Below are 57,671 nucleotides of genomic sequence, written 5' to 3'. Positions count from 1 at the left end.
CGCCGTCGTCGGTGCCGCCGCACTCGGTGTGGGCCTGCTGGCCCCCGTAGCCTCCGCCGACCCGGCGGTCGGTGAGTACCGTCAGCTCGCCGGCGTGGGCTCCGACACCACGCAGGACGTCCTCAACCGCCTCGGCGCGGTCATCCCGGACCCGGACGGTGTCCCGGACGGTCAGCTCATCGCGTCCTACAACGCGACGGGCACCGCCACCATCAAGACCCGCGCCACCGGCTGTGTCATCAACCGGCCCAACGGTTCCTCGGCCGGCATCGACGCCCTGCGCAACGCGGTCCTCAACAACACCGGCTGCCTCGACTTCGCCCGTTCCTCCCGGGGCCCGGTGGACACGACGACCACCAAGCTGACCTGGATTCCGTTCGCCAAGGACGCGGTGACCGTCGCGGTCCGCTCGGACAGCGCGCTCAACAACAACCTGGACCTGACCACCGCCAACCTGCGTGACATCTACACCTGCGTGAAGACCACGCACAACGGTGTCGCCCTGACCCCGCTGCTGCCGCAGTCGGGCTCGGGCACGCGGTCCTTCTTCCTGGAGAAGATCGGCGTCACCGAGGCCCAGATCGGCACCTGCGTCAACGGCACCGTCCAGGAGCACGACGGCACCGCGCTGGACAGCGCCGGCGACATCGCCCCGTACTCCGTGGCCCAGTACATCGCCCAGACCAACGGTGTGGTGACCGACCGTCACGGCGTCACCGTCCTGGGCAAGGTGAACACCGTGGCGCCGCGCAACGCGGACGGCACGCTGAACGTCAACTTCCCCTACAACCGTGACGTCTACAACGTCGTCCCGACCCCCAAGATCACCGGCACCACCGCTGACCCCAACGTCGTGAGCGCGTTCGTCGGCACCGCCTCCAAGGTCTGTGGCCAGCCGTCGCACATCACGGCCTTCGGCTTCGGCTCGATCGGCACCGCCTGCGGCGCCACCACCCTGAAGGGCGAGCGCTGATCAGCGTTCCCACCCACCACGCCAAGGCCGGGCACCCTCCAGGTGCCCGGCCCCGCGGCGTGTCCCGATCCCGTTCCATCTCCGGCTGACATCGACACCGACATCACCTCCGACACCGCTGTCACCTCCGACACTGGCATCACCTCCGACACCAACGTCACTTCCGACACCGACATCAACCGCGGCACCGGCCGCGACACCGACACCCTGTGGGGGACCCGACCATGACACGCCTCGCGCGAGCGAGATCACTCCCGGCGCTGCTGCTCTGCTGCGCTCTGCTCATGGGTGCGGCCGCCGCCGTGCTCGGCGCCGCGGCGACCGCGAACGCGGCCGGCCGGCTCGGCGATCTGACTCTCGGCACCACTACCGGCAGCATCACGGACGATCCGCTCGTCCCCCGGGTCAGCACGGACACGGCGTGCCCGGAGGGGCAGGGCGGCGCGGTACGACTCACTGTGCTCCACCCGACGCTCGGCACGACCGCCCGCCTGGGCAACGCGACGACGGGACCGTACGACGCCGCGCCCATCGACACCGAGATGCCGCAGGAGTTCTTCCCCTTCTCCGACATCCTCGCCGGGTGGTACGGCAACGAGTCCCACGACGGTACGTTCGAGCTGCGGCTCGACTGTGTCAACGTCCTCGACCCGAACGTGCCTCCGGCCTTCTTCACCACGAACATCGAGGTCACGGGCGACACATGGGCGCTGGCCGCGGCCGAGACGACCAGCCTGGAGCTGACGGCCGCTCCGGAGAACCACCCCAAGGCGGGCAGCGAGGTGACGGTCACGGTGAAGGTGACCCCCGAGGCGGCGGCCGGCGAGGTGGCACTGACCTCGGAGCGCGCCGGTAAGGAGCCGATCGCTCTGGGCACGAAGCCGGTCGAGAACGGCACCGCCGTGTTCACGACGAAGGAACTGCCCGTGGGCGTGCAGAACATCCGTGCCCAGTTCACTCCCACGGATGCTGACGCGTACGCCGGTTCGAGCAATGAGCTCAGTGGCTATACGGTCGACGAGGCCGGTACCCCGAGCGGCTCGCCGACGCCCAGCGGCTCCGACGAGCCGACCGACGGACCCGGCGTGCCCGCCGACATCGACGCGCTGGACGCGGACGGCAACCTGCTCGAACCGAACCCGAACCTGGAAGCCGGCCAGCAGGTGACGCTCATCGCCCGCGGCTATTCCAAGGACGCGACCGTGAAGGTCGCCCTCGCCGAGGGCGACGCGGTCTTCGAGGACGCGAAGGCGGACGCGGACGGCATCGTCCAGGACTACCCGTTCACCGTCCCGGCGGAGATCGCGGACGGCGATCACGTGCTGACGCTCGCCGAGGACAAGGAGGGCGGCCACAGCCTCGACTTCATGTTCACCACGGGCGAGGTGACCGAGCCCAGCCCCGAGCCCAGCGACTCCGCGAGCGCGGACGGCGGCGCGGCGTCGGGCGCCTCCGGTGGTGACACCGGCGGTGACGGCGGCGCGGCGGCAGGTGGCAGCAGTGGCGGCAGTGGCGGGGGCGGCTCCCTCGCCTCGACGGGCACGGGCGTCGCCTCGATCGCCCTGGCCTCCCTCGCGCTGTGCTGCGTGGGCGCCGCGTTCGTGATCGGCGTGCGCCGCAAGGGTCTGATGACCTTCGCCACGCCTCCGGGCACGGCGGGCGACTGAGCCGGGACGGGTCCCGAGGTGCCCCGGTTTCCGGAGGCAGGCCGTGTGTCTGCCTCCGGGCCCCGGGCTCGTACCGACACCTCACCCCGTCCTCGCGTCGGCCCACCCGCCCCCGCCACTCCCATCCCCTCGCCCCACCACCGACCTTTGATCTCCGACCCCCGACCCAGCCAGCGAGGAGCGCAGCCACCGTGGCCGTTCTGACACCGCCGCCGTCCGCCACCGCCCCGCCGGACGCCCCCTCACCGCCCGCCGGATCCGCTACCCGCAAGGAGCCCGCCGGGCGCGGGGGAGCCCAGGGGACGCCCGCCCGCCCGGGTCTCGCGCTGGCCGGGGCCGCGCTGTGCGTGCTCGCCGCCGTACTGCTCGGCTTCGCCGCGAACCTCACCGTCGTCGGGCACCTTCAGCACGCGCGTGACCAGCAGGTCGCCTACGACGAGCTGCGCAAGCAACTCGCCGAGGGCACCGCCCCGGTGGGCCCGCTCGACAACAACGGCAAGGAACTCGCCCTGGGCGCCCCTGTCGCACTGCTGGACATCCCCGCCCTCGGTGTCCACGAGGTCGTCGGCGAGGGCACCACCTCCGGAGTGCTGATGTCCGGCCCCGGGCACCGCCGGGACACCGCGCTCCCCGGCCAGTCCGGCACCACGGTGATCATGGGCAGGCAGTGGGGATACGGGAGTCCGTTCTCCCATCTCGACCGGCTTCCCGACAACGCCACCATCACCCTGATGACAGGCCAGGGCAAGGCGGAGTACCGGGTGACCGGCATCCGGCGCGCGGGCGACGAACTGCCCCCGCCCAGCAGCGGTCAGAGCGAGGGCCGGCTCACCCTCATCACCGCCACCGGCGCCCCGTACACCCCCTCGGGGGTGCTGCGCGTGGACGCCGAACTGACCACGCCCGTACAGCCGAGTCCGCCGCGCGAGCGCCGCGCCGGATGGATCGGCACCGCCGAAGAGGCGCTCAAGGGTGATGGCGGCGCCTGGCTCGCCGTCTTCCTGTGGACGCAGGCGCTCTTCCTCGCCGCGCTCCTCGCCGCCTGGGCACACCGGGTGTGGGGCCGCTGGCAGGCCTGGATCTGCGCCGTGCCCGTCCTGGCCGCACTCGGCCTCGCCGTCTCCGGCGCCGCCACCCGCCTCCTGCCGAACCTGCTCTGACAGAAAGTGAGTTGCCCCACCATGACGGTGACGCCGCCCGATCTCGTCGACACCCTGGTCCAGCCCGCGGTGGGCGGTGGCACCGCCGCCACACTGCGCGCCGATGCCGTCTCCGCGTGGTTCGGCGACCACAAGGTGCTCGACCAGGTCTCGCTGACCATGCCCGCGCACGAGGTCACCGCGCTGATCGGCCCCTCGGGCTGCGGCAAGTCGACCTTCCTGCGCATCCTCAACCGTATGCACGAACTGATCCCGAGCGCCGCGCTCGCCGGACGCGTCCTGCTCGACGAGGGGGACATCTACGACCGCGGACGGCGCATCACCCATGCCCGCCGCCAGATCGGCATGGTCTTCCAGAAGCCCAACCCGTTTCCCGCCATGTCGCTGTACGACAACGTCCTGGCCGGGCTGAAGCTCAACGGCATCAAGGCGGCGCGCGACACCAAGGACGGCCTGGTCGAGGAGTGCCTCACCAAGGCCGGTCTCTGGCGCGAGGTCAAGGACAGGCTGCGGCAGCCGGGCGGCGCGCTCTCCGGCGGCCAGCAGCAGCGGCTGTGCATCGCACGGTCGCTGGCGGTACGGCCGAGGGTGCTGCTGATGGACGAGCCGTGCTCGGCGCTCGACCCGACCTCGACGCGGCGCATCGAGGAGACGATCGCCGAACTGAAGGCGGAGGTGACGATCGTCATCGTCACCCACAACATGCAGCAGGCCGCACGGGTCTCCGACTCCTGTGCCTTCTTCCTCGCGGAGCAGGGGACACCCGGGGTGATCGTCGAACACGGCGACACGGACGCGATGTTCAACGCGCCCCGGGACACCAGGACCGCCGACTACGTCAACGGCCGGTTCGGCTGAGCGGGCCTGATCCGGGTGGGGGGGCGACCGGCGCACCGGTCGCCCCCCACTCGTTCCCGCCCCACCGCGCCGTCAGTGTTCGTGGCCGAGAGCGCTCATCTGGCTGAGAGTTGATCCACTTCCGGTCTCTCCCGGTCGGGGCTGTGGCAAGGTGTGAGCCCACCGCACTGGAGGTCGATGGTGACGTTTGAGATCGTGACCGCGAACGCCGACTATGTCGAACAGCTGGGTATCTGGGCCGACGAGGAAGGCTGGAATCCGGGGAAGTCCGACCGGCACTCCTTCTTCCCCACCGATCCGGGCGGCTTTATCTTCGGGCGTCTGAACGGTGAGGCCGTAGCGTCCGTTTCCGCCGTGCGCTACGGCACCGATTTCGGCTTCATCGGTTTCTATATCGCCCGTCCCGCCGTACGCGGACAGGGATACGGAATTCAGGTCTGGCGGGCCGCCATGGCCCGGCTGAACGGCCGGAACGTAGGGCTCGACGGGGTGGTCGACCAGCAGGAGAACTACCGCAAGTCCGGCTTCCGCAAGGCCTGGAACAATGTCCGTTACGAAGGCGTCCCCGGGACCATCGATATTCCGGACGACATCACGCTCATCGACGCCCGTAAGGTCTCCTTCGATCAACTCGCCGCCTATGACCGGCGGTTCTTCCCCGCTGAGCGCGACGCCTTCCTCGCCTCGTGGATCGGGCTGCCCGACCGTACGAGCCTCGCCGCCGTCCACGACGGTGAATTGCGCGGCTTCGCGGCCATCCGCCCCTGTAGCGGAGCCTCGCGCGTCGGGCCGCTCTACGCCTCGTCCCCGGAGATCGCTGCCGCGCTGCTGAGCGGACTGGCCGCCACCGTCCCCGGCAAGCCCGTGGCGATCGACATCCCGGACATCAACGCGCCGTCCGTACGGCTCGCGGAAAAGCTGGGACTGGCGCCCAGCTTCGAGGCCGCGCGCATGTACACGGGCCCGGTCCCGGAAATGGATCTCCCGGGTTTGTACGCCGTCACCAGTCTTGAACTGGGGTGATTCCCGGGCCACCGAACACCGGCCGGATCCCCTCGGGGGCCGTATCGGCCGGTGCGCGGTGGAACCGATCCCGTCAACTCATGGCATCGGCCCGCCGGATCAGACGTTGGGCACCTTGAGCTTGTCCCAACTCGTCTTGCCGGGTATCCCGTCGGCGTCGTTTCCCGTGTAGCCGAGCTTGCGCTGCCAGGCCGCGTAGGACGTGCGGTCGGCCTCGGTCCAGTCCGGCCCGGGACCCACCTCGTACCGTCCGCAGCCCTCCGCCACCAGTCGCTTGCCCATCGCCGTGATCACGGCGCTGCGCCGGCCGACCGCGAAGAAGGCCGCCCCGGGGAAAGGTTCGAAGGTCGCCGGGGGTTTCGGCGGCGGTGACGAGGGGCCGTCCGGCTTGCCGCCGAGCCGGTTTCCGATCCGCGTCCGCATCGACTCCATCGTGAAGCCGCGCGGATCGATCTTCCCCGGCTGCCACTCCTTATGACCGATCACCGAGCGCTGCGTCCAGCCGTGCGCCCGGCAGATGGCCGCCGCCGCCTTCTCGATCGCCTCCAGCTGGGCGGCCGGCCACGGGTCCGTGCCATTGCCCAGGTTGACGCACTCGAAGCCGTAGAAATAGCGGTTGCCGTCGGTGTTGGCCTCGTTGTCGGCGGGCAGCCCCGACTCGTTGATCACCGCGCGCAGGACGTCGTCGTCGCCGAGTCCGGCGTGATTGGCCCGGCCGTTGCCGACCAGATACACCGTGCCGTCCTTGGCGATCACGCCGTGGCACAGTGGACCCGGCAGGCTCGAATGGCCGTTGTAGCAGAGCTCCACGGAGCTCTGCGTCCCCGAGGTCACGGTGTGATGGATCATCACTCCGTGCAGCGGCCCCCACGGACCCTTGTGGTTGCGGTTGTGCGTGCGCCAGCTCCGGTGCTCGACGACGCGCAGACCTTCGTTACGGAGGACTTGCAGCAGTTTGGTGGCGGTCAGAGGCGTTGCCATCGCGATGCTCCTTCACTTTCCGACGAGCCGTCAGTTCTCTTTCTGTTCGTCGCTGTTCTGTTCCGGCGCCCGCTGCGCGGTGTCGCCCGTCACGGCGAGTTCGGCGGCGACGGCCTCCTCCTCGGCCGCCGTCTCCGCCGCCAGCTGCGCCTCGTTGGCCGGCGGGACCGGAGTGGCCAGCGGGGCGAACGCCAGCCGCAGATCGGCGGCGGACCCTTCGCCGAACACCCATGCGAGTGGAGCGTAGTGGTACTGGACCCCACCGGGTGCGCGGAGCAGCGGCCGACGGGCCGCGTCCTTGGGCCATTCCACATCTCCGGTCGCCGTACGCGCGGGAACGGTCCAGAAGTCACCGGAACGATAGGTTTTCCCCGGCTCGAAGTAGACGAGAACGCCGTCCTCCAGCGGAATCCAGCCACCCTCCTCGATTCGCAGCGCGCCGTCGCGCGGCTTCGTCGCCCCCCGCTTCTGCCGTCCCGACCGCCCCGCCCCACTCGTGTGGTGCGCGTCCGGCCGGTGGTCCCAGCGGCGCAGGAACGGGTGCAGCCCGGGCCGGCGTCCCACCGACGGGTCCGGCTCGCCGGAGAGCCGCACCCGTCGACCCGGCAGGTCGACCTCCTCCACCCTGAGCAGCGGCAGCGGCTCGCCCCTGCTCAGATACCCGGTGTCGGCGAACTCGACCTGGTCACCGACGTTCAGATCCAGCTTGTCGTCACCGCCGAGCGAGGCCAGCTCCACCCACGTACCGTCGAGCCCGTCGACCGGAAAGGTCACGGAACCGTTCTCCCTGGACCACTTGAACGTCGCGTCCTTCGCCGCGCCGCCCTGATGGATCTCCACGCGGTACATCTGGTTCTCCGGCCCCCGGTACCGCGCGTCCGGCTTCACCAGGCACGGGTCCTCGTCCGCGTGCTCGGGCCGCCGGGCGCGCGCCGCCATCCGTGCCGTCGGCGCCTGCGCCGCCACCCACGTGGTGAACGCCGCCCGGGCCTGCTCCTGCGGCGTTCCGTCCGCCGGATCCAGCTCCAGCCGCTCGCCGGGCAGCGGCAGCAACTGCCAGACGACCTTGAGCCTGGCCGCCGTGTCGGGCATCGCCGAGCCCAGCGCGACCTCCCGCAGCAGCGGGTCCTCGGCCGCCGTGACCGAACGCTCCCACACCTTCAGATAGACCAGATAGGGGTATTGGGTGGGCAGCCGGTCCCCGGGCCGCTCCGGGTCGCGGTACGCGTCGGGCTGGTCCCAGTACGTCCAGGTGGCCGGCGCTTCCGGCGCCGCCGGAGCGTCCTTGTCGTCGTCCTCGGCCGGGGCCGCGTCGTCCTCGACGGGCACCCCGGGCGCCGGGCGTGTCGCGTCCACCAGGATGCCGTCGACGTAGTAACGGCCGCCCGCGATGGTCAGATCGTCCAGCTCCCGGCCGCCGCCCACGAAGTCCAGCGCGAATCCGGTGGCACCGAGCGGGCCCCCGTGCGGCCCGATCAGATCGGCGGCGAGGGTACGGGCCTGATACAGCTGGATCGCGGCCTGCTCATTCGCGTCCGCGTCGAGCTGGACGCGGCCCTGCTGGGCGATCACCGCCGAGTAGTGCCGGTCGGGCCGGAAGGTGGTGCGGGAGATATCTGCGTGCATGGGAAGGGGTCCCCCTCGGAAGATCGGCATTCGGTCGCGCGGGATACGGGTTCGCGGGATACGGAGTCATGGCATCGGGCATGGGACGGGGCACGGGGCGGAGGAGGGCTCAGGTCACGGTCACGATCCCGGCTTCGGCACCGGCCGGGGTGTACTCGGCCAGCCGCGCCCGCAGACTGTCCAGGCGCTGCGGCTGGTGGAGATCGTGGAAGGCGCCCATCTCGGAGCCGTCCTCGGCGCCCCGCTTGATCTCCTCGGCGCACCCGTCGGCCAACTGCCCGTAGGCGGGCGTGCCGTACCGCTCACCGGTGAACAACGGCCGCACCCGGGCGGCCTCCTCACCGCCCACCAGGTCCGGCTGGCAGCGATGGCGGCGCGGGGTGCGCGAGCCGGGCGGTACATACGAGAAGCGCACGCACCCGACGCCCCGCCTGGCCACCCGCAGCGCCCCGGTGAACAGCGAGTTCTCGGCGATCTCCACCGCGTGGGCATGGATCTCCCCGATGACGGTGGTGCGGTGCGCGTGCAGCACGGCGTGGGCATGCCGGCAGTCCGGGGCGGACAGGGCCGCCCGGTCATGACCGGTGGCGTCCAGGAGGCTGTCGCGGATATGGAGGGGCAGCGGGTCGTGCCCCACCTCGTCACCGATCACCTCGATGGTGCCGAGGACACACCGCTCGATCTCCACGCACGCGGTGGTCCTGTCCAGCACCAGACTCGGTTCCTCCGGGGAGTGCGGCTCGCAGTGGGGCTCCAGCGACCAGCCGGGCACGAGCGTGCAGTGCCGCAGCACGACCGAGCCCATGGGACCGGCGACATGGAGCCCGCGCCCGGTGATCAGCAGACCGTCGAGCACGATGCGGGGAGCCTTGCCCGCGGCCTCCCGGCCGCCCTCGTCCCGCCGCGCGTCCTCGTCCCGCCGTCCTTCCTCCTCCCGCGCCCGGATATTGAGCGCGTCCGGCCGGTTGCTGTACCAGTCGAGCAGTCGGATCACCGGCCGGGTGCCCTCCGCGGCCCGCACTTCCAGCCGGTCACCGGGGTCCAGATCGAAGTCGAGCTGCTCCTGATAGGCGCCGCTGTGCGTGATCTCGATCAGCCCGTCGGGTCCGCAGCGCCCGGCCCGCCGGTCCGCGCGCCACTGCGCGTACGCGTCCATGATCCGCTGGTACGGCCGGCCCGGGCCGACCCGGTAGACCGCCGAGGACACCGGCGTCTCCCGGTCGCGCGGGTACTCACCGCCGCCCGTGTCGTCCGAGAACGCGTGGTGGTACGTGACCCAGACACCCTGGCGTGGCGCCGAGCGCGAGCCGAAGGCGATCCGGCCCAGCTCGGGATCGACCGCGACCTGCCCGCGCTTGGGCCGGTAGCGCCAGTCCGTCAGATCCGCCACCACGAGATCCGCCGGTGCCACCGGCTCGTCCTGGCCGTCGCGCCAGATCGTGAAGCTCCTGCCGGGGCCGTAGTAGTCCGCGAGCCGGTCGGCGAGCTGCCGACGGCGGATATACGCGGGGACGTTGTCGATGGTCGCGACATGGGTGGCGGACGGCTCGGGCACCGGCTTCGTCACCAGCGGGGTGTCATTGCCCAGGATCGAGAACGTGTAGAGGTTACGGGCCCGGTCGACACAGTACGCGGGCGCCTTGGTCAGCTGGTACGGCTTCAGCCGCCACACGAACAGGCCCACCCCGGCCGGGGACTGGCCGCCCCGCCTGCGCGCCGAATCGGCCCGCCGTACGTTCACCGACCGCGCGACCGTGCCGAACGGCCCGCCCGCCAGATCCAGCGCCGCGCCCTCCCGTACGTCCACGAGCCGGCCGCGCTCCAGCCGGCGCGCGTTCACAGCCGCCGTTCCCGAGCCGTACAGCTTGACGGGCTGCTGATGGGCCAGGAGACGGGAGAACTCCACCGCCCGCGCGGGCCATCCCGCCACATCCCCGGCCAGCTCCTCCAGCAACGCCAGGGTGCCCTTGCGCCGCCGGTTGGCGACGGTCGCGGCGACATCGGCGCGCGGCGCCAGGGCCTCGGCGAGCCGGTCGCGTGCCTCCTCGGCGCCGTCGCCGCCCGCCAGGCCCTTCGCGAGCACCCGCTCATAGCCGGGCAGCGGGGTGTAGCCGACCAGATCGCCGAGATACGGCAGCACCCAGGGCGCCGCGGTCTCCACGAACCAGTCCTCATAGCTCTGTTCGACCCCGTCGCGGACCCGGTCGACCTGCTCGGCGATCACCGCGAGCAGTGCGCGCAGCGGCTCCCCGCCCTCGGCGTCGCGCAGCCGGTGCCACTGCGGGAGCAGCTCCGCGAGCCCGTCCGGTTCCCTGCTCATGCGGTGACCTCCGTCAGAATCAGCGTGTCCGCGACACGCGGTGACAACAGTGCGAGCTGGGCCGGCCTGATGCCCCGGAAGACACTCACGGCCCGTCCCCTCGCCAGCCGCCGGGTATCGGTGATGTCCGGGTTCAGCCGCAGCAGTTCGGCCAGTGGGATGCCGTACTGCCCGGCGATCCGGGTGAGGGTCTCGCCGTCCTGTTCGCCGACCACATGCACGTCCTCGTCGTACGTGGCGAGCCGCGCCGGGACCGCCGGGCGCGGCCGGTCCAGGTCGCCCACGAGCCCGATCAGCTCCTCCGGGGTGACGGACGCGGCCACCCCGGTGAACACATCGACATCCACATAGTCCACACCCGGTACCCGGTGGGCCGTCGCCAGCACGTCCGAGAGCCGGGCGGGCCGGCCCAACTCCCGGCGTCCGCTGCCGAATTCGCGCAGCAGCGCCTGCCGCAGCCGGGGTTCGACCACACTCCAGGTGTGATCACGGGCCACCTTCACCCGCGCCGCGAGCAGCAACAGCACCAACTCACGTACGTCCACGCGCACGGGCAGCCGTGAGTCGCCGTAGCGGGCGAGCGAGGACCGCAGGGCGCGCAGCACCTCGGAGTCCTCGGCGATCGCGATGTCATCGACCCCGGCGACCGTCATGTGCAGCACCCGCCGCCGCCCGTCGAAGATCTCACGGGCCGCTGCCCGGCCGATGCCCGCACGGGAACGGGCGAAGTCCTCGTAGTCCCTGATGGACACGAGCCGGTCAAGAGCGGAGACCGCGAGCGGGATAGTGCGCCGGGTCAGACCGGGACCGTCGGCGTCCGCACCGCCCGTGGCGGGCGCCGGATTGGTGACGGCCGTGACGCCGAGCGGCCGGGTGACGGCCTGGGTGATCCGGTCCGCCGGTACGTTGGCGGCGCTGCCGGTGCCGAAGCGGTACCGGGCCCGCACATTCTCGTGCCCGGACGGCAGCCGGGCGCCGGACACCCCGTCGCCGAAGGTCACGGTCGTCCGCCCGTCCGCGGCCGTGCCGATGACATACACCCGGGCACGCGGACCGCGTCCGGCCAGGCTGTCCACCGCGTGCCAGAGCAGACCGTCGACCCGTACCTCCAGGGTGGGCGTGGCCCCCAGTGGATTGTCCGCGGGCAGCCAGGTCAGCGGTGACTGCCAGAGGGCGAACATCTGGTTGATCCGGCCGGCGTCGCCGCTGCCGATCGGCTCGTCACGGCTCTCGCCGTGCGACGCGGGGACCACATTGCCCTGGACACGCACGGTGTCACGGCGGTAGCGGTAGGCCAGGTCCGCGGTGAGGGTGAGTTTCGTATGGACGTGGTCACCGGGCAGTTGGGGGTCGAGCGCCTGCTCCACCTCGGCGATGACGGCCAGTTCGGTGCCTCGCACCCCGGCCGTGTGCGGGATGTCGGTGCGTTCGCCCGACACGATCAGATGGCGTCCGGGCCGCAACCCGTCGTACAGCTCGGCCAGTTCGAGCTCATTGCCGTGGACGTCCTCACCCAGCGGCTCGTCGGCGAGGCGCAGCGCCTCACCGCCCGCGTGCACGGTGGTGTCCCGGATCGTGGAGAGCAGGACGTCGTGCTCGTCGAGCCAGGGGTCGGCCAGCGTCAGTTCGGTGCCCCGGCCGGTGATGCCGTAGTTGGTGTACGCGGCGGTGCGCAGGGCGGTCACCCGCGTGGTGACGGACGAGAGCTTCTCGTCGCCCGGGATTCCGTCGGGACCCTCGGCGCCCTTGCGGGGGCGCTCGACCACGACCCAGCTGCCGACCGTGATGCCGTCCTGCACGGAATCGAGCGGCAGCGTATGGCGGTTGGCCTGCTCGGGGACGGTCGCGAGTCCGATCTCGACATTCGCCGGCTCGCCGCCGACGGTGTACCGCACGGTCAGCTCAAGCTCTCCGTGGGTGACCTGCTTGTGCTCGCCGGGAGCGAGCCACCACTCCAGGGCCTCGCCATTGTGGACGGCCACATGGACCCGGCCGTCCTCGCCGGGGCGCGAGACGAAGAGCGTCCGCTCGGGGAGACCCGGCAGCAACTGGGCGGTCACGCCCGGCTCCTGGGAGTCGGCCGGGCGCCGGGAGAGCCAGCTCAGATCGCGGTCCTGGGCGGTACGGGTCACCAGCGAGACCCGGCCCGGCGCCAGATCGAAGGTGATCTCGGCGGGCAGATTCTCCGACCGCTGTACCGACGAGCCCGTCTCCGTGTGCTGGAACTCGGCGCGGACCGGCACCCGGCCCGCCGTGTCGTACACGATCCGCATGGTGGTGAGCGACGAGCCGCCCAGCGGCCAGTCGGTCTGCCGGATGACCCGCCCCCGCTCGTCCTGAACGGGCTTGAGCGGCGCCGTCGCCCCGAAGGGCGCCGCGGTCACCCGCATCGCCTGGACCTCGCGCAGCAGCGCGGGCACGGCCGGGGCCGCGTTGCGCCACGCCGCGTACATCCCGTCCGCGATCCGTGGATCCAGCGCGGACAGCAGCCGCGCGCCGAGGTCGGAGCCCGGCGCGAAGAGGCGCGCCGGGTCATGCGGGAGCGCGCGGGCTCCCGACGGGGGCTTGACGACCCGGGTGCGCAGAGCGGGCAGTACGGCGCCGAGCGCCCGCAGGGCCGGGGAGTCCACCGCCCCGGTGTTCTCCGTGGGGGAGTCCGCCGCCCCGGCGTTCGCGGCAGGAGTGGGCGGCACGGGCTGCGAGGGCTCCAACTCGGCCGCCCGCTCGATCAGTTCGCCGACCACGGCCTCCAGCCGCTCGAACCACGCCGCGACCTCCTCGTACGGAGCCGCGAGTGCCCCCGCCTCGGCGAGCCGCTCATACGGATCCGCGAGCCGCCGGGCGAACGCCGCCGGGGACGTGATGCCGTCCAGATCGGCGCGCAGCGGCGCCAGCACCTGAACGTCGAAATCGTCGATGATCAGGCTGACGGGGCGCGGATTGGGGTTGTCGGGGGTGGGATCGCCCTCCTCGGCCTCCCGCCCGTCCTTGGTGATCCACTCACGCAACTCCGCCACCAGCTCGGCCAGTGACGGCGGCGCGGACTGCGGCAGACCGATCGCCGTCACATCGTCGTCCCGGTCGATCCTGACCCGCGCGACCTGCGACAGCTGCCGCTCCCCGGCCGATTCGCCGTCCGCGCCGAAGACGAACAGCAGTCTGTCCCCGGTCTGGAACGAGGCGGCCGTCCCGGAGATCTGGATCTCGGAGCGCTCGCGCAGATCGCCGGGGGTGAGCAGAGCGGGCCGGCGTCGGCGTACCACCAGCTCGTTCCAGGCCCAGCGGGCCGTCAGGTCCTCACTGGTCTCGAAGGTCCGCGACTCCTCCTCGGCCGAGGCGGGCACGCTGTTGCTGCGCGCGCCGCGCGGGATCAGCACCGGCAGGTCCTCGGCGCGCGGATCGCGGTCCAGGGTGTAGGCGAGATGGGTGTCGGAGGCGATACCGGGCCGCGGCCGATGCCCGACCAGCCGGCCCAGCAGGGCCAGCGAACGGTACTCACGGGCCGTACGGAGATACCCCTCCTCGGCGATCCGCTCGGAGTGGAACGTGAGCAGGTCACCGACGACCGCCCAGGAGTCGAGCAGTCCGATCGCCGGGTCGTCCGGGGTACGGACGGTCAGTCCGCGCAGCGCGGGGTAGGCGGGGGACGCGAGCCGGTCGAGCATGGCCGCGAGGAACGAGCCGTACTCACCGACCCGGTGGTCGAGGGCCGTCCGGCCCGGCGGGTTGTACGGCGGCCGGGGAGCGTGCCGCTCGTCGTGCCCACCGCGGCCGCAGCCGCAGGTGCGGGTCTCACTCATCGTGCGCCTCCGGCCAGTTCGATGGACAGCCGGCCGTTCTCGGGCCGGTCCGGATCGTTGTCGCACCGCGCGATCTCCAGCGGGCCGACTCGCAGCACGCCTTCCTCCAGCGCGATGTCGTTGTCGGGGTCCTCGTCGAAGAGCCGGTTCAGCCGGGTCACTCGTACGCTCTCCACGCCCTGTACGGCTGCCGCCGCGGCCACCAGCCGGCTGAGTCGCACCGGTTCGCCGAAGGTCAGCGCGTCGGGGTGGAAGAATCCGAGCCGGCCGCCGGACAGCCGTCCGCCGCCCAGCAGCCGGTACAGCTCGGCCAGGATCTGCCCGTGCTGGTGGCCGGGCGCCGCACACACCGTGAGAGCGATGTCCAGCGGCACGCTCCTGGCAGGGCCCACCACCAGGTCGTGGCCGATCCGGCGGTAGCTCTCCAGGGCGTAGGACACCGAGTCGAGGAGTTCGGGCGACGGATCGCCGTTCCCCAGCGCGTCGATGGCGATATGCGCCTCCTGGACACTGCCCGTCCAGCGAATCTCCGCCGCCGCGCGCTGTACCCCCGGGAGCCCGGCGGCCAGCGCTGCGTAATCCTCGGCGGTCACAGCGCGCAGCCGAGAACGCTTGACGTCGAGCGGTGCCAACTGGCGCACCTGGTCGACGGGTTCGGGCTCCGTGCCACCGACGGCCGGCAGCGGATTGCGTACCCCCGCCACCGGCATCGGGTCCCCGGCGTCGGACGCCTCCGGATCACGGCACAGCACCAGATGGTTGATCGCCTCCGCGCCGACATTGCCCGCCGTACCGCCGCCGAGCCGATAGCGCAGCTCCAGCCGGGCACCCGGCCGCGGGCGCGCACCGTGCCGCCCGTCGCCGAAGCGCAGGGCGATCCGTCCGTCGTCCTCCAACTCACCGACGAAGTGCCGGTCGCGCGGGCCGCTGGAGAGCAGATCACGCCGGGGAGCCCAGGACATGTCGCCGTCCGTGACACTCACCGCGGGCAGCGCGGCCCGCGGGTCCTGGACGAGCGCCGCGGCGGGCCCGCGCAGCACCGCCTCACCGGGATGCAGTCCGACCGCGTACGCCCGGCCCCAACTGTGGGCGATCTCCCAGGCGATGGAGGCGTCGAGCACCGTGCCCGCCCGGGCCCGAGCGCTCAGTACCTCAAGCCGGCGCAGCTTCGGGGCGAGCAGCCGCTCGCAGCGGTGCAGCAACTCACGCAGCGCGCGCACCGGATGGCGCCGCAGCTCAAGACGTTCCAGGACGCGCAGTCCGAACAGCACGGTCAGCTCGGCGATCTCACGATCCGTCAGCCCGTCGTGGTCGCGGGCGCTGCGCCACAGCTCCACCAGCCGCTCCCGCACCCGGCCCCCGATGGCCGCCAGCCGGGTCGCCTGTCCGGCCGAGACATGGCGGGCCTCCGGGAACGGTACGGACTGGACGACGGGGGAGCGGTCGAGCACCGGCCGGAAGCGCGGCCGGATGCCGGGATAGACGACCTGCGCCAGCAGGGTCGCCACCGCCTCCGCCTGGGCGTAGGCGGTGCCGGGGAGGACCTTCTCCTGCCGTCGCCCCGCCAGCTCCAGCGTGAGCCCGGCGCGTACCGTCGCGTCCTCACCGACGACGGCGAACAGTTCACGGACCTGATCGGCCGTCAGTAGACGACCACAACGCGTCTGCTCGATACGGGCGTTGATGAGCTCGGCCGTCGCGTTGCCCGCGTCCCCGTCCCAGCAGCCGAAGCCCGAAGGCTCGCAGGAACCGAGCACGGCGGGCGCCGACGGGACGGTGACGGTCTGGGCCCCGCCCCCGTGGACGGACAGTGACCGGCCGTGGTCGACGAGTACGACATTCCCGCGCGCTACGCTCACGTCCTCCACCGGCTCGCAGCCGGGGCCGCCGCGGGTCGACAGACAGACGGGGAAGGTGAGCGCGTCCTCCCGCGCCCAGGTGACCTCCAGGACAGGCTGGTCCGAGAGCCGGTCGACGAGCGGGGTGACGGAGGTCAGGCGTACGGCCTGCCGGTGCGCCGGATCGGCGTCCCCCGGCGTACCGGACCGCGGCCCCCGTACCTCCTCGATCAGCAGCAGATCGCCCGGCGACAACTCCAGCGTCCGGTCCGCGCACTCCTCGTCCGCCCACTCGTCCCGCAGCGTGGCGGCGGTGGCCCCCCGGGGCAGCGCGCACACCTCGTCGCCCCAGGTCCAGAAGCGGATGGTGGTGTGCTCGGGGGACAGGACCAACGGTTCCTCGGCGACGACCGGTTCGAAGACCTCCACCGAACCGCGCTCGTCCAGCACGGCCAGATCCCGGTCGTCGATGACCGTACCGATCTCGGGCCGGTCGCGCGGCGCCAGCGTACGGACATCGACGGCGGCGAAGCGGAACGTACCGGCCGGCAGCGTCAGCCGGCGCGCGGTCTCCACGGTGACGAACGCGCGGGCGTTGACCCCGTCGTGCATCGGATAGTCGATGAGCCGCACATGGCGGCGTACGGACACCCGGCGCCGTGCCGTGTCGAGATACGCCTCGGTCGCGACCGCGTCCTGCTGATAGCTGATCAGATCCGCTGTGTGGGCGAGGAGTTCGACCAGTGTCGTGCCGAGGTCGGCGGCGTTGCGTTCGACCCAGTCCGGGGTGGTCAGCGCCAGCCGGTCCAGGATCAGCCGGCGGATCGTCTCGTAGTCGCGCGCGGTGTAATCGATGACGGGTTCAGGTGCGCGTGCGAGTGTGGCTCCTGGTGCGGCTGTGGCTCCCGGTGTGTGCGGGGGCGGGCCGTAGGGCTGCTCGGCCCCGGCCAACTCGTCCTTCTCGCAGTCGAAGGGGGTGGGACAGTCCGCCCGGAAGTCGAAGTCGGCCCGGAAGTAGCGCTGGTCGAACCCGTGGAAGGGCTCGGTGCCCGGCAGTCCGTACGGATCCGTCGCGACGACCGAGAGCCGGTAGCGGGAGGTGTCGCCGGTACGGTCGAGCGTGACGAACAGCCGGTCGTCCAGCTCCGGGTCCTCCTCGCGCTCGACGGACACCTCGACGGCCTCGATACCGGTGATCCGCCGGCCGCCGTCGATCCGGATGTTCTCCGCGCAGAGACCGTGGGGCGCCTTGCCCAGGAACGTGACCGTGAGGGTGAGCCCGTCGTCACCGACCTCGACCGCGTCCACACCACCGAGCCGCGCGGCCCGTACCTTCGCGCGCCTGCCGTCCGTACGGCAGACCAACTGATCGCTCCGCACACTCATACCGGGCCGCTCCCCTCGAACACCTCGTCGCGCCGACTCGCGGTGGAGCGCACCACATAGCGCAGATACACCCGCACCACGTTCTCCTCGCTCACCACGTCCAGCGCCTCCACCTCGATCAGTTCGCCCAGCCAGCGCTGGAGCGACGCCTGTACGGACAGCTCCAGCGCGGAGGCCAGCTCGGGGCTGTTCGGTGTGAAGACCAGATCGAGCAGCCCACAGCCGAAGTCGGGGTGCATGACGCGCTCGCCGGGGCTGGTGAAGAGCAACTGCTCGATCAGATCCCGCACATGGTCGTCGTAGTCCGCGTGCGCGGTGCGCCCCCGCCGGTCGGTGCGGAAGGGAAAGGCGATGTCCGCACGTACGTGTCTCGTCCTCATCCGCAGGCCACCCCCTGGTGGGACGCCGTCGTGATGACCGGCGGCCCCTGCGGCACGAGGCCCGCCGTGTAGCAGAGGGCCGCCGTGCTCTCCAGCAGTACCGGCGAGCCGTCGATCAGCACACCGCCGGCCGCCGGCGTCCAGCGGACGCTCGTACAGGGCACGGGGATGTTGTCGACGGTGTGCCGACAGCCGGTGACGGTGTGGACGAGCGCGCCGGTCGCGGTGGCGAGCCCGTCGAGCCGAACCCCCCGCGACGGGGCGGGCGCGGCGACGGCCCGGCCGCCGTGGGGGCAGCCGATCAGGGTGCCCGCATGGATGACTTTCCCGGACAAGACTTCTCTCCCCGTCTCTTCGCTCGCTTCGCTGACGTTTCTTGGGGCGCTTCTCGGGCGCCGACGCTTCTTGGGCACCAACGCTCTTTGGGCGCTAACGCTTCTTGGGTACGGTCAGCCGGCCCCGATTGATGTCGACCTGGTCGCCGGAGACAAGGACGGATGCCCCCTGCCCGTTGTCGATGTGGACCCCGTCCCTGTTGATCCGGATGAAGGGGCCGTTTCCGTCCGTGCCCGGCGCCTGGAGGAGAATCCCGCTGTCGGGGTCGTCGGAGAGCACGATCTTGTGGTGGCCCTGGGTCTCGATGACGACGGGCCGCGCGTCCCGCTCCGCGCTCGCCAGCGCGTCCGCCGGCAGTTCGCTCTTGTCGCCGAACCAACAGCCGGTCCAGATCGGGAAGCTCGGATCGCCCTGCTCGAACTCGATCCACACGCCCGCCCCCTCGGACGGGATCACATACTGGCCGGACCGCTCGCCCGTGAACGGGAAGCAGGGCATCGCCCAGGTCGATGGCTCCTCATCGAGCACGTCGGGGACGTACGCGGTGATCCGGCCGATCCGCAGCGGATCGTTGTTGTCCGCCACCCGGCCCCGGAACTTGCCGAGGAAGCGATTGTTCGATGCTGGCGCCATGCGGGCTGCTCCTGCTGTGTCGGGCGTGGGACTTCAGGGACTTCAGGGAACTCGGGGGAACTCGGGGGAACTCGGGGAACTCGAAGAACTCGGGGGACTCGGGGGACTCGGAGACTTCACGAACTGGAGGGGACTCAGGGACGGACGGTGCCGCTGCGGGCGATGAGCCCCTCACGTGAGAGCGTGAAGTTCTGCTGGTACGAGCCGGGCGTGAGGTTGTGGGTGACGGAGGTGACGTAGTAGTCACCGTCGTACGTCCTGCCGGCGCCCCGTACCCCGACCAACTCGCGCGGACGCAGTACATAGCCATGGCGGTTGACATCGAACTGCCCCGAACCGGAGATCGCGTCCGCGGAGGTCGCGGCGCGGGCGAGGGCTTCCGCCCGCGCCTGCTCGAATCCCTTCTTCGCGGTGCCCGACAACCGCTTCCGCTTGAGCGCGGGGCTCGCACGGCGGCCCAACGGTGGCCTGAGCGGGCTGATGTCGGGCTGCGGGAGCAGGGTCGTCTCGCGGGACAGCGGATTCTGCCAGCGGGCCTGCGGCTCCTCGCGCGCGGCTCCGTCGTACGCGAAGGTGAGCTGGTCGACCGTGGAGTTGACGTCCATGTTGACGTTGAGCGCGTGCTGACGCTGCCCCAGCCGTCGCTGCGGGCCCCAATAGGCCAGGGAATGGCCGGGGGTGGGTCCCGGTTCGAGATAGAAGGTGTAGCCGTTGGCGCGGGCGAGCTCATTGACGTAGCCGAGGTCCGTGGCGGTCTGGTAGTCGACGCGCAACTGCTCGCGGGGCGGCTGGGCGATCTGCTCGGGTACGACCTCGGGCCGGATGCCATAGTCCACGTACTTGGCGAGAATGCGGCTGACGCGCTCGGCGGGGGAGAGGTTGGGAAAGCGGTCGGTCCGCTCCTCCAGGTCCATCAGGATGGTCAGGTCCTCACCGGTCACGGTGAGCGTGCTGTGCCCCGGCTGATTGCTCGCCCCGACTTCCTGACGGACGATCAGACCGTCGAGGAGGACGGTCGGGGTGCCCTTGATGGTCGTCGAGACGATGACGCGGGTGCGGGGGTCGAAGAACCCCTCAGGCAGGAGCCGATCGATGATGGCGCCCTTCTTGGTCAGGTCGAACGCCAGCTGAAAACCACTGCGTTCGCCCGCGGTACTGGTGATCTGGGCGGACAGCAGGGCCTCGGCGACCGCCTGGGGCACGGGCCGGGTGAGCTGGGGGCCCATGCGCAGCGTGAAATGTACGGGCCCGGTCCCGATCGGCTCGTCAGCCATGGCCGGTCCCCACGGCCCCACCGGGCAGCGGAATCCCGATCACCCGCCCCGGCTCGGCGGTCAGCTCACGTGGATCGAGAACCGGATTGGCGTCCGCGATCCGCCACCACTGCCCGGGATCGCCGAAGTAGCGCTGCCCGAGGTGGTCGGGCCGCTCGCCACCGCTGACGGCATGCGGCGCGACGGCGCCCTCGTCGCTCGGCAACGGCGGCAGCAACCGCCGCTTGGTGTAACGCACTTCGGTCCCGTCGGGCTGGACATGCACCCCGATCTCGGCGTCGTGGTACCGGCTGTCGCGGGGGTACGGATGCGATCCCGGGATCGCGTCGAGCGGACTCTCGTACGGCTCCATCACTACGGACTACCTCCCTGTCCCGAATCCGGCACCGGCTCCGCCCCCGAGGGTCCCGCCCAGCCCGATCCCCCCGAGCTGCCCGCCGACGGCGGCGGCGGCGAGCCGCTCCTTCTGCGCGAGATGCGCGAGATACAGCTCGGCCCCACGATGCCCGGCGGGCAGATCACTGACGGTCAGCACCTTCAGCCCGATGCTGAGGCTGGCCCGGATGGGATTGAGATTGACGTCGAACGCGGACTCATTGATCGACAACTCGGTGAGCCGCACGGGCATGACGCGCTTGCTGCCCCAGGTGAAGAGGGTGAGCGGCATCTCGATGGGACTGATCTCGATGGTCCCGTTCTTCGCCAACTGCGACGCGGCCCGCAGCTTCTCGGTGGTGGGTTGCACCAGCATCTCCAACACGGCGAGCTGCGGATGAATCCCGTCGGGCGCGGCGACCTCGAACTGATCGGTCGCGTCGATCTCGGCGGTGAACTTCCATGTCTCCTGGGCGGGCCCCTTCAGCCGCAGGGCCTCATTCCGGTCCCCGCCGCTTCCGCTCCCTCCGCCGCCGGAATCACCACTGCCACCGGCGGCCTGGGGCGCGACGGAGCGTTCGAGGGTGTCGGGATTGAACTGCAACACGATGATGCGCTGGGGCGTGCCGCGCTCGGGATCGACGATGACGATCCCGGACCGGATGGGCTTGGGTATATCCGCGTAACGGGTCATGGTCCCTCGGTGGTAGCAGTGCCGTGGCGGCGGAGTCCGTCCAGTAGGACGCCAGCGTTGGCTCGTACATGGTCGACGGGGTCGGTACGGTGGATTTCCTCCACCAGGGCAATGAGTTCCGGCCAGCCGAGATAGCCGGTTGCGATGACAACGGCTTGACGAATACCAGCGTCAGGGCTGCCCGCCATGGCACGCAATTGCTCGACTGCGGCGCCACGATCAGGGGATGTTGCGGAGAGTGCGACGGCATAGAGCCCGATCAGCATGTCGTCACGATTATCCGCGTGTCGTACGAAAGACAGGGCGTCCGGGAAAGTCCAGGTCGGCACGGCATCCCTCAGCGCCGTGACGACGGACTCACAGTCTGTGCCATGGATCAAGAAATATCGCATACCAATCGGTCGATCCTGCACAAAGCGAATTTCGGTGCCCCCGTTGAGCGTCTGCCAGACGTCCACCGGAGTATCTGAACTTCGGTCTCCGACTTCGATCGCGTTCCAGTCGAATTCCCATGCGATGTCCTGGACGTCGTCCCGTGTCACCTGCGGTCGCAGGACAACCCGCTGTGATTCTTGCGGCATTTGCTGTTTCCTTCATTACGTTCCGTAGAATTTTGCAAGAGCGTCCCTCAGCTTATGACGTCCCTCCTCGAAGGCGCCATCCTCCGTGTCGCCGATAATTCCCTGGTTGTTGGTAATGGCGTTCGCCCACTGCTGGGCGAGCTGGGTCTCGCGCCGTACCAGTTCTGCGCGCTCGGCACGGGTTCCCCCCTGTGCGGTGGTGCCCGTCGCGCGCCCGGCCGCTGTCGCCTCGACGCCACGCACAGCGCGCATGGCCTTGGCCATGGACATCGGGAATCTTCCGCGCCGTCCGGTGATCTGGGTGCCTTCATACTCGGCGAGTGCTTCGTCCCACGACATTCCTCCCTGGTTCTGCCCGCGGCGTAGCAGGTCTATGGTCATGGCCGAGAACCCGACGTTCGCCGGGTTGCGCACCGATTCCCGGACGAGCATGAGCCATGCCGTATTGCGCAGAAGACGGCGATTTCTTCGGCTGAGTCCCTTGGGGAGTTTTCCGGTCCTGACGTATGTGCGCATGTAGTTGGCGATTTCCCGGTCCGTGAGTCCGCTGCGGGCCATCTTGTCTGCGATCTGAGGGTAGGCGAATACGCCTCGGGTGAACGCGTTGAGGAATCCGGGAGAGTTCAGTTCCAGGACTCTCTCGTGCTCCCTTCCGAAGATATAGGACTCGTCCTTCCAGAGCGGCGGTTTGTATGGTGCCAGGGTATGCACCGCGCCGCTCGGCGTGGAGATGTTCAAATCGGTTCCACGCTCTCGCAGATAACGTACCGCCGCAGGAATGTCGGGACCCTCCGCGACCTCTACTGGCTGCGACAGACGGAATCTGTTGAGCAATCCGGACTTTGAACGCCGCATCCGCATGGCTCGCTGCTGGATCTCAGGATGGTCCAGCAGTTCCTGAGAGATCTCGTGGACCAGAGCTCGAATCTCAGCCCCTGTCAGCCTGAAGCCGCCGCCTGCCAGCGCCTCTGGATTGAGAACTGCCCGGACGTTGAAGGACGGAAGGCCTTGGACACGGAGGTCCGTCAGCCGATACCACAGGCGCATCGCGCTGAGCGTTGAATCCAACACGATGCCTGTGGTCCCGCGACGGAACATGCGCCGCAGCCTGGGCTGGATGCGGGCCACGATCCTCCGGAGCCTGGCGTCCTTCGACTCCGGCGAATTCTCCTTCCGCCTCTGCTGGTCGCGGTGTTGGCGGCGTTGTTCCTGGCGCGTCCTCTGTTGCCGGCGTAGGAGATCGCGGCGCCTGGCGTACGCGTCGCGCATGCGGTGGGCGTTGTTGTCGAGGTCGCGGCGGCGCCTGTTGTCCGTGTCGCGGCGGCCCAGGGACTCCTTGGCCCTGCGAGTGCGGTTGAGGGCAGCCCGTACCGTCTGCCGGGCGCGGTTCATGGCCCGGGCCGCCGGAGATGTGGGGCGGCGGCGCTGTGTTGGCCTTGGGCGGGGGCGGTTCTGGGGGGTGTCCTGGTTGTTGGGGCGGTCGCGTTCGTCCCGGCGGTCCCGGTCCCGGTCGCTCGTGCGGTCGTCCCGGCGGTCCGGTCGTGGGCGCGTGGCGGGGGAGCTCTGGGGGCGCCGGGTCGTGGGGCGGGAGGTGGCGCCTCGGGAGGGGCGCGGTGGGCGCCTCTGTTCGTCGGTGGTGCGGCGCGCCTCCTGCTGGGCGTTCCTCACCTCCTGGTTCCTGGGCCGCTGATCGTTCGGCCTCGGCTGTTCCGTCGCCTGTGGCCTGTTCGGGTTGTTCGGGCGCGTGGGGTCCTGGGGGCGGGCCGGGGTCCCGGGCCTGGCCGGGCCGTTCTGGGTGTTCTGGTCGTTCGGCCGCCCCGGCCGGTTGCTTCTCAGGCCCTCCGCCACGCCTTTCAGCCGGTCGCCGACCTTCCGCACGTATCGGGCGACCCCGCTGAGGAGCGCCTGATAGGCCAGTTCCAGCAGCGCCACCACACCCGAGGCCACGGCCTTGGCGAACAGCAGACCGGCGTTGCCGCCCTTCACCGCCTTCAGGTAGTCCATGAACGCGCCGAAGGCCTGGAGGATTTCGCTCAACGCGCCCCACGCGGCCTTCAGCGCGTCGATGATCGCCAGCACCCAGCCCGCGCCGGGGATGAGCCTGGCGATGACCTTGGTGATGACGATCTCGCCGATGATGAACGGCAGTTGGGGTTGTGCCTCGGCCCACGCCTCCTCGACCATCTGCTCCTTGCTCACACCACCGTTGAGCAGAGCGTCGAAGATCTCCCGGGGGAGGCCGAGTACCTCTTGGATCTTCTCGTTGAACCAGTTCTTGACGGCCGAGATGATCTCGGAGAAGAGGTGGTTCCTGGCACCGTCCTCCGCCGAGGCCGCGGCGCCGCTGAGCCAGCCGCCCGGGTCGGTGATGATGTCGGCGGCGATCATCGCCCACTCGCCCAGGGCGTTGAGCAGGCCCAGCGCGAAGTCCATGATGGCCCCGAGCCCGCTCATGACGGCGTCGACCGCCATCCGGAGACCTTCACGCAGCACGTCGAGGAGGCCGCTGAGCATCTCCCCCAGCTGGTCGAGGAGATCGGTGACCAACTGCTGGAGCTCGTCGGCCAGCTGGTTGACCAGCTCGATCGCCGCGTCGCGGATCCGGATGATGAAGCCGCGAATCTCGTTGGCGATCTCAAGGAGCCCGTCGAGCAGGTCCTTGCCCAGCTGGATCAGGGCCTCGGTGAACTCCTCGAACAGGCCGATGATCTCCTCACGGACAGTCTCGATCCAGCCGAGGACCGTGCCCTCGAAGTCCGTGATCAGGCTGCTGATCGCCGCACGTGCCGCCCGGAAGACGCCGATGATGGCGTCCTTGAGCGCATTGAGCTTGTTGCGGATGTAGTCGAACGCCTGGGAGATCCAGTTGCCGGAGTCGCTTTTCGCGGTTTCGCGTTTGCTCCTGGCCTCCTCTTCGGCGGTGGTCCTCTTCCTGCCGATCTCCGCCTCGTCCGTCGTGCGGCGGTTCTCGACGTCTTCGTCGGTCTGCTCCTCCTTGTCCTTGACCTCCTTGCGGATCCCCTCGATCTTGTCGCTCTTCTTCGTCCCGAGGGAGTCGAGTTCCTCGTCCTGCCGCGTCCTCCACCGGGTCCGGGACTCCTCGACCTCGGTCCTGGTCCGCTCGCGCTCCGCGGTCTGGGTCCTCGTATTGGTCTCGATCTCGCTCCGGACGTCCTGCCGGTGCCGCTCCTGGGACTGCCTGAACTGGTCGTCCTTGGCCTGCCGCTTGTCGGACATCGTTCGCCGGCCGTCGCTGAACGTGCTCTGGAGTTGCGGCCCGCGTTCGTGCTCCGCGACTTCCGAGACCGCCTCCGGCGGGATCCGCCCCCCTGCCGCCGCGCCACGGCCCTGGCCCGCGCCGCCGCCCTGCCCCTGGGCACCCGGCACCTGAGCGGTCAGCGTCTCCTGCGGTACATCGGGATAGATCTGGTCCTCGCCCAGAGGGCGGCCGGCGTCGTCCCGCCCGGACGAACGGAGTTCCTGGCCCTTGGTGTCGAGTTCACCGCTCTGTTCGTCGACGCGGCCACTGGTCTCCCCTTCGAGCCCGACGCCGGGGGCCATGCCCACCGATGCCTGCGCGAGCATCTCGTCCTCGGTCGGCAGGTCGAGGATCCAGCCCACGAGGGCGTCGGTGTCGATGATGTCCCCGCCACCGACGAGGTTGCTGACTCCGTTCACGATCCCGGCGACGGCCTGCCCCCCGGCCGCCAGGCCCAGTTCGACCTTGCTCGGCTCCTCGATCTCCATCCCCGGGATCTCGCCCTCCGGGGTCTGGTCTCCCGAGACCTCCGCCTCCTCCTGCTCAGGGGCGTCGACCTGGGCTGCCGGATCACTGGAGTACGCGCCGGGCGCTGAGGCGTTCGGCGCGCCACTCAATGTCCGCGGGGCACCTGACGGCCGCTCCGTCGTCGGCGGTGCGGCCCGCAGCGCCTGATGCTCCTCACCAACGGTTCGGTCGACCGCGCTGTTCACACCGCCCAGCGCCTCAAGGGCGCGGTGCGGCTTGAGGTTCGCGGCGGTGCTGAGTCCGGCCTCCGGTGACACCTGCGACAGGTTCGGTGCGGCCGGTTCACGCTTGGTGCCGGCCGATGCGGCACCGCGTGAGCCCCTGCCGCCTCCGCCGCCACCGCCGCCCGAGGCGCTACGCGTGCCACCGCCGCCCCTGACGGTCCGTGAGGACGGGGAGCCCGACGGCCGTGAGGAGGCGGGCGCCGCCGCCCGAGTCGGCTCCGACGCCGGAGCGGCGGCGGGCTCGTCGGTGGTCGGAGCGGCGGCGGGAGCGTCCGACTGCCGCGCGTCCGTCCCGGGCTCCGGCGCGCCGCCGCCAGGGGTTTCGGCGGAGCCCCCCGCGCCCGAGACATGGGTGTCCCGGGCCGGGGAGACCTCGGTCGAGGTGTCCGTCCCGGAGTCCGGCCCGCCCGCGCGGGCGTCGCCGCTGCGGCGGGACCCTCCGGACGTGTCCGTGTCCGCCGTCGGCGCCGGGGACGTGACAGCCGTACCACTGGACGACGCACCACTGGACGACGCACCACTGAACGAAGCACCACTGGACGACGCCCGCCCTGTCCCGGACCCGGTCCCGCCAGAAGCGGACACGGTGGGCGAGCCGGACGTCGTACTGGAGGCCGTGCCGGACTCCGCGCCCGCCGAGGTCTGCGACCCGCTTCCCTCCGACGACGTGTCCTGGTTCTGGTCCTGGTCGCGTTCCGCTGTGTCGGCCTCCCGGGCTTCCGGTTCCTGGTCCGGTTCGGATCGCTCCGTCTCCCGTGCCGTGGATTCCCGGTCCCCGACCCCGGCGATCGGTTCGGCGGGTGCGGTACGGTCACCAGCCGAGCCGTCGGACGAGGGCGGCGGGCCCACCTCCTGCTCGACCGGCTTCTCGACCTGGAGGGCGTCGAGCCGCCGTCCCTCCGCCTCGGCGCGGGCGGCCGGGGAATCATGCGCGTCGCCGTCGGCGCCCATCGGCCGGGCGAGCTCGTCGTCCGCCGCGTCGGACTCCGCCGCGTCCTCCTCGTCCCGTCGCGCCTGAACCTCTTCGGCCTTGGTCCCGGGAGGCTCGGGAAAGCCCGGCATCGAAGGGTTGGTGTCCTGGCCGGGGGTGATCTTGTCCGCGGTGGGCACACCGGACACGTCGAGGTCGGACGCGGGGAGGAAGTCCTCGGGTTCGAGCGCGGTGTTCCACGCGCTGTCCTCGTCGAACGCCTTCTCCGGATCGAGCTCTTCCGGCACGCTGTCCGTACCGGACTCCGGACCCGGCGGCTCGTCCGCCAACTCCCTGTCCTGGGACCGGATCCCTTCGAGCGTGCTGCGGCTGCCCAGGTCCGCGGTCTTGAGCAGCGCGCCGGGTGCCACCCCCGCCGACTCCTGACCGTCCTTACCGTCCGCGCGACGCCTGTCCGCCCCGCGCGGCAACCCTCCCGCGACCAAGGGCTCCACGGCACCGGGCCGGTTCCTGGCAGCGGACTCCTCCTCGCTCGCCGTGGGCGCACCGCTGACCGCAGGGGCTTCCGCACCCTCTCCGGAGTCCTTCTGGCCTTGCTGCCGAGACCCGGTATCGGTCTTCTGGTCCGCGCCGGTCTTGTCGCCGTTGGCGCCGCCCCCGCCGCCCGGGCCGCCACCGCCCTGCTCCGTCGACTGCGTCGCCCGCGAGGCGCCGTCGGACGTTCCGGTCGGCCGCTGTGCCCCGGGCCCGGCCGTACGGTCATCGCCGTTCGAGGCCGGTCGTCGCGGCTCCTGTTGTCCCGGGCCGGTCGTCTCGCCGCCCTCCTGGCTCGGCCGACGCTCGGCCTCGCCCGAGGCTTCGGGTTCCCGTTCCAGCAGGTCGACGGCGTCCGGTACGGCCGCGGGGGCACTGAGGGCGTCCAGTTCGAGTGAGCCGCTTTCCTCGGCCTCCTCGACCAGATCGATCAGCCGCTCCCGCTCGGAGGAGAGCAGCCGCGGCTCCAGCCGGTCCAGCACGGCGTCCTGCAACTCGGGTGAGAATCGGCCGAGTTGCGTGCGTACGCGCCTGGAGCGGTCCTCCGGGTCGCCGCGCAGCGACCGCAGCAGACTGTTCGTCAGCCGGTCCACCAGCGTCGCGGGGTCCAGCTGCTCCTGGCGCCGCAGATCGGCGTCGACGGTCGCGTAGCGCAGCCAGCCGGGTGTGGCCTGGCCCTTCTCGACCTCTCGCGCCGCCGGTTCTCCGTCCCGTACGGACTCCCGCGCCGCCGACTCCGCCTCGCGCTCCATCGCCTGCTGCGGCAGGCTCACCGCGCCCAGGTCGCGGCCCGCGCGCAGGGCGCCCAGGCCGTCCGGGTTCTGGACCGTGTGCAGCAACTCGTGGGCCAGCAGGTGCTGTCCGTCGACCGTGCCGGGGCGGTAGGCGCCCTCGCGGAAGAGGATGTCCTGGCCGACCGCGACCGCGTCCGCGCCCAGCAGTTCCGTGAGCGCGCCCGCGTCGCGGTCGGTGTGCAGGCGTACGCGGCTGAAGTCATGGCCGAGCTGTTCCTCCAGCTCGCGCCGTACGCTCAGATCGAGCGGCTGGCCGGCGCCGCTGACGATGTTCTTCGGTTCCGGAGTACGGGACGCGGCCCGGGCCTTGCGCTTGCGCCGCTTGCCGTTCGTCGACTCGTCGCGCCGCTCCTCGGAGTGTGTCGTACTCATCGCGACTCACCCCGCCCCGAAAGTCCCGCGTGCACGGCGCGCGCCAGCGCCTCACCCAGCCGGCGTGGTGAGGTGGTCGCGGGCAGGGGCGGCAGACCGGAGAGGGCGTCCAGCCTCCGGCCGCCGTCCGCGGCCAGGGGTACGCCCCGGTCCCGTACGAGGCGGGTCAGCTCCGTCTGGAACGCGGCGGAGACCCGGTCGGGGTCGACGCGGTCGAAGCCGTCCAGGACCAGTTCGCCGATGTCCACCCGTACCGAGGGCGTGGCTGATGTCTCGTTCAGACCCATCCGTGCACCTCCGAGGGCGTCAAGGAGCGGTCCAGCTTCAGGTATTCGGTGCGCGCGGCCTCCAGCATGTGGCGCATCTGGAGGCGGTCGCCCTCCTCGGCCGCGAGGAAGGCGCCGGACAGCGCGATATTGCGGATGGAGCCGCCCGCCACGGTCAGCCGGGCCAGCTGCGCCGGATCGATGCCCTTCATCGGCGCCCGCGCGGGCAGCACCCGCCGCCAGATCTCGGCGCGCTCGGCCTCGCCGGGGAACGGGAAGTCGACGACGAAGCGGATCCGGCGCATGAACGCCGTGTCCAGCGCCTGCTTCATATTGGTGGTGAGGATCGCCAGCCCCCGGTACGCCTCCATCCGCATCAGCAGATAGCTGACCTCCAGGTTGGCGTACCGGTCATGGCTGTCCTTGACCTCGCTGCGCTTGCCGAAGAGCGCGTCCGCCTCGTCGAACAGCAGCAGCGCGCCCCCGCGTTCGGCCGCGTCGAACACCTTGCGCAGATTCTTCTCGGTCTCACCGATGTACTTGCTGACCACCTGGGACAGATCGATGATGAACAGATCCAGCCCCAGTTCCCGCGCCATCACCTCGGCCGCGAGGGTCTTTCCGGTGCCGGAGCCGCCCGCGAAGAGCGCGGTGACCCCCAGTCCCCGGCGCAGCGTCGACTCGAAGCCCCACTCCTGGTAGACGGTGGCCCGCTGCCGTACGTGCGCGACGATCTCGCGCAGAATCCGCAACTGCCGCTCCGCCAGCACCAGATCGGTCCAGGCCGCGTCGGGTTCGATCCGCCGGCCCAGCTCGTCCATGCCCATCCGGGCCTCGGTGAGCCCGGCACGCCAGGCGAGCCCGGCCGCGTCAGGGGTGTCCGCACCGGACAGCTCCCGCACGACCGAGGCACCGGCGGACCGGATCAGATGGGGCGGCAGCGAGAACTGCTCGACCAGCGACCTCAGATCGTGCTCCGACACCGCCGGCACGTCCTCGAAGGCGTTCGCCCACACCCCCAACTGCTCCTCGGCGTCCAGCGCCGGTACGGTCACCCGCTCGCCGCGCGGCCGGGCGGTCCCCCGCGGGTCGAGGCTGGAGACGACGAGCGGTACGCCCGCGCTCTCGACGAACGCGTCCGTGGCGGCGGCCTGTGCACGGTCCGGCTCGCCGATCTCCACCAGCAGCGCGGCGGGCAGCAGGACGGCCTCACGCTGCCAGAGCCGGGCCAGCCGGTCGCGTTCCGCCGGATCGGTGGGCAGATCGTCGGCGGCCAGCGCGTACAGACCGAGCCCCGAGCGGCGGGCCGCCGCGGCGGCGATATCGGCGCGGGAGCGCGGATCACCGCCGACCAGCTCGACCCGGAGCGGGGCGTACGACCCGGCGTTGCCCAGCCCCGCCGCGACCCGGTCCGCCGCCCGTTCATACGAGGCGGGCAGGGAGGAGTCCGGGGCGCTCGTACGGCGCAGCAGTCCGTGCAGCCGCGCGTCCAGATAGGGCGAGCCGACGAGGAAGTGCAGGATGCGTTCGTCGAGGCGCAGCCGGGAGGTGGTCAGCCGTGTCTCGTCGTCGAGCTCGACCAGCCGCCAGCGGCGCAGCGGGGCGACGGGCGTCAGCGCGCTCCAGTGCGGCTCCACCAGAGCGGCCAGGGCGAGCGAGAAGGTCGGGTGCGCCCGCTGGGGATCGGCGCTCGCGGCGGCGCACCGGGCGCCGGTGGTCGGCTCCAGCTCCGCGGCGGCGGCGAGCAGGATCACCTCGCGTTCGAACGCGCTGAGCCCGAAGCAACTGACGAGCGCGTCCAGGGCGCCGGGACCGGTGCCGACGCCAGTGCCAACGCCAGTGCCGACGCCAGTGCCAACGCCGGTACCGGCGCCAACGCCGGTGCCGACGCCGGTGTCCTCGGGCGCGTCGTTCTCGGTCGGTCGCGTACGGTCCTCGGCGCGCCGCGCGTGGCGGTCGACACGCGCGAGTACGGACCGTAGGGCCGCGGCCAGCGCGCGGCCGTCCGTACCGGCGTCGGCGCCGTCCGCCGCACCCCGGGCCGTCCCCTCGTACGTACCCATGTCCTCACCCGCCCCCGTTTCCCCCACGGCCCCTCAGCTCTCCGCGCCGTCTTCGCCCGTGCCGGGCTTTCCACGGGTGCGGGTACGCGTACGAGAGGCGGACGCGGCCCGCTTGGCCGCGGGCTTGGAGGCGGCGGCGGTCTTGCCCGCCGCCCGCTTCTTCGCGGGCGCGTCGTCCTTCGGCGTCGGTTTCGTCCCTGGCTCCGTGGCGGCCTCGGCAACGCCTGACGGCTCCACCGACGGTGCCTCCGCCGTCGGCGGCACCGGCGCGCCGGGCGCCCCGAACGGCAGCACCCGCACCGTCCTTCGCTCCACCGGCTTCGCCGGGACCGGCTTCTCGCGGCCCTCGATCAGGATCAGCGAAGCCTGATACGCCACCGACAGGGTGTACGGCGTCTGATGGAGCATCCCCCACAGCTTGGACGTCTCATCGATGTCCATCACCGTCGGTGTGAAGCGGACCTTCTGCGCCGACGCCGCCAGATCGCTGCCCGCCAGATACGGACGTTCGGCGGCCAGTTCGATCAACTCATGCGGCAGGACGGGAAATTCGTGCAGAGTCCGGATCACGCACCCGATCAGCCGCTGACCGACGAGCTCCGCCTCCTCCCCGTACGCGCTGATCAGATAGTGCAGATCCAGCGCCGCGGCGGGCCGCTTGACCAGCGTGCCGTCCGACGCGCGCGTCGGCAGATCGGTATGGCGCATCGAGGCGTTCGGAGTGACCTGGTACAGAAACACATGGACGGTCGGCTCGGCCGGTGGCTCGGCCGGTGGTTTACGGGTCTCCACCTTGACCGCGATATCCATCTCGGGCCCCAGATTGCTCTCGATCAGCAGCGCCAGGGCCTGGGTGACCGTCGCGATGGCAAGCGCGTTGCTCATGGCCTCAGTTCCTCTTCTCGCCGCGCGACAGATAGTCGTCCAGGGTCAGCGCGGGCGCGCGCCGGCCGGTGCGATCGGTGCGCTCGGCGGCTGGGGAGCGATCCCCGCCGGGCGGCGGCGCCGCGCTCACTTCGAGCCGGCCGATCTGTACGTGCACGACGCGCTCGGCCTGCCTGGGCGCGCGCCGTCCCACCCCGTTCGGCGTGGCGCCCCGGGCGGCGGCGGTGTCGGCGCCGCGCGGTCCGAGTCGCGCGGGGGCGGCCGGGGGAGCGGGGGCGGCGGCGCGCGGCGCGGCGGCGGGCGCGGTGCGCGGTGTGCCGGACACCGAGGGTGCCCCTGGGCGCCGTGGCGCGCGCGGGCTGTCGTCCACCGCCGGACGCGGCGCCGGATTCCGGTGGGACAGCGGCGGGAGCAGCGGCCCCGTGGCCGGTGTGGCGACGGCGTCGGCGGGACGTTCGGGCGCCTCGCCCGGACGCGCCGCCTCGGTCCGTACCACCGTATGCCGGTCCGTCCGGACCTCGCGCTCCCGGTACGTGAACTCGGGCGGAGCGGCGGCGGGTTGGGAAGCGTACGGGATCAGCGCGGCAGGCTCGTCGGGTTCCCGCGGGCCGGACCGCAGCGCTTCCGCCCGCTCGTACGGGCCGGGCAGCCGGGGCCGGACCCGCGCCATGCCCCCGACGCCGTCCGCGCCTGCGGCGCCCACGGCACCGGCCACCCCGGGCACCGGCGTGTACCGGGCGAGCAGCCGGTCGAAGTAGTCAGGCATCCGTACACAGCTCCAGGTAGTAACGACGCCGCAGCGGGCTGAGCGCCAGGATCTCCGGTTCACTCCACCCGTAGGCGCTCGCGAGCAGATGGACGTCGAGCAGTAAGTCCCGTGCCCAGGCGTCCAGTTCGGTCCACAAATACGAGGTGATGTCCAGTGCGGCGGGGGTGGCCCCGCCGCACTCGGGGCAGTTGACGTTCAGCGTCACATCGGCCGCCGGATCGGCCTCGGCCGCCTTCTCGGCGAGACGCCGCTGTACGTCCGCGGGCAGCAGCGCGGCCAGCCGCTCCGGTGGCACCGGCTCCCCGCCCCGTACGGCCGAGACCGCGCAGCGCGCCACCAGCAGTCGACGGGCCTGCGCCGCGTCCGGTGCGGAGCCGGCCGCCGCGAGGTCGGCGACGGTGGGCAGCCGGAACTCCACCACCCAGTCGCCTTCCTCGACACGCAGCGGTCCCTCCGGTGTCCGCCCCCGCACACCCAGCGACGTCGCGTCGAGATCGAACTCCATCGCCTCTTCGCACGACGCGCACTCGACGCGGACCTGCATGCGCTCGCCGAACAGCGCCCGGCGCAGCGCGAAGAGATCCGCCTCGCGCGTGCCGACCGGCATCGACAGCAACTCGTCGGTGCCGGTGCCCGGGCGGGCCGCCCGGTGCAGCAGCAGAGACCGTCCCGCGTCGTGCTGCGCCAGCCCGGCTTCCCAGGTGGCGAGCAGCTCGGCCGGCCCCGTCGGCGTCATCGCTCATTCCTCCGGTGTGCAGGTGGTGTCGGTGGTGCGTCTCCCCGTGGAGAGGTGGTGCGTCCGCGCGTGAAGAGGCGTCGCGGATCAGGCCGGATGAGTGAACGACGGCTCTACCGGCTCCTCCACCTCGTAGTCCCGCTCCCAGCCCTCGCATTCGAGCTTGACGCTCTGGATGGCGACGGCGTTCGCGTTCGCGTCCAGCTCGCCGAGCACCTGGTACTCACTCACCCAGGCCCGGTAGAGCTTGTGCGAGACGGCCACCTGCCCGGCCTCGTTGAGGACCTGGATGATGATGTCCTTGCGGAAGTCGCGCAGCGAGACCTCCGAGCCGAGCCCGGCCCCGACCTGCCAGACCTTGTTGGCCCAGCGGTCGAACTCCGGGTCGTGGGTGACGCCGCGTTCCAGCGTGACCCCCTCGAACTCGGAGCGGCCCGGCGACTTCCGCGGTGAGCTGGGGTCGCCGCCATGGCGGTGTTTGACCACTTCGGTGGTGCGCTTCAGCGGACTGATCTTGCTGACGCCCGCGACCGTTCGACCGTCCCACAGGACCAGGAACTTGAAATTCTTGTAGGGGTCGAAGCGATGGGCGTTGATCTGGAACTCAGCCATCGGTTTCCTTCGTGTTCCTTTTCCTCGGTTACGACAGGTCGAACTGCCCGGCCACCTGCTGGATCTTCACGATCACGAACTCCGCGGGCCTGACCGGCGCGATGCCGATCACGACATTGACCACTCCGCGCTCGATATCCGCCTCGGTGGTGGTGTCCTTGTCGCACTTGACGAAGTACGCCTCGCGCGGTGTGCCGCCCTGGAAGGCGCCCTGCCGGAAGAGATCGTTGAGATAGGCGGAGGCCTTCAGCCGGATCTGCTGCCACAACTGCTCGTTGTTGGGCTCGAAGACGACCCATTGCAGACCGCGGTAGAGACTCTCCTCGACATGCAGCGCGAGCCGGCGCACCGGCACGTACTTCCACTCGCTGTCGAGCGCGTCCGCGCCCCGCAGCGTACGGGCGCCCCACACCAGCGGGCCGACCACCGGGAAGGTGCGCAGACAGTTCACACCGAGCGGATTGAGCAGTCCGTTCTCCCGGTCGGTGAGCTTGACGGTCAGCGACCGGACACCGGCCAGCCGCGCCTCGGTCCCCGCCGGCGCCTTCCAGACGCCGCGCTCGCCGTCGGTGCGGGCGATGACACCGGCGATGGCCCCGGACGGCGGGAAGGGGCGCAGCCGTCCCGTGAGCGGGTCCGTGAGCTGGAGGTGCGGGAAGTACAGCGCGGCGTGATCACTGCGTACGGGGTCGAACGCGCCGATCCCGGCCCGCGCGGCGTCCACGCTGCCCCAGGTGGACGGCGAGTCCACGAGCAGGAAGATCCGCCGCTCCCGGCACAGCTGCTCGGCCGCGGAGAGCACGGTGACCATGTCCTCGGTGGACTCGTACGCCGAAAGCTCGGGCAGGGCAAGCAGATTGACATCGTCCACATCGCGCAGCGCCTGCACACCGGTCTTGCGCGCCTCGCTGCCGATGAGATCGCGCGGTCCGGGCGGATCGCCGTCCTTGCCGCCCTTGAGCGGGAAGACGGGCGGATTGACCGACGCCTCAAGGCCCAGATCGTTGGCGCACTCGCCGACGAAGCGCACCACGTCCTCGGGGTCGAGGGAGCCGGCGACGACCTGGATCCTCCGGCCGAACGCCGTGACCTCGGCGCCGGCGAAGGTGTGCTTCCCCGGGGCGTCCGGGAGCGAACGCAGCTTGCGTTCCAGCAGGAGGGCCAGTTCCGTGACGGTGGTGGGCGCCTCGCCGTCGTGATCGGGATCGTGGAGCGTGAACTCACGCTCCACATCACCGATCTTCACCTTCAACTCGACGTTCAGATCGGGCAGTTCCGCCGCGAAGGGCTTGGAGACCGTGCCGGAGGGGTCGGGCCTGTCCTCGTCCAGGGCCTTGACACGAACGAGGGAGGAACCGGCGTTGACGACCGTCTCCACGAACCGTCCGTGGCCGGTGTTCATCGACAGACCGGTGAAGGTCTCGCGGGCGTCGCCGCGGGCGTCGAGGATCCGGAGGTTGAACGTCTTGTCCGGGGTCGGTGTGTCGTGGTCGACGGCCACCCGCAGTCCCGAGCCCCAGACGCCTGGCTCCTTGGCGCGTACCTCAAGCACCGGGCACTGACTGTGCCCCTCGGTGGATTCGAGTGTGACACGGGCTTCTTCGCCGGTGCCGGCCTTGGCCACGCGCACGATCACCGCGACGGAGCCGCCGTTGCCGAAGAACTGATGGACGGCGTGGCTGACCGCGCTCTGGGAGGTGAGCCCGCCGAAGCGACGCTCGAAGTCCGCGAAGCTGGTGATCCGCACGGGTTGATTGAGCGGACCCCGGCGGGTGTGCCCCACGAACGCGGTCACCGAGGTGGTGACCGAGGCGATGGTACGGATGCTGCTGGGAAGCTCTTCGATGTATACGCCGGGATAGCCCATGTGCGTCGGCATTCCCCCTCCATTCCCTTCGCGCACCAAGAGATGAGGAGGGGAAGTGAAGGGGTTGCGTATATATGTCGAACTCGCTTACGCGTTCCCCGTTGTTCCCCCGTCACACACCCCGTGCGATATCGGTCTCGCAGGGCCATCCGCATGCGTATGCGAATGGCGCATGCGCACGCGTCAGTGGCTCCTGATGCATGAGTGCCGCTTGCGAGTCTGGATTGTGCGTCAAGGGATGGTCAAGAGAGTGATTCGGTCATTGGGTGATCGTTTTCCGCGATTCCGTTCGCAGGCGAAAAGGCGTGGTCGGAGAGGTGTCGCCGGACGGGTATGAAGATGAATTCACCACTGCTTCACACGGCCACTCGATCCCGCGCGAGAAACAAGCCGAATAAAAACCCGTCCGGCGCGCCGTCTTGCGTCCGGTTCATGCGATATGTGCGGCTTGGCCGGGTTCTTGTCAGCGGGCCAGAAAGGTGACCGCGCCACAGGCACCGCTCGCCGCCCCGACGGCCAGCACGGCCGCCGCCAGCGCGCGCGTTCTGAGCCGCCGGTAGCGCGCGGTGTATTCGCGGCGCAGTTCGGTCGCGCGGTCGGAGATACGTACGAGCATCGCCCGGGAGGCCGCCAACCGGTCCGCGGTATAGACCCTCTCCACGTCCTCGCGCTGGGCCGTGGTCAGCCAGGGCAATTGCGCGGTGAAGCGGGCCGCCTGCCGGCGTACGTCCTCGACCTCCGCGCTCCAGAGCAGATAGCCCTCGATCTGGTAGAGACCGCGGGCGCTGTCCTTGTCGGGCTCCACGCAATTCTCCTTGCTTTTCCCCTTGCGCTCCGGGTGCCGGCCGCTCTCCTCGTACAAGGCACCGGGACGGTCATTTCCGCTGGTCACCCGCTGCCGAGGGGGCGGCGGCGCCGGGGTTGTTCAGCGCCTCGTCGAGCAGCCGGATGGACGGGTAGTGCAGATCGAACGCGGGGGACTCGGAACGGATACGCGGCAGCGTGATGAAGTTGTGCCGCGGCGGCGGGCAGGAAGTGGCCCATTCCAGCGAACGCCCGTACCCCCAGGGGTCGTCGACCCCGACCGGCTTCCCGTACTTCTCGGTCTTCCAGACGTTGTAGAAGAACGGCAGCATCGACAGGCCGAGTACGAACGAGCTGATCGTGGAGACGGTGTTCAGCGCGGTGAAACCGTCGGCGGCGAGATAGTCCGCGTAACGGCGCGGCATGCCCTCGGCGCCCAGCCAGTGCTGGACGAGGAAGGTGCCGTGGAACCCGGCGAAGAGCGTCCAGAACGTGATCTTCCCGAGCCGCTCGTCCAGCATCTTGCCGGTGAACTTCGGCCACCAGAAGTGAAATCCGGCGAACATCGCGAACACCACCGTGCCGAACACCACGTAGTGGAAGTGCGCCACCACGAAGTAGGAGTCGGACACATGGAAGTCCATCGGCGGCGACGCCAGGATGATGCCGGTCAGACCGCCGAACAGGAACGTGACCAGGAAGCCGATCGACCACAGCATCGGTGTCTCGAAGGAGAGCGAACCGTTCCACATCGTGCCGATCCAGTTGAAGAACTTCACCCCCGTCGGCACCGCGATCAGGAAGGTCATGAACGCGAAGAAAGGCAACAGCACCCCACCGGTCACAAACATATGGTGCGCCCATACCGTGATCGACAGCCCCGCGATCGCGATGGTCGCCGCCACCAGACCGATATAGCCGAAGACCGGCTTACGGCTGAAGACGGGGAGGATTTCCGTGACGATGCCGAAGAACGGCAGGGCGATGATGTAGACCTCCGGATGGCCGAAGAACCAGAAGAGGTGCTGCCACAGGAACGCCCCGCCATTGGCCGCCTCGAAGACATGCGCGCCGAACTTCCGGTCCGCCTCCAGCACGAGCAGCGCGGCGGCCAGAATGGGGAAGGCGAACAGGACCAGTACAGCGGTCAGCAGGACATTCCAGGTGAAGATCGGCATCCGGAACATCGTCATGCCCGGTGCCCGCATACAGACGATCGTGGTGATGAAGTTGACCGAGCCGAGGATCGTACCGAAACCGGAGAAGGCCAGCCCCATGATCCACAGATCGCCGCCGACCCCCGGCGAGCGGACCCCGTCCGTCAGCGGTGAATAGGCGAACCACCCGAAGTCCGCCGCGCCGTTCGGAGTGAGAAAACCGGCTACGACAATGAGCGACCCGAACAAATAGAGCCAGTACGCCAAGATGTTGAGCCGTGGGAACGCCACATCGGGCGCACCGATCTGCAACGGCATGATCCAGTTCGTGAATCCGGCGAACAGCGGTGTCGCGAACATCAGCAGCATGATCGTGCCGTGAATCGTGAACGCCTGATTGAACTGCTCGTGCGAGATGATCTGAATTCCGGGACGGCCCAGTTCGGCGCGCATGAAGAGCGCCAGCACCCCGCCGATGATGAAGAACCCGAACGACGTCAGGAGATAGAGCGTGCCGATCGTCTTATGATCGGTGGTGGTCAGCCACCCCACGATGACTTTGCCCGGCTCCCTGCGCCGTACCGGCAGCTCATTCTCGTAGCTGTCGTCGGCCTCCGCCGATTCTTCCGTGCCCGTCGTGGTCACTGCAACGCTCCTCCGGTCAGCAGTGGCGTGTGAACTCGGCAGCAGCATGGCGTTGCTTTCACCCGGCCGGTGCGACCCTCTTTCCTCCGGCGCGTCGCGAGAATCGTCATCGCCTTCCGCGGAATCGCCCAAAAGCGTGCGGTCACTGGGCCGAGGGGCGGCTTCGCCACGTAACGCGGCCTCCGCACCCGGCAATCACCGCCGGGCCACATTCACCCGATCGTGCGGTCCCTGTTCGCCATCGGGATCGTCGCGGCCACGCGTGCGGCCGTGTCGGCGGTCAGCCCCAGGCGCGGCGTTCGTCGTCCCGTGGGGCATGGACGACCTCGGGGGCACCTGGGCCGTACGTCATCACCGGGCGCGAGGCGTCCCAGGCCGGCCAGCCCGGATCCCCGGTGGTCGCGAAGCGCACCCAGTCGGCGTGCATGGCGTCCGCGAGGGACTGTGGCGCCTCGGCGCCGGTGAGCGAGATCGTGGCCGGCTCGCGCAGGGTGTCGAAGACGAAGCCGATCTCCAGGGCGTGGCACGCGCCGAGCCGCTGGACCGGCGAGGGCCAGGCGAACTCGTAGAAATGGGTGGCGGCCGGGGCCTGTCGGCGCGCGTCGGCGAGCCGGGTGAGCGGGATACGCAGCAGCCGGTCGGTGGCGAGCGCGCCGAGCAGCTCCCCGGCGGACACGTCCGGCCGGTTGGCGCGGTACACCGCGACCGTCCGGCGCCGTACCCGGAACCGGGCCATGGCCAGTCGCAGCGCGACCGGACCGATCCGGTCGAGCGCGCCGCTGGGTATGAGCCACAGCCGGTACTCCTGCGAGGTGGTGCCCATCAGCAGACCGATCTCCGCGCCCTGCCCCCCGGTCAGCGCGGCGGCCGGGTCACGGGGCAGCACCTCGCCGTCCACCACGAGATCGAAGCTCGCGCCGCCGCCCAGCGGGCTGCCCGCGGTCATCTCGCGCTGTGCCCGCAGCAGCCGCTCGCGGTCCACCCCGGCGAAGGCCGCCGCAGTCGCCGGGACCCTCAGCCGCCGGGCGATGCGCCGGGTGGTGCGCCTGGCCCTGGCCGGGGTGACGGCGGACGGGACACCGCTTTGCAGTACGGCCCGCCGCAGCAGGCCCGCGGAGAGCGGGGAGGCCAGGATCCCGGCGACGCAGAACGCCCCGGCGGACTCGCCGAATACGGTGACCAGTTCGGGATCGCCGCCGAAGGCCGCCGCGTTCCGCCGTACCCACGCGAGCGCGGCCAGCTGGTCCCGCAGCCCCAGGTTGGCGGGCGCGTCGGGGAACATCCCGAACCCTTCGACACCGAGCCGGTAGTTCAGCGACACGAGGACCACGCCGTCCCGGGCGAACGCGGCGCCGTCGTAGGTGGGAACGGCCGACGAGCCGTGCCGCAGCGAGCCGCCGTGGATCCAGACCATGACGGGCAGCCCGGCGCCGCCCGGATCGGGGGTCCACACATTGAGGTTCAGACAGCCGTCCCCCGGCACGGACGGTTCGGCCAGCAGCCGGTCCAGGGGCGGGGCGTACGGCAGCTTCGGTGCGGTCGGCCCGAAGGCGGAGGCATCGCGGACACCGTCCCACGGCTCGGGCGCGACCGGCGCCCGGAAGCGGTACGGACCGACGGGCGGCGCGGCGTACGGGATACCGCGGAAGACGGCGACCCCGCGCTCGATCCGGCCGCGCACCCGGCCGTACTCGGTGCTGACGACGGGCTCCCGGCCGACGACGGGGTCCGCGTCACCGATCCCGCCTGGCCCGGTCACGCCCGCCCGTCCCGCCCGCCGCGCCGGCGGGCACGGACGGCGCCCGCCCCCATCCCCCGAATGGGCAGCTCGTTCTCCGCCGGGCCCGCCGGGGGCACACCGGTGACGGCTGAGGCCTTTCCGTAGCGTTGGGCGAGAGGCGCGGAGCTGATGCCGTGTGCGAGGACACTGAGCAGCACGGTGCACGCGACCACGGGGACGATCGACTGCCAGGCCGGCGGGGCGAGTTCCTCGACCGCCAGCAGACCGAAGATGACCGATGCCAGCCCGCGGGGGCCGAACCAGCCCACGAACAGGACGGTTCTCCGGTCCAGACCGCTCCCGGCCAACGACAGGGCCACGGACACCATACGCACCACCGTCAGGCTCAGGACCGCGTAGAGCACCGCCTGCCAGGTGAAGTGGTCGAAGGCGGCCGGTACCAGCACCGCACCGAACAGGAGCCAGACCAGCATGGAGAACAGCGAGCCGGTCTGCTCGACGAACAGCAGCACCCCCTGGGGGGCGCCGCGCGTCGATCCGAAGGCCAGGCCCGCGACAAAAGCGGCGACGAAGCCGTTGCCGCCGATCGCGATGGCCGAGGTGTAGCCGAGGAGGGCCAGCGCCAGGACGCCCGTCCCGGCGACGTCCTCCGTCGCCCAGCCCCTGCGCAGGGCGAAGCGCAGCAACCATCCCGCCACCAGTCCGAGCACCACGCCGTAGACCAGACCGATGGCGAGTTCCACGAGGGCGTCACCGGAGGAATGCGTGTCCGACATACTCCCGGCCGCAGCCACTCCGGCCAGCGCGAGGACGACGAACGGGGTGGCGATGCCGTCGTTCAGACCGCTCTCGACGTTGATGAGCCGGCGGATCCTCGCGGGCACGGCCGGATCGACCATCATGGTGGCGCCGAGCGCGGCGTCGGTCGGAGCGAGCGCGGCGGCGACGTACAGCGCGGCCCAGCCCGACACCCCGGGGAGCAGACCGATGGCCAGCAGGGTGCCGAGACCGATGCACATCGGCAGCCCGAGCAGCAGAAGCCGTCCGTACAGGCCGAGTTCCGGGCGCAGGGCCCGGAAGGACAGCCGCGCGGCATCGGTGAAGAGCACCCAGGCGAGTGTGACTTCGGCGAGTGTCCGCACGGTCTCCGGGGACGGCGCCAAGTCCAGTACGCCGACTCCCTCGCTCAGCAGCAGGCCCAGCAGGACGAAAGCCACGGGGGCGGTGAGTTCGACGCGCGCCAGCCGCTGCGAGCACAGGCTCCAGAGGAAGAGAAGAAGCAGGATCAGTGAGAAGGTTCCATCCACCGTGGACTCCGTAACCGTGGCCGGTCCGTCGGCCGGGTCCCGCGGACCGGACAGGCCGTAGGGCCTGATTCTCGGCGGTCGTGCCGTCTTGAGGATCCGCCGGAGGAAATGGAGCACAGCTTTCACCCGAGTGGCGGAGCGCGCCATGTCGTCGCGCGCCCGCCGGTGGGCCGGTCTCGCGCGCGCCGTGTCGTCGCGCGTCCGCCGGCGGCCCGGCGGGTCTCGGTGCGCGAGATCACGTTGACCTCGGGTGACGTTCCTCGGAATGGTTGGGTGCATGACACATATACCGATACCGTCGTCCGGACAGGCCCTGGGCCCCGGGGCCGCCCTCTCCATCGACGGGGGCGCGCGGTGCGCGGCGTACTGACCGGGTTCGGTGTCATCGCGGTCGTCATCGGTGTCGGCTATCTGATAGGCCGTCGCAGATATCTCGGGGACAACGGGCGCGAGGTGCTGACCAAGCTCGCCTTTCACGTGGCCACACCGGCGCTGCTGTTCACGACGCTCGCCCAGGCCGATCTGTCGGTGATCCTCTCCAGCAGGCTGCTGATCACCGCGCTCAGTACGGCGGCCGCGGCCGCGGCCTTCGTGGCGGTCGCGCTCGTACGCCGCTGGGACGTGGGGACCACCACGATCGGCGCGCTCTGCTCCAGCTATGTCAACGCCGGGAATCTCGGCATCCCGATCGCCGTCTACGTTCTCGGCGACGCCTCGCTGGTGGCCCCCGTACTGCTCTTCCAGCAGATCGTGGTCACCCCGATCGCGCTGACGGTGCTCGATCTCTCGGGCTCCGGCGAGAAGCGACCGGTGTGGCAGCGGGTGACGACACCGCTGCGCAACCCGGTCGCGGCCGGCTCACTGTGCGGAGTCGCCGTGGCGGCGACGGGGGTGACGGTGCCGGGCCCGGTGCTCGACCCGCTGGTACTGATCGGCAACATGTCCGTCCCCGCGGTGCTGCTGGCCTTCGGTATCTCGTTGTACGGCAGCGCCCTGCCGGGCCGGGGCCCCGACCGCCGGCCGGTGCTGCTGTCCGCGGTCCTGAAATCCGTGGGGCAACCGCTGGTGGCCTGGGCGCTCGGGGCGCTGGTCTTCGGGCTGCGCGGCCCGGCCCTGCTCGATGTCGTGGTGACCTCGGCCCTGCCGGCCGCGCAGAACCTCTATACGTACGCGTCCCGCTACCGCGTCGCCGAGCGGCTGGCGCGTGAATCGATTCTGCTGTCCACGATGCTGTCGGTGCCGGGTCTGGTCATGGTGGCGGCGTTCCTCGGCTGACGGCGTCGCCCCCTGGCGGCGTCGCCCCCGGTCGGGCGGTTGCCCAGGCACCCGGCCGCGCGGTCACCCCGTCACTGGGTCACATCACCAGTCGAACGCTCCGCTGTACGCGTTGAGCGCGGGCTGCCCGCCCAGATGCGCGTACAGCACCGTCGAGTCCCCGTCGATCTCGCCCGAACGCACCAGATCGATCAGCCCGGCCATGGACTTGCCCTCGTACACCGGGTCGATGATCATCCCCTCCAGCCGGCCGGTGAGCCGGATCGCCTCCAGCGTCGACGCCACAGGGACGCCATAGCGGTCGCCCGCCCATCCCGCGAGCACGCTGATCTCGTCGTCGCGCAACTCGCGCCGCAGGCCGATCAGATCGGCGGTGTGCCGGGCGATGCGCTCGACCTGCTCACGGGTCTCGTCGATCCGGGCGGAGGCGTCGATGCCGATCACCCGCCGCGGGCGGTCCTGGCCCGCGAATCCGGCGATCATCCCGGCCTGTGTGGAGCCCGTGACGCTACAGACGACGATCGTGTCGAAGAAGACGTCGTGCTCGGCCTCCTGACGCTCCACCTCGTACGCCCAGTTCGCGAACCCCAGCCCGCCGAGCGGGTGTTCGGAGGCCCCGGCCGGGATCGGATACGGTGCGCCGCCCTCGGCCCGTACCTCGTCCAGCGCCCGCTGCCAGGAGTCCTTGACGCCGATACCGAACCCGGCGGGGTCGAGCCGGACATCGGCGCCCATGACGCGGGACAGCAGGATATTGCCGACCTTCTCGTTCGCCGGGTCGGGCCAGTCGACCCACTTCTCCTGGATGAGCCGGGCCTTGAGACCGAGATGAGCGGCGACGGCCGCCACCTGCCGGGTGTGGTTCGACTGGTACCCCCCGATCGACACGAGCGTGTCCGCGCCCTGGGCCAGCACATCGGGAACGATGTACTCCAGCTTGCGGGTCTTGTTCCCGCCATGGGCGAGAGGGGAGTTGCAGTCCTCGCGCTTGGCCCAGACGCGGGCCCCGCCGAGGAACTCGGTCAGCCGGTCCAGCCGGTGGATCGGGCTCGGTCCGAAGAGCAGGGGATAGCGCGGGAAATCCTCGACGGCCACGGGGAGGTCCTCTCTGCGGGAAGGCGTCTCCCGGTACGGCCTTCCCCGTGACGAGCCCCGTCAAGAGTCGAGCACGCTCCCCAGCCGCCCCTCCAGCAGGACCAGCAATTCGCCCAGCGAGCCCGCCAGTCGCTCCTGGTTCCGGGTGCCGAGCCCGTCCAGCAGGGAGGCCTCGTACCCCAGTTGCTCGGGCAGCAGACGGTCGAGCAGTTCACGCCCCTCGGTGGTCAGGGACAGATGGGTGACCCGGCGGTCCCGGTTGTCCGGCCGCCTGGCGACCAGTCCCCGCCCCTCCAGCTGCCGCAGCCGCTTGGTCACGGCCGCTCCGGAGGCGAAGGTCTCCCGGGCGATCCGGCCCGGGGTCAGCTCCCGGTCCGTACGGCGCAGGGTGCCCAGGATGTCGAACTCGGGCCGGGTCAGTCCCTCTCGCCGCAGGGGTGCGTCGGCGGCCTGCTGGAGGAGCGCGGAACAGCGGTTGAGCCGCCCGATGACCGCCATGGGGGCGGTGTCCAGATCGGGCAGCACCCGCTGCCACTGCCGCATCACGCCTGTCACGATGTCCTCGGCCACGGGTACCTCCTCCGGCTCGTGGAGTGTGCTTCGGCAGGGAAGAAGATCAGCAGGTGTTTTACCAGTGAAGGTAATATCGGTCTTCTTATCTCACCACTACACAAAAGCGTTCAAAGCGCGCAGAATGGATTTGGTGCGGCTCGATGCCGCGCACCACGGTCAGACTTCGCGAGCGAAGGAGGCGAGTCGTATGGCCGACGTCTCACACTCGAGGCAGGACGTCTCAAACACGAGGCAGGACGTCCCAAACACGAGGCAGGATGTCTCACATACGAGGCAGGACCTGGCCGGCCACCCGGACGTCCCGGAGATGCGGGAGCGGTACAACCGCATGCTCGGCGGACGCGACGTGGCCCTCGTCGACGGGCCACTGTTTCTCGTCGGCCTGTTCTGCGCCTTGTCGCCCTGGATCGTCCACTTCACGACCACCCAGCCGGCACTGGCGACGCACAATCTCATCATGGGTATCGCACTCGTGGTTCTGGCGGTGGGTTTCACCGTCATGCCGCAGCGCATGTACGGCCTCAGCTGGGCCATGTGCGCCATGGGTGTGTGGCTGATCATCGCGCCCTGGATCGTCGGCACCGGTCCCGACAAGGGCATCATCTGGACGAACGCGGTCATCGGAGCACTGACGATCCTGCTCGGTCTGGTGTGCGCGCTCGCGGCGATGAAGAAGAGGGGTCGCGGCAGCGGCGCCCGAAGGGTCTGAGTTTGAGCGGTTCGGCCCGTCCCGGGATGCCGGGCGGGCCTGCCGCCGCTCCCTGACGGTCCCCGTCCCGAAGTCTGGGACAGTGGGGCCATGCAGGCCATGACGCGCACCGAACTCACCGATCTCGTCGACTCCCTTCTCGACGGCCCGTCCCCGCTTCCCATCGTCTCCGCGGGCGATCCCGTGCTGCGGCGGCCCGCGGTCCCCTACGAGGGGCAGTTGGGGGACGCCCGGCTGGCGCGTCTGGTGCGGGTGATGCGCGAGACGATGCATGCCGCGCCCGGCGTCGGGCTGGCGGCGCCGCAGGTCGGAATCCCCCTGCGGCTCGCGGTCGTCGAGGACTCCGCCGAGGTGAGTGACGAGGTGCGTGCCGCGCGGGGGCGGGTTCCGCAGTCGTTCCGAGTGCTCCTCAACCCGTCGTACGAGCCGGTCGGCGACGGCCGGGCCGCGTTCTTCGAGGGCTGCCTGAGCGTCCCCGGCTGGCAGGCCGTGGTCGTGCGGCACGCGCGGGTCCGGCTGCGCGGGCAGGACGAGCGAGGGCGGGAACTCGACGAGGAGTTCTCGGGATGGCCCGCCCGAATCGTCCAGCACGAGACGGACCATCTCGGTGGGACGCTCTACCTCGACCTCGCCGAGACGCGCTCGCTGTCCAGCACCGAGCACGCGGTGGCGCGCTGGTCACAGCCCACCCCCGCCCTGGCCGCGGCGGAACTGGGCTTCACGCTTCCCACTTCCTGACAGTTCTTGGCGCACGTGGCTCCCGATGCCGCTCCGGACGCCGCTCCGGGCACCGCTCGGGACGCCGCTCCGGCGTAGCTCAGGCATCGCTCGAAGTTTCGAACGAGCCGTCAGATTTGCATGTCCACACACGAGTCGCTGTGGCAGACTCCCCGGTGTAACGGTGGCGCTCGGGGGGTGCTGTGGTGCGTAGAGGTGGGACGTGAGCGAGCCGCGCTCCGCGCCGACGATCGGCCAACTCGTCCTCAGCAAGCAGTTGCAGACCCTGCGCGAGGGCGCGGGCCTGAGCCGGGAGCAGGCGGGCAAGCTGCTGCGTGTCACCGCCGCCACCGTCCGCCGGATGGAGACGGCCGAGGTCTCGCTCAAGATCCCGTATGTGCAGATCCTGTTGTCCGCCTACGGCGTGCCCGTCGACGATGCCGAGATCTTTCTGCGGCTTGCGGACGAGGCGAACGAACCTGGCTGGTGGCAGCGGTTCCACGACATACTCCCCGACTGGTTCAGCGGATATGTGAGCCTCGAAGAGGCCGCCACGACCATTCGCTCCTATGAACCGCACTTCGTACCGGGACTGCTCCAGACGGAGGAGTACGCCCGCGAGGTCCTCACCGCGGGCGCCCTGGGCCGGATGACCGACCCCGGCAGGATCGAGCGCCATGTCGCGCTGCGCAAGCGGCGCCAGGCGTTGCTGACCCGTGTCGATGCCCCAGCCCTCTGGGTCGTTCTGGACGAGACGGTGCTACGAAGACCCGTCGGCTCGTCGATGGTGATGCGGGCGCAGATCGACCGGCTGCTGGAGGCGACGGAGCTGCCCAATGTGACGATCCAGATAGCCGAGTTCGCCTCGGGCCATCACCCCGGCACCTACAGCCCGTTCGTGCTGTTCCGATTTGATATGCCCGAAGTTCCCGACATGGTGTACATCGAGTATCTGACCGGTGCCCTCTATCTCGATCAGGACGCGGAGGTCACCGAGCACAAAGAGGTCATGGACCGGATGGTGGCCCACGCGGAGTCCGCGAGCCGGACCAGACAACTCCTCGTCGCGTTCCGCCGGGCGATCTGAGGTACGTGCCGGACGGAGTTCTTGACACCGATCTCCCCGGGGGTCCAGGATGCGCGGGTGAACCTGTCAGACAGCCAGACAGCTGGTGAGGCGCCCAAGCGCGTCAGCGCGTTGGAAGCGGTGCTCGGTCATCTCCGCGGTGCCATCGAGCGCGGTGAGTACGCCGTGGGGGAGAAGCTCCCCTCCGAGGCGGAGCTCTGCCGCCGCCTGGAAGTGAGCAGACCCGTGCTCCGGGAGGCGCTGCGCGCGCTCCAGACCATGGGGCTCACGGTCTCGCGCACCGGCAAGGGCACCTTCGTCCTCGCCCACGGCCCGGTCGAGGATCCGACCTTCGGCGACTACTCCGCGAGCGACCTCCTTGAGGTGCGCCGCCATGTGGAGATCCCGGTGGCCGGTTACGCGGCGCTCCGCCGCACCCCCGAGGACCTCGACCATCTCGCCCATCTGCTGGAGCGGATGGAGCGGGAAACCGACACCACCGCATGGGTGGCGATGGACACCCTCTTCCATCTCGCGGTCGCGCGGGCCGCTCAGAATCCGGTCTTCCGGCGGGTCATCGAGGAGATCCGGGACGCGCTGGCCCGCCAGTCGGCGTTTCTCAACGATCTCGGCGGCCGGCGCGAGCAGTCGAACCGGGAGCACCAGGCGATCGTCGACGCGCTCGTCGACCGTTCCGAGCACGAGGCCGTGGCAGCCATGACCCACCATCTGGCCCGTGTCGAGTCGACGTTGACCACCATCGTGCGCTCGCCGCGACGCGCGGCCGGAACCGTACGGGAGCCCGCGGCCGGTAGCACTCCCCGTACCGACACCGGGACTTCCCCCGGCACCAAGAACGACAACGAGAGCTGAACATGAGCCACCCCACCCCGGCGGGCGCCGCCCCGGCCGGTGCCACCCCGTCGCCCGCGCCACGCCCCGCGCGCTCCACGAGCCGCACGCCGGGCGAGCCCCCCGCCGTCCGCGAGCCGGCCCATGTCCCCGTCGCGCATGTCGTACGGGGCGGAGTGGTCGAGGGCGTTCACTACGGCTCGGTCGTCGTGCTCGCGCCGGACGGCGGTGTGGAGTACCGCGCGGGCGACATCGAGGCCGCGTTCTACCCGCGCTCGGCGCTCAAGCCCGTCCAGGCGGTCGGACTGCTCCGCGCGGGACTGCCGCCGCTCGACGGTGCGGCGCTGGCCCTCACGGCGGCCAGCCACTCGGGCGAGGAGCGCCATCTGGCCATGGCCCGGCGCATCCTGGACGCCGCCGGGCTGACCGAGGACGACCTGCGCAATGTGCCCGATCTGCCCTACGGTCCTGCGGTGCGGGACGAGTGGATCCGCGCCGGGCGCGGCCCGGACCGGCTCGCCCAGAACTGCTCGGGCAAGCACGCCGCCATGCTGCTGACGGCCAAGGCCAGGGGCTGGTCACTGGAGGACTACCTCGACCCCGGGCATCCACTTCAGCGGGAGATCGCCTCGACCGTCGAGGAGCTGACAGGACAGGGCATCGCGCGGGTGACGGTCGACGGCTGCGGCGCGCCGCTCTTCGCCGTATCCCTGCGCGGTCTCACCCGGGCCGCGGCCCGGATCGCGACGGCCGCGCCCGACAGTGCCGAGGGCCGGGTCGCGCACGCCATGCGTGAGCACCCGGAGATGGTCTCCGGCAGCGGCCGGGATGTCGCCCGGCTGATGCGCGCGGTGCCGGGACTGCTCGCCAAGGACGGCTTCGAGGGCGTACAGATCGCGGCGCTGCCGGACGGGCGGGCCGTCGGCGTGAAGATCGCCGACGGCGCGGACCGCGCCAGGATGCCGGTGACCGCGGCGGCGCTCGCGAGGTGCGGAGTCGATCAGGAGGTCCTGGCCGCGTTCGACCACGCGCCGGTCATAGGGGGCGGACGGGAGGTCGGAACCCTGCGTGCGGCGGGCGCGCCGTCCGCCGCCTCGTCCGCCGCGTAACACCGCTCCACCGCTCCACCGCTTCGACGCTTCGACGATCCCGCTCTTCCCGACTCCCGCTCTCCCGCCTTCCCTTCGGCTCTCCGCCTCCCCCCTCTCTCCTCACGAAGGACCCGCGACATGACTGCCGGCCGCCGCCGCGAACACGATCTGCTGGGCGATCGCGACATACCCGCCGACGCGTACTGGGGAGTGCACACCCTGCGCGCCTCGGAGAACTTCCCCATCACCGGTACGCCGATCGCCGCCTACCCCCATCTGATCAACGCGCTCGCCGCCGTCAAGGAGGCCGCGGCCCGTGCCAACCAGGATCTCGGACTGCTCACCGCCGAGAAGGCCGACGCCATCTCCGCCGCCTGCCGGGAGATCAGGGACGAGGGCCTGCTGCACGACCAGTTCGTCGTGGACGTGATCCAGGGTGGCGCCGGTACGTCGACCAATATGAACGCCAACGAGGTCATCGCCAACCGGGCGCTGGAGATCCTCGGTCATGCCAAGGGCGACTACCACGAGCTGCACCCGAACGAGGACGTCAACCTCAGCCAGTCGACCAACGACGTCTACCCGACCGCCGTCAACGTCGCCACGATCCTCGCCGTACGGGAACTGCTCGACGCGATGACGATCCTGCGCGAGGCGTTCGCGGCCAAGGCCGAGGAGTTCCGCGAGATCCTCAAGATGGGCCGGACACAGCTCCAGGACGCGGTGCCGATGACCCTGGGCCAGGAGTTCTCCGCGTACGCCGTCATGCTGGAGGAGGACGAATGCCGGCTGGCCGAGGCCGTCTGCCTCGTCCATGAGATCAACCTCGGCGCGACCGCCATCGGCACCGGTCTCAACGCCCCGGCGGGTTACGCGGAGGCCGCCCGCCGCCATCTCGCCACCCTCACCGGACTGCCCCTGGTCACCGCGGCCAATCTCGTCGAGGCCACCCAGGACTGCGGCGCCTTCGTCCATCTCTCCGGTGTGCTCAAGCGCATCGCGGTCAAGCTCTCCAAGAGCTGCAACGATCTGCGGCTGCTCTCCTCGGGACCGCGCGCGGGCTTCGCGGAGATCAATCTCCCGCCGGTGCAGGCCGGTTCCAGCATCATGCCGGGCAAGGTCAACCCGGTCATCCCGGAAGTCGTCAACCAGGTCGCGTTCGAGGTGATCGGCAACGATGTCACCATCACCATGGCGGCGGAGGCGGGTCAGCTCCAGCTCAACGCCTTCGAACCGATCATCCTGCACTCCCTCTCGGAGTCCATCACCCATCTGCGGGCGGCCTGTGTCACGCTCGCCGAGCGCTGCGTGTCCGGTATCACCGCCAATACGGAGACCCTGCGCGCGAGCGTGGAGAACTCCATCGGGCTTGTCACCGCGCTCAATCCGCACATCGGCTATCTCGCCGCGACGGAGATCGCCAAGGAGGCCCTCGCGTCGGGGCGCGGTGTCGCCGAACTGGTCCTGGAACGGGGGCTGATCCCGGCCGACCGGCTCATGGCCCTGCTGCGCCCTGAGGTGATCGCGGGTACGGGTACGGGTACGCACACAGATGCGCCCGATACGGACGCGGCCTGATACGGAGCCGCGACGCGACCACGCGACACGCCCCGGCCGCGCTCCTGTTCACGGCGAGCCGTGCTCCCTGCGGGGGAACGACTGGAGTTGTACGACGACCGGGAGCGCGTCCGGGGCGGGCTCGGTGTCGGCACCGGTGCCGGGTGCGGCGCGGGATTCGGCGTCGGGGGCGGGGAGATGGCGGACGATGACGGCCGTCAGCTCCTCGTTGAGGGCCCGCAACTGGTCCGGTGTCATCCGCAGATCACGCCAGTCCGAGAGGGTGCCGGCGTTGCGCCACTCGTCCTCCCACTCCTCGCCCAGATAGTGCGTGACCCGCTCGAAGTGCTGTCTCAGCAGTTCCTGGGTGAAGACCGACACCGCACCTCGGGCATCGGGATCGTCCCGGAGATCGGCGGTGTGGAGTACGTTCGTCACCTTCACCGTGCGCCACCACCGCTCCCGTTTCGTACCGCGTCCCGTCTCCTCCTCGATGAAGCCGTGCTCGGCGAGATGACGCAGGTGCCAGCTGATGGTGCCGGTGTTCTCGCCGAGGCGTTCGGAGAGCAGGGTGGCGGTGGCGGGACCGTCGAGCCCGAGCAGTTCGTAGATGCTCATCCGCAGGGGATGGGCCAGCCCGCGCAGGCTGCGCGCGTCGAGGCGCCGGGTGGGCTTGGCGGCGGGCGGTGCGGCGCGCTCCGGCGTGGGTTCGTCGGTCATGCCGGAATCGTATGGTGCGCGTCCCCGGGGTCCCCCTCCGCCGGTGGAGGGGCGCGTGTCCTCCGCCGTCTCCACGCGTTACACCGACCATGAACGCGTATCGATTTCTCACCGCCGCCGCGGCAGGCTCCGCGCTGCTCGCCGCCGTCGCCCCCGCCGCCCAGGCGGTCGAATTCGGCTCCACGCTCAGCAGTGCCGCCCAGACCGCGGCGACCGTGGGCACCAAGGCCGAGCCTGTCGTGGAAGGCGTCCTCGGGAACAAGGTCGACAAGAAGGTGGGCGCCGTGAAGGGCGCGGTGAAGGCCGGGGCCGACGCGGTGAAGGCCGGGAACGATCTGATCAACTGAAGGGAATGACGGTGGGGGGCGGTGCCGGTAGGCGCCGCCCCCACCGTCATGTCGGGGGCCGGAATCCCAGGGGTCCAGGCGAGGGAGTCCGACCGAGGCATGGTTGCCCGCTGCGGGACATGCGTCAACAATGCCCATGACAAAACCGAAGGAACTTCGGTCACAGAGGGGACCCCACATGAGAAAGCCTCTCCTCGGCGCGCTGCTCGCCGTCCTGCTCCTCGGAGCGGGAGCGGCACCCGCCATGGCCACCAGCCATGACGCGGGCGCGCCCACGAAGACCGCCGGGACCGCGGCAACCGCCCAAGCCAAGGTCCAGGCAGTCGACTTCGCCGGAACGGTGGCGCTCAGCAACTGTTCCGGCTCCGTTGTCCGTACGCCCGCCTCGCAACCGAGCGACCCCGCCCTCGTGCTGTCCAACGGCCACTGCCTGGAGAGCGGGATGCCCGCCGCCGGCCAGGTCATCGTGGACAGGGCGTCCACCCGCACCTTCAGCCTGCTGAACTCCTCGGGCACCGGCGTCGCGACCCTGCGCGCCAGCAAGATCGCGTACGCGACCATGACCGACACCGATGTCTCGTTGTACCAACTCACCAGCACCTACGCGCAGATACAGAGCGCGTACGGGATATCGGCGCTGGAACTCAACGCCACCCGCCCGGTCCAGGGCACCGCGATCAAGGTCGTCTCCGGCTACTGGAAGCGGATCTACAGCTGCGACATCGACGGATTCGCCTACCAGTTGAAGGAAGGGAGCTGGACCTGGAAGGACTCGGTCCGCTACACCTCCGCGTGCAACACGATCGGCGGCACCTCCGGCTCGCCCGTTATCGACAACACCACGGGCAAGGTGGTCGCCGTCAACAACACGGGCAATGAGGACGGTGCGCGCTGCACGGTCAACAACCCGTGCGAGGTGGACGAGAACGGCACCGTGACCGTACGCCAGGGCATCAACTACGCCCAGGAGACCTACGGGATCGTGCCGTGCGTCGGCACCGGCAGCAAGATCGACCTGACGCGTACCGGCTGTACCCTGCCCAAGCCGTAGGAACGCGGGGAGCGCGTACACGGTGTGGCGCCGCCGGGGGACCGGCGGCGCTGTCGACGAGAGGGGCCGCCATGCGCGCCGAGCAGTGGACCGGGGTCGTCACCCAGCACGGCGAGGGGCCCGGCTGGGACCCCGGCACCGGCCAGTTGAGGATCGTCGACCTGCTGGCCGGAGACCTCCTCACCTTCGGCCCCGGGGCCAACGGCGCCGACGCGTACGAGCGGTGGCATCTCGGCGCGGTCGCGGCGGCCTGGCGACCCCGGCGCTCCGGCGGCGTGGTCGCCGCTGTCGAGCGGGGCTTCGTCCTGGTGGCCGAGGACGGCACCCTCACGCCCGGCGACGAGCTGTGGTCCGACCCCACGGTCCGGATGAACGACGGGGCCTGCGATCCGGCCGGCAACTTCTACTGCGGTTCCATGGCGTACGACACCCGCCCCGGTGCCGGCTCCGTCCACCGCCTCACCCCCGACGGCGCCACCTCGGTCGTGCATACCGGGGTCACCATTTCCAACGGCCTCGCGTGGGCGCCGGACGGCGGTTTCGCCTACTACGTCGACACCCCCACGCAGACCGTCGCCCGGATCACCACCGACCCGTCGACCGGACACTTCTCCACCCCCGAGCCCTGGGTCACCATCGACCCGGACGACGGCTCCCCCGACGGCCTCACCCTGGATGCCGAGGGGGGAGTTTGGGTCGCGCTGTGGGGCGGCTCCGCGGTCCGCCGCTACGCGTCCGACGGCACCCTGGACGAGGTGGTCGAGGTCAACGCCCGCCAGGTCAGCGCCTGTTCGTTCGGCGGCGACGGCTACCGCCGGCTCTTCATCACCACCTCGCGCCAGGACCTCGCGGACGGCGACGATCCGGCCGCGGGCGCCGTGTTCACCGTCGATCCGGGGATCGCCGGACTCGCCCCGCTGCCGTACGCCGGGTAACGCCGCGGAGCGATCCGCCGTCCACCGCGGACAACGGGTCCGCTCAGAGTCCCGGCGCACCCCAGACGGGGAACCAGCGCGCGAGATCGGGCTCGATCCGCAGATCGTTCCCGAGCACCGCTCTGACCTGGAGTTCCCGCTGATTGTCACGCTTCTCGGCGCTGCCGGGCAGGGGCGCGAAGGGGTAGAAGCTGCCGCGCTTGTAGAGATACACGAGAGCCAGCGGCCGCTGTTCGGTGTCCCGGAAGCTGAGCAGTGAGCAGAGCAGCTGAGGGCCGAAGCCGCCGTCCTGGAGCAGAGTGTTGACCGCGTGCAGATCGTTGACCAGCGTGGCCGTGTCGTCGGGCGCCCGACGCGCGAGCAGCCAGGTGTAGCCGTAGGAGTCCTGGCTGAATTCCACCGGGCGGCTGTCCTGGCCGGTGTCCGCGTCCAGCAGCTCGCGCACGTCCTGCCGGATCCGGGCGAAGCCGCCGCCCTCGACGCCCGCGAAACAGACCGAGCCGAGACCGGTGGGGGTGTATCCGGCCCCGGCCTGGAGCGTGAGCGCGGCGGACGGGAGGGCGAAGAGCTGGTCGAGATCGGGGCTGACCGGTTTGCTCCGGCCGAGGATGGCGTCGAGAAGGCCCACGGGTCCAGCTCCTCAGAGTGACGGCGGTGACGGCGGTGACGGCAGTGACGGCAGTACGTCGGTGACGGGCAGGGACGGAAATACGGAAAGCGACGGCGGTGACGGCAGGAGGCTCACGGACGGGCGAGCTCGGCGGAGATACGGGCGAGCTGGTCCAGCCGCTGTTCCAGCGTCGGGTGCGAGGCGAGCAGCCGCCCCAGGCTCTCCTTCGAGGCGAACGCGGGCACGAAGTAGAAGGCGTTGTACGGCTCCGCCTTCCGCAGGTCCTCCGTCGGGATCCGCGCCATCTGACCGCTCACCTTGGTCAGCGCCGAGGCGAGCGCCGAAGGCCGGCCGGTGAGCAGCGCGGCCGTCCGGTCGGCCGAGAGCTCACGGTAGCGGGAGAGCAGCCGGGTCAGCAGGAAGCCGATCGTGTACACCACCGCGCTGACCAGCGGAATCAGCAGGATCGCGAGCCCGGCGGGGCCGGCGTTCCTGGCGCTCCTCGACAGCCCGCTGTAGAGCGCGATGCGAGTGATCAGACCCGCGAGCACGCCCAGGAACGAGGCGATGGTCATCACCGCGACATCGCGGTGCGCGACATGCGACATCTCGTGCGCGAGGACGCCTTCCAGCTCCTCCGGCTCCAGTCTGCGGAGCAGGCCGGTGGTGGCGCAGACCAGCGCGCTGCGTTCGTTCCGGCCGGTGGCGAAGGCGTTCGGTATGTCACTCCGCGCGATCGCCACTTTGGGTTTCGGCATATCGGCCAGCGCGCAGATCCGGTCGACGGCGCCGTGCAGCTCGGGTGCCTGCTCGGGGGTGACCTCGCGCGCGCCCATGCCGAAGGCCGCGATCTTGTCGCTGAACCAGAACTGCGCGATGAACAGTCCTCCGACGAGGATCAGGATGATCGGCCAGAACTTGCCCAGTACGGCCAGCAGCACACCGACCAGGACCACGTACAGCAGCCCGATCAGGAACATGGTGGTCACCATGCGGGTGGTCAGACCGCGGTCCTGGGTGTAACGGGTCCGTGTCATCGCTCGCCTCCATTAGTTCCTTCTTCTTTCATTTTCCCCCTTTCCTGGCGAAACGGAATAAGCGCACTATATGGAAGGCGTAGGACCGGCCCCATGAAAGACGTAGGACCGGCCCCCCGAGGCGCCCCCCGGCCGGTCCTACGCCCGTTTCGCGGCCTCTTCCGTGGCCTTTCGCCCGCTGCCGCTACAGCGCCGGGTTCGCGTTCTTCAGCAGCTCCTGGAACTGCGCGGAGAACCAGTCACCGGACAGCGGCGCGTTCGGCAGCGCACCGGACATGTGGTTGTTGTTCCGGGGATTGCCGGTATACGTCGGGTCGCACATCCGGTCGAAGCCCTTGCCCTGGTCGTTCGGGATCTCCTTGCTCGCCCCGTCCGACTCGCCCGGGGGCTTCATCCACACATACGCGTCGATCCCGGCGGCGGGCGATGCCTTCGGCCGCTCGCCCAGTCCGGCTCCGGACTGGTTGCACCAGTTCCCCAGGTGGATGCGGCGGTCGTAGCGCCCGCCGTCCACATAGGTGTCCACACTGGTCTGCGGCCCCGGGCCGGTGGGCCGGGCCGAGCCGCCCCAGCCGTTGCGGGAGGTGTCGATCAGCATGCCGATGCCCGACGGGAAGCCGACGTTCACCAGTTCCTGCCGGAAGGCCTGGGCGAACGACTGCTCGTCGACGTAGCGGTTCCAGTCCACCCACTTCGACTCACGCACGGACTTGCCGGCCACGTTGTCGTTGATGGTGAAGTTGTTCTCCTTGAGCGCGCCGTAGTTGGCGGTGTTCGCGATGAAGCCGTGCACCTTGTCGACCGTGCTGCCCTCGGCGGTCGCGGCCTGCTTGAAGATCTGCGCCGAGGCGTTGAAGTTGTCGTCCCAGCCGATCCAGCCGTGGTGACCCGCGTCGACATAGTTGTAGACGTTGGGGACGGCGCCGAGGTGGTTGAGCGCGTAACCGACGCCCTTGACGTAGTTGCCGTTCGCCTTCATCACATCGCACTGCGGTGTGACGGTCGGCCGGGGCGTGACATTGGTGACCAGATTGGGCAGCGAGTCGATCTCGACGGTCGTCACGATCCGCAGGCCGGCGTACTTGCTGTCGGCGAGTATGGCGGCGATCGGATCGATGTACTCGCTGCGGTACCGGCCGATCTCCGTCGGGCCCAGCTCCCCGTTGGAGGCGAGCGCGGCGCAGTCACGGCCCGGCAGGTTGTAGATCACGAGTTGGACGACGAGCGGCTTGCCCGCGGCCTGCCGCAGCGCCTCGTCGAGATGGTCGCGCAGCCCCATGCCGGTGCCGACACCCTCGATGGCCGCGATCCGGTCCAGCCATACACCGGTCGGCTGGTTGGAGATCTTGCTGCCGCCGGGCTCGGCGGCGGCCTTCGCGGACCACTCCGGGTTCACGTACACCCCGGCGCCCACGTACGGGTTGTCGACCTTGGATCCGGCCGGCGGGTCGGTCGGCGGGTCGGTCGGGGGATCCGTGGGATCGCCGCCACCCGGCGCGTTACAGGTGACCCCGTTCAGCTTGAAGGCGGCCGGAACCGCGTTGGACCCGGTGACCGAGGCGTTGAAGCCGAAGGACGCCGAGGCGCCGGTCGCCAGCGAGCCGTTGTACGACACATTGGCGGCGGAGACGGCCGTACCGCTCTGGGTGAGCGTGGAGTTCCAGCCCTGCGTCACCTTCTGGTCGCCGGCGAAGCTCCACTCCAGCTTCCAGGAGCTGATCGCGTCTCCCGTGTTGGTCACCTTGACGTCGGCCGTGAAGCCGCCGTTCCAGGCGGTCTGGATCCGGTAGTCGACGGTGCAGCCGGCCGCCGCGGCGCCGATGGGCGCGTCCAGCGCGGTCGCGGTCCCGGCCGCGGCGGCGACCAGCGCGAACGCGGCGAGCGCCGCGCCTCGCGCACGTCGCGGAGGGGTGGTGGTGCGGCTCATGAGAGTCCCTTCAGATGGTCACGGAGTCCTACGCCGAAATTCGTGGGCGTGCCGTTGTAGTCGCTGATCAGAGCGGGCCCCGAGGAGCAGTCCCAGGTGTTCCAGGTCCACCCGAGATACGAGGCGCCATGGCTGTCGAGCCAGGCCATGACCCGGTCGATATAGCCGTGCGAGCAGGTGTTCTCGCCGATCTCGCCCGCCACGAAGGGCACTTGGGCGGCCACCGGCGCCAGCTGTTCGTTCCAGCAGCTCTCGCTCGCGCAGACGTTGAAGTTGTACGTGTGCCAGGCGGCGGCCAGATTGCCCGCCGGGTCGGTGGGCCGGTACTTCAGCCACTGCCGCATGTCGTTGGAGTAGGCGATGCCGGGGATCAGCACCAGGTTCTGGGCGCCGGTGGCCCGTACCGCGTTCACCAGCGACTGCATTCCGGCCACCTCGAAATCGATCCCCGGACAGCTGCCGCCGTCGCGCCAGCAGGTCCAGGCCGCGTCGAGATTTCCGGTGGCCCGGTCCGGGAACGGCTCGTTGAAGAGGTCGAAGACCACCGCCGGATCGTCCTTGAAGGTCTGCGCGACCGAGGTCCAGAAGGCCGGCGTGTACCGCGCGTTCGGCATCGGCTTCTGGCAGGTCGCGTACTCGGTGTCGGGGCAGTGGTTGTCGTTGCCCGTGTATCTGCCGTGGGTCCAGTGCAGTTCGACGACCGGCGTGAT

46 protein-coding genes (2 of these 46 cut by a window edge) are annotated in these 57,671 nt (G+C 70.4%); 15 read left to right on the top strand and 31 right to left on the bottom strand.

Features of this window, described 5'->3' with window-relative positions:
• From ABTZ59_RS13445 to ABTZ59_RS13425, 5 genes are all read left to right on the top strand, one after another.
• Positions 1 to 973, top strand: partial view of a substrate-binding domain-containing protein gene (locus ABTZ59_RS13445; protein WP_351395445.1) — the 3' portion only. It extends 29 nt beyond the left edge of the window; only the last 973 of its 1,002 coding nucleotides appear in the window; the start codon falls outside the window, past its left edge; it ends in the stop codon at positions 971 to 973.
• Between the two features lie 224 nt (positions 974 to 1,197).
• The gene (locus ABTZ59_RS13440) at positions 1,198 to 2,640 is read left to right on the top strand and encodes an Ig-like domain-containing protein (protein WP_351395442.1); all 1,443 of its coding nucleotides are present in this window, start codon (positions 1,198 to 1,200) and stop codon (positions 2,638 to 2,640) included.
• 191 nt (positions 2,641 to 2,831) lie between these two features.
• Positions 2,832 to 3,800, top strand: coding sequence for a sortase (locus ABTZ59_RS13435; RefSeq protein ID WP_351395439.1), 969 nt, complete (start codon positions 2,832 to 2,834; stop codon positions 3,798 to 3,800).
• A 21-nt stretch (positions 3,801 to 3,821) separates the two neighbouring features.
• Positions 3,822 to 4,658, top strand: a complete 837-nt coding sequence (locus tag ABTZ59_RS13430; protein ID WP_351395436.1) for a phosphate ABC transporter ATP-binding protein — start codon at positions 3,822 to 3,824, stop codon at positions 4,656 to 4,658.
• A gap of 177 nt (positions 4,659 to 4,835) precedes the next feature.
• Positions 4,836 to 5,681: a GNAT family N-acetyltransferase gene (locus ABTZ59_RS13425; protein WP_351395433.1), complete on the top strand. Its 846-nt coding sequence runs from the start codon at positions 4,836 to 4,838 to the stop codon at positions 5,679 to 5,681.
• Between the two features lie 99 nt (positions 5,682 to 5,780).
• Here ABTZ59_RS13425 and ABTZ59_RS13420 read toward each other — a convergent pair whose 3' ends face one another.
• The 24 genes from ABTZ59_RS13420 to ABTZ59_RS13305 all read right to left on the bottom strand — a co-directional run bounded on the left by ABTZ59_RS13420 (position 5,781) and on the right by ABTZ59_RS13305 (position 41,399).
• Positions 5,781 to 6,662 (bottom strand): peptidoglycan-binding protein, encoded by an 882-nt coding sequence (locus ABTZ59_RS13420; protein ID WP_351395430.1) that lies wholly within the window; start codon positions 6,660 to 6,662, stop codon positions 5,781 to 5,783.
• 30 nt (positions 6,663 to 6,692) lie between these two features.
• On the bottom strand, positions 6,693 to 8,288 hold the full coding sequence (locus tag ABTZ59_RS13415) for a DUF6519 domain-containing protein (RefSeq protein WP_351395427.1): 1,596 nt from the start codon (positions 8,286 to 8,288) through the stop codon (positions 6,693 to 6,695).
• A gap of 109 nt (positions 8,289 to 8,397) precedes the next feature.
• Positions 8,398 to 10,608, bottom strand: a complete 2,211-nt coding sequence (locus tag ABTZ59_RS13410) for a hypothetical protein (RefSeq protein ID WP_351395424.1) — start codon at positions 10,606 to 10,608, stop codon at positions 8,398 to 8,400.
• Positions 10,605 to 14,408 (bottom strand): putative baseplate assembly protein, encoded by a 3,804-nt coding sequence (locus ABTZ59_RS13405; protein ID WP_351395421.1) that lies wholly within the window; start codon positions 14,406 to 14,408, stop codon positions 10,605 to 10,607. The genes ABTZ59_RS13410 and ABTZ59_RS13405 overlap by 4 nt, the downstream gene beginning before the upstream one ends.
• A complete protein-coding gene (locus tag ABTZ59_RS13400; RefSeq protein WP_351395418.1) occupies positions 14,405 to 17,632 on the bottom strand; it encodes a putative baseplate assembly protein in 3,228 nt (1,075 codons plus the stop codon). Before ABTZ59_RS13400 ends, ABTZ59_RS13405 begins: the two co-directional genes overlap by 4 nt.
• Positions 17,629 to 18,012, bottom strand: coding sequence for a GPW/gp25 family protein (locus ABTZ59_RS13395; RefSeq protein WP_351395415.1), 384 nt, complete (start codon positions 18,010 to 18,012; stop codon positions 17,629 to 17,631). Before ABTZ59_RS13395 ends, ABTZ59_RS13400 begins: the two co-directional genes overlap by 4 nt.
• A complete protein-coding gene (locus ABTZ59_RS13390) occupies positions 18,009 to 18,347 on the bottom strand; it encodes a hypothetical protein (RefSeq protein ID WP_351395412.1) in 339 nt (112 codons plus the stop codon). The genes ABTZ59_RS13395 and ABTZ59_RS13390 overlap by 4 nt, the downstream gene beginning before the upstream one ends.
• 94 nt (positions 18,348 to 18,441) lie before the next feature.
• Positions 18,442 to 18,981, bottom strand: a complete 540-nt coding sequence (locus ABTZ59_RS13385; protein WP_351395410.1) for a phage baseplate assembly protein V — start codon at positions 18,979 to 18,981, stop codon at positions 18,442 to 18,444.
• Positions 18,982 to 19,115: 134 nt separating this feature from the next.
• Positions 19,116 to 20,255 carry a hypothetical protein gene (locus ABTZ59_RS13380; protein WP_351395407.1) on the bottom strand — a complete coding sequence of 380 codons (1,140 nt, stop codon included), beginning with the start codon at positions 20,253 to 20,255 and terminating at the stop codon, positions 19,116 to 19,118.
• Positions 20,248 to 20,607: a LysM peptidoglycan-binding domain-containing protein gene (locus ABTZ59_RS13375; RefSeq protein ID WP_351395531.1), complete on the bottom strand. Its 360-nt coding sequence runs from the start codon at positions 20,605 to 20,607 to the stop codon at positions 20,248 to 20,250. The genes ABTZ59_RS13380 and ABTZ59_RS13375 overlap by 8 nt, the downstream gene beginning before the upstream one ends.
• A gap of 9 nt (positions 20,608 to 20,616) precedes the next feature.
• On the bottom strand, positions 20,617 to 21,324 hold the full coding sequence (locus ABTZ59_RS13370) for a hypothetical protein (RefSeq protein WP_351395405.1): 708 nt from the start codon (positions 21,322 to 21,324) through the stop codon (positions 20,617 to 20,619).
• The gene (locus ABTZ59_RS13365; protein ID WP_351395402.1) at positions 21,321 to 21,905 is read right to left on the bottom strand and encodes a HEAT repeat domain-containing protein; all 585 of its coding nucleotides are present in this window, start codon (positions 21,903 to 21,905) and stop codon (positions 21,321 to 21,323) included. The genes ABTZ59_RS13370 and ABTZ59_RS13365 overlap by 4 nt, the downstream gene beginning before the upstream one ends.
• Positions 21,906 to 21,920: 15 nt before the next feature.
• Positions 21,921 to 28,547 carry an eCIS core domain-containing protein gene (locus ABTZ59_RS13360; protein WP_351395400.1) on the bottom strand — a complete coding sequence of 2,209 codons (6,627 nt, stop codon included), beginning with the start codon at positions 28,545 to 28,547 and terminating at the stop codon, positions 21,921 to 21,923.
• Positions 28,544 to 28,834 carry a hypothetical protein gene (locus ABTZ59_RS13355; protein ID WP_351395397.1) on the bottom strand — a complete coding sequence of 97 codons (291 nt, stop codon included), beginning with the start codon at positions 28,832 to 28,834 and terminating at the stop codon, positions 28,544 to 28,546. Before ABTZ59_RS13355 ends, ABTZ59_RS13360 begins: the two co-directional genes overlap by 4 nt.
• Positions 28,825 to 30,876, bottom strand: a complete 2,052-nt coding sequence (locus tag ABTZ59_RS13350; RefSeq protein ID WP_351395395.1) for an ATP-binding protein — start codon at positions 30,874 to 30,876, stop codon at positions 28,825 to 28,827. The genes ABTZ59_RS13355 and ABTZ59_RS13350 overlap by 10 nt, the downstream gene beginning before the upstream one ends.
• Before the next feature lie 33 nt (positions 30,877 to 30,909).
• Positions 30,910 to 31,761, bottom strand: a complete 852-nt coding sequence (locus ABTZ59_RS13345) for a Pvc16 family protein (RefSeq protein WP_351395392.1) — start codon at positions 31,759 to 31,761, stop codon at positions 30,910 to 30,912.
• 4 nt (positions 31,762 to 31,765) lie between these two features.
• Positions 31,766 to 32,527 carry a hypothetical protein gene (locus ABTZ59_RS13340; protein ID WP_351395389.1) on the bottom strand — a complete coding sequence of 254 codons (762 nt, stop codon included), beginning with the start codon at positions 32,525 to 32,527 and terminating at the stop codon, positions 31,766 to 31,768.
• On the bottom strand, positions 32,520 to 33,266 hold the full coding sequence (locus tag ABTZ59_RS13335) for a T4 family baseplate hub assembly chaperone (protein ID WP_351395386.1): 747 nt from the start codon (positions 33,264 to 33,266) through the stop codon (positions 32,520 to 32,522). Before ABTZ59_RS13335 ends, ABTZ59_RS13340 begins: the two co-directional genes overlap by 8 nt.
• A gap of 87 nt (positions 33,267 to 33,353) precedes the next feature.
• Positions 33,354 to 33,878 carry a phage tail protein gene (locus ABTZ59_RS13330; RefSeq protein WP_249950016.1) on the bottom strand — a complete coding sequence of 175 codons (525 nt, stop codon included), beginning with the start codon at positions 33,876 to 33,878 and terminating at the stop codon, positions 33,354 to 33,356.
• Positions 33,879 to 33,906: 28 nt separating this feature from the next.
• Complete coding sequence (locus ABTZ59_RS13325; RefSeq protein WP_351395382.1) at positions 33,907 to 35,757, bottom strand: phage tail sheath C-terminal domain-containing protein; 1,851 nt, start codon at positions 35,755 to 35,757, stop codon at positions 33,907 to 33,909.
• Positions 35,758 to 36,208: 451 nt separating this feature from the next.
• Positions 36,209 to 36,550 (bottom strand): hypothetical protein, encoded by a 342-nt coding sequence (locus ABTZ59_RS13320; protein WP_351395380.1) that lies wholly within the window; start codon positions 36,548 to 36,550, stop codon positions 36,209 to 36,211.
• 70 nt (positions 36,551 to 36,620) lie between these two features.
• Positions 36,621 to 38,351 carry an aa3-type cytochrome oxidase subunit I gene (gene ctaD, locus ABTZ59_RS13315; protein WP_351395377.1) on the bottom strand — a complete coding sequence of 577 codons (1,731 nt, stop codon included), beginning with the start codon at positions 38,349 to 38,351 and terminating at the stop codon, positions 36,621 to 36,623.
• A gap of 280 nt (positions 38,352 to 38,631) precedes the next feature.
• A complete protein-coding gene (locus ABTZ59_RS13310) occupies positions 38,632 to 40,092 on the bottom strand; it encodes a carboxylesterase/lipase family protein (protein WP_351395529.1) in 1,461 nt (486 codons plus the stop codon).
• A 14-nt stretch (positions 40,093 to 40,106) separates the two neighbouring features.
• Positions 40,107 to 41,399, bottom strand: coding sequence for a cation:proton antiporter (locus tag ABTZ59_RS13305; protein WP_351395375.1), 1,293 nt, complete (start codon positions 41,397 to 41,399; stop codon positions 40,107 to 40,109).
• 354 nt (positions 41,400 to 41,753) lie between these two features.
• On the opposite strand from ABTZ59_RS13305, the gene ABTZ59_RS13300 reads away from it, so the two are divergent.
• Positions 41,754 to 42,674, top strand: a complete 921-nt coding sequence (locus tag ABTZ59_RS13300) for an AEC family transporter (RefSeq protein WP_351395372.1) — start codon at positions 41,754 to 41,756, stop codon at positions 42,672 to 42,674.
• A gap of 84 nt (positions 42,675 to 42,758) precedes the next feature.
• Here the strand turns inward: ABTZ59_RS13300 and ABTZ59_RS13295 are convergent, their stop codons facing one another.
• A complete protein-coding gene (locus ABTZ59_RS13295) occupies positions 42,759 to 43,769 on the bottom strand; it encodes a 1-aminocyclopropane-1-carboxylate deaminase (RefSeq protein ID WP_351395370.1) in 1,011 nt (336 codons plus the stop codon).
• 60 nt (positions 43,770 to 43,829) lie between these two features.
• Positions 43,830 to 44,339 carry a MarR family winged helix-turn-helix transcriptional regulator gene (locus ABTZ59_RS13290; protein ID WP_351395367.1) on the bottom strand — a complete coding sequence of 170 codons (510 nt, stop codon included), beginning with the start codon at positions 44,337 to 44,339 and terminating at the stop codon, positions 43,830 to 43,832.
• Positions 44,340 to 44,649: 310 nt separating this feature from the next.
• Between ABTZ59_RS13290 and ABTZ59_RS13285 the strand changes: the two genes are divergently transcribed.
• From ABTZ59_RS13285 to aspA, 6 genes are all read left to right on the top strand, one after another.
• Complete coding sequence (locus tag ABTZ59_RS13285) at positions 44,650 to 45,051, top strand: SPW repeat protein (protein WP_351395527.1); 402 nt, start codon at positions 44,650 to 44,652, stop codon at positions 45,049 to 45,051.
• 99 nt (positions 45,052 to 45,150) lie between these two features.
• Positions 45,151 to 45,789 (top strand): peptide deformylase, encoded by a 639-nt coding sequence (locus tag ABTZ59_RS13280; RefSeq protein WP_351395524.1) that lies wholly within the window; start codon positions 45,151 to 45,153, stop codon positions 45,787 to 45,789.
• A gap of 202 nt (positions 45,790 to 45,991) precedes the next feature.
• Entirely contained in the window at positions 45,992 to 46,855 is an 864-nt protein-coding gene (locus ABTZ59_RS13275; RefSeq protein ID WP_351395364.1) for a Sco1979 family transcriptional regulator, read from the top strand.
• Positions 46,856 to 46,912: 57 nt separating this feature from the next.
• Positions 46,913 to 47,707, top strand: coding sequence for a FadR/GntR family transcriptional regulator (locus ABTZ59_RS13270; protein WP_351395361.1), 795 nt, complete (start codon positions 46,913 to 46,915; stop codon positions 47,705 to 47,707).
• Positions 47,708 to 47,709: 2 nt separating this feature from the next.
• Positions 47,710 to 48,795 carry an asparaginase gene (locus ABTZ59_RS13265; protein WP_351395358.1) on the top strand — a complete coding sequence of 362 codons (1,086 nt, stop codon included), beginning with the start codon at positions 47,710 to 47,712 and terminating at the stop codon, positions 48,793 to 48,795.
• Positions 48,796 to 48,915: 120 nt separating this feature from the next.
• Positions 48,916 to 50,355, top strand: a complete 1,440-nt coding sequence (aspA, locus tag ABTZ59_RS13260) for an aspartate ammonia-lyase (protein WP_351395355.1) — start codon at positions 48,916 to 48,918, stop codon at positions 50,353 to 50,355.
• 48 nt (positions 50,356 to 50,403) lie between these two features.
• Here the strand turns inward: aspA and ABTZ59_RS13255 are convergent, their stop codons facing one another.
• A complete protein-coding gene (locus ABTZ59_RS13255; protein WP_351395352.1) occupies positions 50,404 to 51,054 on the bottom strand; it encodes a helix-turn-helix domain-containing protein in 651 nt (216 codons plus the stop codon).
• An 89-nt stretch (positions 51,055 to 51,143) separates the two neighbouring features.
• Here ABTZ59_RS13255 and ABTZ59_RS13250 point away from each other — a divergent pair, with 89 nt between their 5' ends.
• The 3 genes from ABTZ59_RS13250 (at position 51,144) to ABTZ59_RS13240 (ending at position 53,387) form a co-directional block, all read left to right on the top strand.
• Positions 51,144 to 51,401: a hypothetical protein gene (locus tag ABTZ59_RS13250; RefSeq protein WP_351395350.1), complete on the top strand. Its 258-nt coding sequence runs from the start codon at positions 51,144 to 51,146 to the stop codon at positions 51,399 to 51,401.
• Positions 51,402 to 51,579: 178 nt separating this feature from the next.
• Positions 51,580 to 52,452 (top strand): trypsin-like peptidase domain-containing protein, encoded by an 873-nt coding sequence (locus ABTZ59_RS13245; protein WP_351395347.1) that lies wholly within the window; start codon positions 51,580 to 51,582, stop codon positions 52,450 to 52,452.
• Positions 52,453 to 52,523: 71 nt separating this feature from the next.
• Positions 52,524 to 53,387: an SMP-30/gluconolactonase/LRE family protein gene (locus ABTZ59_RS13240; RefSeq protein WP_351395344.1), complete on the top strand. Its 864-nt coding sequence runs from the start codon at positions 52,524 to 52,526 to the stop codon at positions 53,385 to 53,387.
• 43 nt (positions 53,388 to 53,430) lie between these two features.
• Here the strand turns inward: ABTZ59_RS13240 and pspAB are convergent, their stop codons facing one another.
• From pspAB to ABTZ59_RS13220, 4 genes are all read right to left on the bottom strand, one after another.
• Positions 53,431 to 54,015 (bottom strand): PspA-associated protein PspAB, encoded by a 585-nt coding sequence (gene pspAB, locus ABTZ59_RS13235; protein ID WP_351395341.1) that lies wholly within the window; start codon positions 54,013 to 54,015, stop codon positions 53,431 to 53,433.
• Positions 54,016 to 54,128: 113 nt separating this feature from the next.
• Complete coding sequence (htpX, locus tag ABTZ59_RS13230) at positions 54,129 to 55,034, bottom strand: zinc metalloprotease HtpX (protein ID WP_351395338.1); 906 nt, start codon at positions 55,032 to 55,034, stop codon at positions 54,129 to 54,131.
• A gap of 184 nt (positions 55,035 to 55,218) precedes the next feature.
• Positions 55,219 to 56,961, bottom strand: a complete 1,743-nt coding sequence (locus ABTZ59_RS13225; protein ID WP_351395335.1) for a glycoside hydrolase family 6 protein — start codon at positions 56,959 to 56,961, stop codon at positions 55,219 to 55,221.
• Positions 56,958 to 57,671: the final stretch of a cellulase family glycosylhydrolase gene (locus ABTZ59_RS13220; RefSeq protein ID WP_351395332.1), read on the bottom strand. The gene runs 792 nt beyond the window's last position; only the last 714 of its 1,506 coding nucleotides appear in the window; the start codon falls outside the window, past its right edge — the gene reads right to left on this strand; its stop codon occupies positions 56,958 to 56,960. The genes ABTZ59_RS13225 and ABTZ59_RS13220 overlap by 4 nt, the downstream gene beginning before the upstream one ends.

Source organism: Streptomyces sp. NPDC094034 (assembly GCF_040303865.1).
Lineage (GTDB): Bacteria > Actinomycetota > Actinomycetes > Streptomycetales > Streptomycetaceae > Streptomyces.
Note: the sequence above shows the minus strand (reverse complement) of the source record. Positions and strands in the feature narration are given on the sequence as shown.

Coding starts and splice junctions, on each gene's coding strand:
- ABTZ59_RS13440 (WP_351395442.1), top strand. CDS start 1,198: ATGACACGCCTCGCGCGAGCGAGATCACTCCCGGCGCTGCTGCTCTGC.
- ABTZ59_RS13430 (WP_351395436.1), top strand. CDS start 3,822: ATGACGGTGACGCCGCCCGATCTCGTCGACACCCTGGTCCAGCCCGCG.
- ABTZ59_RS13425 (WP_351395433.1), top strand. CDS start 4,836: ATGGTGACGTTTGAGATCGTGACCGCGAACGCCGACTATGTCGAACAG.
- ABTZ59_RS13420 (WP_351395430.1), bottom strand. CDS start 6,662: ATGGCAACGCCTCTGACCGCCACCAAACTGCTGCAAGTCCTCCGTAAC.
- ABTZ59_RS13415 (WP_351395427.1), bottom strand. CDS start 8,288: ATGCACGCAGATATCTCCCGCACCACCTTCCGGCCCGACCGGCACTAC.
- ABTZ59_RS13410 (WP_351395424.1), bottom strand. CDS start 10,608: ATGAGCAGGGAACCGGACGGGCTCGCGGAGCTGCTCCCGCAGTGGCAC.
- ABTZ59_RS13405 (WP_351395421.1), bottom strand. CDS start 14,408: ATGAGTGAGACCCGCACCTGCGGCTGCGGCCGCGGTGGGCACGACGAG.
- ABTZ59_RS13400 (WP_351395418.1), bottom strand. CDS start 17,632: ATGAGTGTGCGGAGCGATCAGTTGGTCTGCCGTACGGACGGCAGGCGC.
- ABTZ59_RS13395 (WP_351395415.1), bottom strand. CDS start 18,012: ATGAGGACGAGACACGTACGTGCGGACATCGCCTTTCCCTTCCGCACC.
- ABTZ59_RS13385 (WP_351395410.1), bottom strand. CDS start 18,981: ATGGCGCCAGCATCGAACAATCGCTTCCTCGGCAAGTTCCGGGGCCGG.
- ABTZ59_RS13380 (WP_351395407.1), bottom strand. CDS start 20,255: ATGGCTGACGAGCCGATCGGGACCGGGCCCGTACATTTCACGCTGCGC.
- ABTZ59_RS13375 (WP_351395531.1), bottom strand. CDS start 20,607: ATGGAGCCGTACGAGAGTCCGCTCGACGCGATCCCGGGATCGCATCCG.
- ABTZ59_RS13370 (WP_351395405.1), bottom strand. CDS start 21,324: ATGACCCGTTACGCGGATATACCCAAGCCCATCCGGTCCGGGATCGTC.
- ABTZ59_RS13365 (WP_351395402.1), bottom strand. CDS start 21,905: ATGCCGCAAGAATCACAGCGGGTTGTCCTGCGACCGCAGGTGACACGG.
- ABTZ59_RS13360 (WP_351395400.1), bottom strand. CDS start 28,547: ATGAGTACGACACACTCCGAGGAGCGGCGCGACGAGTCGACGAACGGC.
- ABTZ59_RS13355 (WP_351395397.1), bottom strand. CDS start 28,834: ATGGGTCTGAACGAGACATCAGCCACGCCCTCGGTACGGGTGGACATC.
- ABTZ59_RS13350 (WP_351395395.1), bottom strand. CDS start 30,876: ATGGGTACGTACGAGGGGACGGCCCGGGGTGCGGCGGACGGCGCCGAC.
- ABTZ59_RS13345 (WP_351395392.1), bottom strand. CDS start 31,761: ATGAGCAACGCGCTTGCCATCGCGACGGTCACCCAGGCCCTGGCGCTG.
- ABTZ59_RS13340 (WP_351395389.1), bottom strand. CDS start 32,527: ATGCCTGACTACTTCGACCGGCTGCTCGCCCGGTACACGCCGGTGCCC.
- ABTZ59_RS13335 (WP_351395386.1), bottom strand. CDS start 33,266: ATGACGCCGACGGGGCCGGCCGAGCTGCTCGCCACCTGGGAAGCCGGG.
- ABTZ59_RS13330 (WP_249950016.1), bottom strand. CDS start 33,878: ATGGCTGAGTTCCAGATCAACGCCCATCGCTTCGACCCCTACAAGAAT.
- ABTZ59_RS13325 (WP_351395382.1), bottom strand. CDS start 35,757: ATGCCGACGCACATGGGCTATCCCGGCGTATACATCGAAGAGCTTCCC.
- ABTZ59_RS13285 (WP_351395527.1), top strand. CDS start 44,650: ATGCGGGAGCGGTACAACCGCATGCTCGGCGGACGCGACGTGGCCCTC.
- ABTZ59_RS13280 (WP_351395524.1), top strand. CDS start 45,151: ATGACGCGCACCGAACTCACCGATCTCGTCGACTCCCTTCTCGACGGC.
- ABTZ59_RS13265 (WP_351395358.1), top strand. CDS start 47,710: ATGAGCCACCCCACCCCGGCGGGCGCCGCCCCGGCCGGTGCCACCCCG.
- aspA (WP_351395355.1), top strand. CDS start 48,916: ATGACTGCCGGCCGCCGCCGCGAACACGATCTGCTGGGCGATCGCGAC.
- ABTZ59_RS13255 (WP_351395352.1), bottom strand. CDS start 51,054: ATGACCGACGAACCCACGCCGGAGCGCGCCGCACCGCCCGCCGCCAAG.
- ABTZ59_RS13250 (WP_351395350.1), top strand. CDS start 51,144: ATGAACGCGTATCGATTTCTCACCGCCGCCGCGGCAGGCTCCGCGCTG.
- ABTZ59_RS13245 (WP_351395347.1), top strand. CDS start 51,580: ATGAGAAAGCCTCTCCTCGGCGCGCTGCTCGCCGTCCTGCTCCTCGGA.
- ABTZ59_RS13240 (WP_351395344.1), top strand. CDS start 52,524: ATGCGCGCCGAGCAGTGGACCGGGGTCGTCACCCAGCACGGCGAGGGG.
- htpX (WP_351395338.1), bottom strand. CDS start 55,034: ATGACACGGACCCGTTACACCCAGGACCGCGGTCTGACCACCCGCATG.
- ABTZ59_RS13225 (WP_351395335.1), bottom strand. CDS start 56,961: ATGAGCCGCACCACCACCCCTCCGCGACGTGCGCGAGGCGCGGCGCTC.